Source organism: Streptomyces sp. NPDC059852 (genome assembly GCF_042731455.1).
Classification (GTDB): Bacteria; Actinomycetota; Actinomycetes; order Streptomycetales; family Streptomycetaceae; genus Streptomyces.
Map to the genome: position 1 here is coordinate 1 of NZ_JBHWJK010000018.1, position 55,941 is coordinate 55,941.

At 72.9% G+C, this 55,941-nt stretch carries 51 protein-coding genes and 1 pseudogene (1 of these 52 only partly in view); 35 read left to right on the forward strand and 17 right to left on the reverse strand.

Features of this window, described 5'->3' with window-relative positions:
* Nucleotides 1–43 precede the first annotated feature (43 nt).
* Nucleotides 44–2,227, reverse strand: coding sequence for an RNA polymerase recycling motor ATPase HelR (gene helR / locus ACFV46_RS22415; RefSeq protein WP_385499398.1), 2,184 nt, complete (start codon nucleotides 2,225–2,227; stop codon nucleotides 44–46).
* A 589-nt stretch (nucleotides 2,228–2,816) separates the two neighbouring features.
* Between helR and ACFV46_RS22420 the strand changes: the two genes are divergently transcribed.
* The 5 genes from ACFV46_RS22420 to ACFV46_RS22440 all read left to right on the forward strand — a co-directional run bounded on the left by ACFV46_RS22420 (nucleotide 2,817) and on the right by ACFV46_RS22440 (nucleotide 7,379).
* Nucleotides 2,817–4,415, forward strand: a complete 1,599-nt coding sequence (locus ACFV46_RS22420; protein ID WP_385499399.1) for a sensor histidine kinase — start codon at nucleotides 2,817–2,819, stop codon at nucleotides 4,413–4,415.
* Nucleotides 4,412–4,819: a roadblock/LC7 domain-containing protein gene (locus ACFV46_RS22425; protein WP_062672133.1), complete on the forward strand. Its 408-nt coding sequence runs from the start codon at nucleotides 4,412–4,414 to the stop codon at nucleotides 4,817–4,819. Before ACFV46_RS22420 ends, ACFV46_RS22425 begins: the two co-directional genes overlap by 4 nt.
* Nucleotides 4,816–5,217 (forward strand): DUF742 domain-containing protein, encoded by a 402-nt coding sequence (locus ACFV46_RS22430; RefSeq protein ID WP_361930645.1) that lies wholly within the window; start codon nucleotides 4,816–4,818, stop codon nucleotides 5,215–5,217. Before ACFV46_RS22425 ends, ACFV46_RS22430 begins: the two co-directional genes overlap by 4 nt.
* On the forward strand, nucleotides 5,198–5,818 hold the full coding sequence (locus ACFV46_RS22435; RefSeq protein ID WP_376728566.1) for an ATP/GTP-binding protein: 621 nt from the start codon (nucleotides 5,198–5,200) through the stop codon (nucleotides 5,816–5,818). The genes ACFV46_RS22430 and ACFV46_RS22435 overlap by 20 nt, the downstream gene beginning before the upstream one ends.
* 133 nt (nucleotides 5,819–5,951) lie before the next feature.
* Nucleotides 5,952–7,379 carry a cytochrome P450 gene (locus ACFV46_RS22440; RefSeq protein ID WP_361930650.1) on the forward strand — a complete coding sequence of 476 codons (1,428 nt, stop codon included), beginning with the start codon at nucleotides 5,952–5,954 and terminating at the stop codon, nucleotides 7,377–7,379.
* Nucleotides 7,380–7,396: 17 nt separating this feature from the next.
* On the opposite strand, the gene ACFV46_RS22445 is transcribed toward ACFV46_RS22440, so the two are convergent.
* The 4 genes from ACFV46_RS22445 to ACFV46_RS22460 form a co-directional block, all read right to left on the reverse strand.
* Nucleotides 7,397–8,341, reverse strand: a complete 945-nt coding sequence (locus ACFV46_RS22445) for an RluA family pseudouridine synthase (protein WP_385499400.1) — start codon at nucleotides 8,339–8,341, stop codon at nucleotides 7,397–7,399.
* 21 nt (nucleotides 8,342–8,362) lie between these two features.
* Nucleotides 8,363–9,301 (reverse strand): pentalenene synthase, encoded by a 939-nt coding sequence (locus ACFV46_RS22450; RefSeq protein ID WP_385499401.1) that lies wholly within the window; start codon nucleotides 9,299–9,301, stop codon nucleotides 8,363–8,365.
* A gap of 641 nt (nucleotides 9,302–9,942) precedes the next feature.
* Nucleotides 9,943–10,788 carry a siderophore-interacting protein gene (locus ACFV46_RS22455; RefSeq protein ID WP_385499402.1) on the reverse strand — a complete coding sequence of 282 codons (846 nt, stop codon included), beginning with the start codon at nucleotides 10,786–10,788 and terminating at the stop codon, nucleotides 9,943–9,945.
* Between the two features lie 163 nt (nucleotides 10,789–10,951).
* Nucleotides 10,952–11,857 carry a 5'-3' exonuclease gene (locus ACFV46_RS22460; RefSeq protein ID WP_361930928.1) on the reverse strand — a complete coding sequence of 302 codons (906 nt, stop codon included), beginning with the start codon at nucleotides 11,855–11,857 and terminating at the stop codon, nucleotides 10,952–10,954.
* 208 nt (nucleotides 11,858–12,065) lie between these two features.
* On the opposite strand from ACFV46_RS22460, the gene ACFV46_RS22465 reads away from it, so the two are divergent.
* The 4 genes from ACFV46_RS22465 (at nucleotide 12,066) to ACFV46_RS22480 (ending at nucleotide 16,771) form a co-directional block, all read left to right on the forward strand.
* Nucleotides 12,066–13,142 (forward strand): glycine betaine/L-proline ABC transporter ATP-binding protein, encoded by a 1,077-nt coding sequence (locus ACFV46_RS22465; RefSeq protein ID WP_385499403.1) that lies wholly within the window; start codon nucleotides 12,066–12,068, stop codon nucleotides 13,140–13,142.
* The gene (locus tag ACFV46_RS22470) at nucleotides 13,135–14,961 is read left to right on the forward strand and encodes an ABC transporter permease/substrate binding protein (RefSeq protein WP_385499404.1); all 1,827 of its coding nucleotides are present in this window, start codon (nucleotides 13,135–13,137) and stop codon (nucleotides 14,959–14,961) included. Before ACFV46_RS22465 ends, ACFV46_RS22470 begins: the two co-directional genes overlap by 8 nt.
* Before the next feature lie 521 nt (nucleotides 14,962–15,482).
* The gene (locus tag ACFV46_RS22475; RefSeq protein ID WP_361930667.1) at nucleotides 15,483–16,052 is read left to right on the forward strand and encodes an XRE family transcriptional regulator; all 570 of its coding nucleotides are present in this window, start codon (nucleotides 15,483–15,485) and stop codon (nucleotides 16,050–16,052) included.
* Entirely contained in the window at nucleotides 16,052–16,771 is a 720-nt protein-coding gene (locus ACFV46_RS22480; RefSeq protein ID WP_385499405.1) for a helical backbone metal receptor, read from the forward strand. The genes ACFV46_RS22475 and ACFV46_RS22480 overlap by 1 nt, the downstream gene beginning before the upstream one ends.
* Here ACFV46_RS22480 and ACFV46_RS22485 read toward each other — a convergent pair.
* Nucleotides 16,683–17,810 carry a TDT family transporter gene (locus ACFV46_RS22485; RefSeq protein ID WP_385499406.1) on the reverse strand — a complete coding sequence of 376 codons (1,128 nt, stop codon included), beginning with the start codon at nucleotides 17,808–17,810 and terminating at the stop codon, nucleotides 16,683–16,685. The genes ACFV46_RS22480 and ACFV46_RS22485 overlap by 89 nt on opposite strands.
* 70 nt (nucleotides 17,811–17,880) lie before the next feature.
* On the opposite strand from ACFV46_RS22485, the gene ACFV46_RS22490 reads away from it, so the two are divergent.
* Entirely contained in the window at nucleotides 17,881–18,804 is a 924-nt protein-coding gene (locus tag ACFV46_RS22490) for a LysR family transcriptional regulator (RefSeq protein ID WP_376728575.1), read from the forward strand.
* A gap of 40 nt (nucleotides 18,805–18,844) precedes the next feature.
* Here ACFV46_RS22490 and ACFV46_RS22495 read toward each other — a convergent pair whose 3' ends face one another.
* The 3 genes from ACFV46_RS22495 to ACFV46_RS22505 all read right to left on the reverse strand — a co-directional run bounded on the left by ACFV46_RS22495 (nucleotide 18,845) and on the right by ACFV46_RS22505 (nucleotide 21,945).
* Nucleotides 18,845–19,516 carry a gamma-glutamyl-gamma-aminobutyrate hydrolase family protein gene (locus ACFV46_RS22495; RefSeq protein WP_385499501.1) on the reverse strand — a complete coding sequence of 224 codons (672 nt, stop codon included), beginning with the start codon at nucleotides 19,514–19,516 and terminating at the stop codon, nucleotides 18,845–18,847.
* Nucleotides 19,517–19,549: 33 nt separating this feature from the next.
* Nucleotides 19,550–20,995 carry an ethanolamine permease gene (gene eat, locus ACFV46_RS22500; protein ID WP_376728576.1) on the reverse strand — a complete coding sequence of 482 codons (1,446 nt, stop codon included), beginning with the start codon at nucleotides 20,993–20,995 and terminating at the stop codon, nucleotides 19,550–19,552.
* 203 nt (nucleotides 20,996–21,198) lie between these two features.
* A complete protein-coding gene (locus ACFV46_RS22505; protein WP_376728577.1) occupies nucleotides 21,199–21,945 on the reverse strand; it encodes a FadR/GntR family transcriptional regulator in 747 nt (248 codons plus the stop codon).
* Between the two features lie 86 nt (nucleotides 21,946–22,031).
* On the opposite strand from ACFV46_RS22505, the gene ACFV46_RS22510 reads away from it, so the two are divergent.
* The 3 genes from ACFV46_RS22510 to ACFV46_RS22520 are packed head-to-tail and all read left to right on the forward strand — an operon-like array spanning nucleotide 22,032 to nucleotide 25,551.
* Entirely contained in the window at nucleotides 22,032–23,390 is a 1,359-nt protein-coding gene (locus tag ACFV46_RS22510) for a glutamine synthetase family protein (RefSeq protein ID WP_361930684.1), read from the forward strand.
* Nucleotides 23,391–23,398: 8 nt separating this feature from the next.
* Nucleotides 23,399–24,772, forward strand: a complete 1,374-nt coding sequence (locus ACFV46_RS22515; RefSeq protein ID WP_385499408.1) for an aldehyde dehydrogenase family protein — start codon at nucleotides 23,399–23,401, stop codon at nucleotides 24,770–24,772.
* Nucleotides 24,769–25,551 carry a 3-oxoacyl-ACP reductase gene (locus ACFV46_RS22520; RefSeq protein ID WP_385499409.1) on the forward strand — a complete coding sequence of 261 codons (783 nt, stop codon included), beginning with the start codon at nucleotides 24,769–24,771 and terminating at the stop codon, nucleotides 25,549–25,551. The genes ACFV46_RS22515 and ACFV46_RS22520 overlap by 4 nt, the downstream gene beginning before the upstream one ends.
* Before the next feature lie 17 nt (nucleotides 25,552–25,568).
* On the opposite strand, the gene ACFV46_RS22525 is transcribed toward ACFV46_RS22520, so the two are convergent.
* Nucleotides 25,569–26,771: an amino acid deaminase/aldolase gene (locus tag ACFV46_RS22525; protein ID WP_376728580.1), complete on the reverse strand. Its 1,203-nt coding sequence runs from the start codon at nucleotides 26,769–26,771 to the stop codon at nucleotides 25,569–25,571.
* Between the two features lie 1,183 nt (nucleotides 26,772–27,954).
* Here ACFV46_RS22525 and ACFV46_RS22530 point away from each other — a divergent pair.
* Both ACFV46_RS22530 and mycP read left to right on the forward strand, forming a co-directional pair.
* Entirely contained in the window at nucleotides 27,955–29,049 is a 1,095-nt protein-coding gene (locus ACFV46_RS22530; RefSeq protein WP_385499411.1) for a hypothetical protein, read from the forward strand.
* Entirely contained in the window at nucleotides 29,046–30,287 is a 1,242-nt protein-coding gene (gene mycP, locus ACFV46_RS22535) for a type VII secretion-associated serine protease mycosin (RefSeq protein WP_385499413.1), read from the forward strand. The genes ACFV46_RS22530 and mycP overlap by 4 nt, the downstream gene beginning before the upstream one ends.
* Nucleotides 30,288–30,290: 3 nt before the next feature.
* Here mycP and ACFV46_RS22540 read toward each other — a convergent pair whose 3' ends face one another.
* Nucleotides 30,291–31,226, reverse strand: coding sequence for a serine hydrolase (locus ACFV46_RS22540; protein ID WP_385499414.1), 936 nt, complete (start codon nucleotides 31,224–31,226; stop codon nucleotides 30,291–30,293).
* Between the two features lie 149 nt (nucleotides 31,227–31,375).
* Here ACFV46_RS22540 and ACFV46_RS22545 point away from each other — a divergent pair, with 149 nt between their 5' ends.
* Nucleotides 31,376–32,104 carry an SseB family protein gene (locus ACFV46_RS22545; protein ID WP_385499415.1) on the forward strand — a complete coding sequence of 243 codons (729 nt, stop codon included), beginning with the start codon at nucleotides 31,376–31,378 and terminating at the stop codon, nucleotides 32,102–32,104.
* A 17-nt stretch (nucleotides 32,105–32,121) separates the two neighbouring features.
* On the opposite strand, the gene ACFV46_RS22550 is transcribed toward ACFV46_RS22545, so the two are convergent.
* Entirely contained in the window at nucleotides 32,122–32,499 is a 378-nt protein-coding gene (locus ACFV46_RS22550) for a DUF1844 domain-containing protein (RefSeq protein ID WP_361930706.1), read from the reverse strand.
* A 335-nt stretch (nucleotides 32,500–32,834) separates the two neighbouring features.
* Between ACFV46_RS22550 and infC the strand changes: the two are divergent.
* From infC to ACFV46_RS22600, 10 genes and pseudogenes are all read left to right on the forward strand, one after another.
* A pseudogene (gene infC, locus ACFV46_RS22555) lies at nucleotides 32,835–33,516 on the forward strand (translation initiation factor IF-3).
* 109 nt (nucleotides 33,517–33,625) lie between these two features.
* The gene (rpmI, locus tag ACFV46_RS22560) at nucleotides 33,626–33,820 is read left to right on the forward strand and encodes a 50S ribosomal protein L35 (RefSeq protein ID WP_004933563.1); all 195 of its coding nucleotides are present in this window, start codon (nucleotides 33,626–33,628) and stop codon (nucleotides 33,818–33,820) included.
* Between the two features lie 102 nt (nucleotides 33,821–33,922).
* A complete protein-coding gene (rplT, locus tag ACFV46_RS22565) occupies nucleotides 33,923–34,306 on the forward strand; it encodes a 50S ribosomal protein L20 (protein WP_006141703.1) in 384 nt (127 codons plus the stop codon).
* A 132-nt stretch (nucleotides 34,307–34,438) separates the two neighbouring features.
* The gene (locus tag ACFV46_RS22570; RefSeq protein WP_361930709.1) at nucleotides 34,439–35,287 is read left to right on the forward strand and encodes an RNA methyltransferase; all 849 of its coding nucleotides are present in this window, start codon (nucleotides 34,439–34,441) and stop codon (nucleotides 35,285–35,287) included.
* A 53-nt stretch (nucleotides 35,288–35,340) separates the two neighbouring features.
* Nucleotides 35,341–36,465 (forward strand): ATP-binding protein, encoded by a 1,125-nt coding sequence (locus tag ACFV46_RS22575; protein ID WP_376728586.1) that lies wholly within the window; start codon nucleotides 35,341–35,343, stop codon nucleotides 36,463–36,465.
* A 145-nt stretch (nucleotides 36,466–36,610) separates the two neighbouring features.
* Nucleotides 36,611–37,732: a phenylalanine--tRNA ligase subunit alpha gene (gene pheS, locus ACFV46_RS22580; protein WP_361930713.1), complete on the forward strand. Its 1,122-nt coding sequence runs from the start codon at nucleotides 36,611–36,613 to the stop codon at nucleotides 37,730–37,732.
* Nucleotides 37,732–40,245, forward strand: coding sequence for a phenylalanine--tRNA ligase subunit beta (gene pheT, locus ACFV46_RS22585; protein ID WP_385499417.1), 2,514 nt, complete (start codon nucleotides 37,732–37,734; stop codon nucleotides 40,243–40,245). Before pheS ends, pheT begins: the two co-directional genes overlap by 1 nt.
* A 173-nt stretch (nucleotides 40,246–40,418) precedes the next feature.
* Nucleotides 40,419–41,444 carry a PP2C family protein-serine/threonine phosphatase gene (locus ACFV46_RS22590; protein ID WP_385499419.1) on the forward strand — a complete coding sequence of 342 codons (1,026 nt, stop codon included), beginning with the start codon at nucleotides 40,419–40,421 and terminating at the stop codon, nucleotides 41,442–41,444.
* A 275-nt stretch (nucleotides 41,445–41,719) separates the two neighbouring features.
* Complete coding sequence (locus ACFV46_RS22595) at nucleotides 41,720–43,060, forward strand: transcriptional regulator (protein ID WP_361930721.1); 1,341 nt, start codon at nucleotides 41,720–41,722, stop codon at nucleotides 43,058–43,060.
* Between the two features lie 76 nt (nucleotides 43,061–43,136).
* On the forward strand, nucleotides 43,137–43,712 hold the full coding sequence (locus ACFV46_RS22600; RefSeq protein WP_385499420.1) for an NUDIX hydrolase: 576 nt from the start codon (nucleotides 43,137–43,139) through the stop codon (nucleotides 43,710–43,712).
* Between the two features lie 8 nt (nucleotides 43,713–43,720).
* Here ACFV46_RS22600 and ACFV46_RS22605 read toward each other — a convergent pair whose 3' ends face one another.
* Entirely contained in the window at nucleotides 43,721–43,978 is a 258-nt protein-coding gene (locus ACFV46_RS22605) for a hypothetical protein (RefSeq protein ID WP_361930726.1), read from the reverse strand.
* 229 nt (nucleotides 43,979–44,207) lie between these two features.
* On the reverse strand, nucleotides 44,208–45,080 hold the full coding sequence (locus ACFV46_RS22610; protein ID WP_361930728.1) for a 3-hydroxybutyryl-CoA dehydrogenase: 873 nt from the start codon (nucleotides 45,078–45,080) through the stop codon (nucleotides 44,208–44,210).
* Nucleotides 45,081–45,280: 200 nt separating this feature from the next.
* Between ACFV46_RS22610 and ACFV46_RS22615 the strand changes: the two genes are divergently transcribed.
* Nucleotides 45,281–46,543, forward strand: a complete 1,263-nt coding sequence (locus ACFV46_RS22615; protein WP_385499423.1) for a glycoside hydrolase family 10 protein — start codon at nucleotides 45,281–45,283, stop codon at nucleotides 46,541–46,543.
* 37 nt (nucleotides 46,544–46,580) lie between these two features.
* Here ACFV46_RS22615 and ACFV46_RS22620 read toward each other — a convergent pair whose 3' ends face one another.
* Nucleotides 46,581–46,781, reverse strand: a complete 201-nt coding sequence (locus ACFV46_RS22620; RefSeq protein ID WP_361930732.1) for a DUF1918 domain-containing protein — start codon at nucleotides 46,779–46,781, stop codon at nucleotides 46,581–46,583.
* A 94-nt stretch (nucleotides 46,782–46,875) separates the two neighbouring features.
* Nucleotides 46,876–47,847 (reverse strand): DMT family transporter, encoded by a 972-nt coding sequence (locus ACFV46_RS22625; protein WP_361930735.1) that lies wholly within the window; start codon nucleotides 47,845–47,847, stop codon nucleotides 46,876–46,878.
* Here ACFV46_RS22625 and ACFV46_RS22630 point away from each other — a divergent pair.
* From ACFV46_RS22630 to ACFV46_RS22640, 3 genes are all read left to right on the forward strand, one after another.
* Entirely contained in the window at nucleotides 47,846–49,288 is a 1,443-nt protein-coding gene (locus tag ACFV46_RS22630) for a PLP-dependent aminotransferase family protein (RefSeq protein WP_385499425.1), read from the forward strand. The two genes, ACFV46_RS22625 and ACFV46_RS22630, sit on opposite strands and share 2 nt — an antisense overlap.
* Before the next feature lie 77 nt (nucleotides 49,289–49,365).
* A complete protein-coding gene (locus ACFV46_RS22635; protein WP_376728592.1) occupies nucleotides 49,366–49,800 on the forward strand; it encodes a GNAT family N-acetyltransferase in 435 nt (144 codons plus the stop codon).
* Nucleotides 49,801–49,930: 130 nt separating this feature from the next.
* The gene (locus tag ACFV46_RS22640) at nucleotides 49,931–50,524 is read left to right on the forward strand and encodes a histidine phosphatase family protein (protein WP_361930743.1); all 594 of its coding nucleotides are present in this window, start codon (nucleotides 49,931–49,933) and stop codon (nucleotides 50,522–50,524) included.
* Here the strand turns inward: ACFV46_RS22640 and ACFV46_RS22645 are convergent.
* Nucleotides 50,506–50,949 carry a DUF6314 family protein gene (locus ACFV46_RS22645; RefSeq protein WP_376728593.1) on the reverse strand — a complete coding sequence of 148 codons (444 nt, stop codon included), beginning with the start codon at nucleotides 50,947–50,949 and terminating at the stop codon, nucleotides 50,506–50,508. The two genes, ACFV46_RS22640 and ACFV46_RS22645, sit on opposite strands and share 19 nt — an antisense overlap.
* A 175-nt stretch (nucleotides 50,950–51,124) precedes the next feature.
* Here ACFV46_RS22645 and argC point away from each other — a divergent pair, with 175 nt between their 5' ends.
* The 5 genes in view from argC to ACFV46_RS22670 are tightly spaced (at most 7 nt apart) and all read left to right on the forward strand, a layout consistent with a single transcriptional unit that may run on beyond the window.
* Nucleotides 51,125–52,153 (forward strand): N-acetyl-gamma-glutamyl-phosphate reductase, encoded by a 1,029-nt coding sequence (gene argC, locus ACFV46_RS22650; protein WP_385499426.1) that lies wholly within the window; start codon nucleotides 51,125–51,127, stop codon nucleotides 52,151–52,153.
* Nucleotides 52,150–53,301, forward strand: a complete 1,152-nt coding sequence (argJ, locus tag ACFV46_RS22655) for a bifunctional glutamate N-acetyltransferase/amino-acid acetyltransferase ArgJ (RefSeq protein WP_385499428.1) — start codon at nucleotides 52,150–52,152, stop codon at nucleotides 53,299–53,301. The genes argC and argJ overlap by 4 nt, the downstream gene beginning before the upstream one ends.
* Nucleotides 53,298–54,209, forward strand: coding sequence for an acetylglutamate kinase (argB, locus tag ACFV46_RS22660; protein ID WP_376728602.1), 912 nt, complete (start codon nucleotides 53,298–53,300; stop codon nucleotides 54,207–54,209). Before argJ ends, argB begins: the two co-directional genes overlap by 4 nt.
* On the forward strand, nucleotides 54,206–55,402 hold the full coding sequence (locus ACFV46_RS22665) for an acetylornithine transaminase (RefSeq protein ID WP_361930754.1): 1,197 nt from the start codon (nucleotides 54,206–54,208) through the stop codon (nucleotides 55,400–55,402). Before argB ends, ACFV46_RS22665 begins: the two co-directional genes overlap by 4 nt.
* Before the next feature lie 7 nt (nucleotides 55,403–55,409).
* A protein-coding gene (locus ACFV46_RS22670; RefSeq protein WP_385499430.1) for an arginine repressor crosses the window boundary here: on the forward strand, nucleotides 55,410–55,941 show its 5' portion. It continues 23 nt past the right edge of the window; the window shows 532 of its 555 coding nt (coding positions 1–532); its start codon is at nucleotides 55,410–55,412; its stop codon lies off the right edge, out of view.

Consider the following 55,941-nt stretch of genomic DNA (forward strand, 5'->3'; position numbering starts at 1 on the left):
GGGTCCGGGGAGCGACCTCCGGACCGGCGCGGGCCCCAGGCCGTCACCGCAGGACGACGAGCTGCCGGGTGGCCCGGGTCATCGCCACGTAGTGGTCCACGGCGGCCTGGACGCCCTCGCCGAACCGCTCGGGCCGGACCAGCACGACCAGGTCGAACTCCAGCCCCTTCGTCAGCTCCGGCGGAAGGGACCGCACCCGGTCCGTCGACGGGAAGCCGGGGGCGCCGATGACACAGGCGACCCCGTCGGCGTTCCCGGCCAGCCAGGCGTCCACGACCGCGTCCAGGTCCGCGACCGGGCCGTGGACGACGGGGAGGCCTCCGCTGCGGATGGACGTCGGCACGTTGGCGTCCGGCAGGACGGCCCGGATCACCGGCTCCGCCTCCGCCATGATCTCCCGCGGCGTGCGGTAGTTGACGGTCAGGGAGGCCTCCTCGACCCGGTCCAGACCGACCCGCTCCAGGCGTTCCCGCCAGGACTCGGTGAAGCCGTGCCGAGCCTGGGCGCGGTCACCGACGATGGTGAAGCTCCGGGACGGGCAGCGCTGCAGCAGCATCTGCCACTCGGCGTCGGTGAGTTCCTGCGCCTCGTCGACCACGATGTGCGCGAACGGGCCGGCGAGCAGATCCGGGTCCGGCTCGTCCAGCTCCGCCTCGTCGACCAGGCTCACCTGGGCGTCCTGACCGCGCAGCATCCGCACCAGGCCCTCGCCGTCGTCGCCGTCCGCACCCGAGTCCGCGACGGCGTCGATCAGGTTGTCCACAACCCGTGTCATCCGCTCCCGCTGCGCCGCCAGCGTCCGTGCGTGCCGCCGTCGGCGCCGGGCCGCCTCCGGGTCGCCGAGCCGCTGCCGGGCCGCGTCCAGGAACGGAAGGTCGGACACCGTCCAGGCGTCGGGCCGCTCGCGCTGGAGCAGCCGTACCTCGTCCGGGGTGAGCCAGGGGGCGCACAGCCGCAGATACGCGGGGACCGTCCACAGGTCGCCTACCAGGTCGGCGGCCTCCAGCAGGGGCCACGCCCGGTCGAAGGCCGTACGCAGCTCCCTGTGCCGCTCCAGGGCGCGGCGCAGCATCTGTGCCGGGATCTCGGCGTCGTCGCCGGAGGCGTCCTCCTCGTGCCGGTCGGTCAGGAGGGTGAGCAGTTCCTCCCAGACCTGGTCGCGGGCCTCGTTGTGCGGGGTGCCGGGTTCCGCCGCGTCGAACGCGGCCGCCCAGTCGCCGGGGGTGAGCCGGATCTCTGACCAGGGGGTCGTCACCGTCATGCCCTCGGCGGGTGGTTCCTCGTAGAAGCGCACGGCCTTCTCGATCGCCCGCACCAGGTCCGCGGACGACTTCAGCCGGGCCACCTCCGGGTCCGTCTCGACACCGGCGGTGGCGCCCTCGGCGACGAGGTCGCGCAGCACGCAGGTCTGCACGCCGTCCTCGCCGAGGCTGGGGAGCACGTCGGAGACGTACGCCAGATAGGGCCGGTGCGGGCCGACGAACAGCACTCCGCCCCTGCGGTGCCCGAGGCGTGGGTCGGCGTGCAGGAGGTACGCCGAGCGGTGCAGCGCGACCACGGTCTTGCCGGTGCCCGGCCCGCCGTCGACGACGAGCGCGCCCCGGGACCCGGCGCGGATGATGGCGTCCTGATCGGCCTGGATGGTGCCGAGCACGTCCCGCATCCGGGCCGAGCGGTTCCCGGCGAGGCTCGCGACGAACGCCGACTGGTCGTCGAGCGCGGCGTGCCCCGACAGGCCGTCCGGGGTGAACACCTCGTCCCAGTAGTCGCTGATCCGGCCGCCGGTCCACCGGTAGCGGCGGCGGCTGGCCAGGCCCATCGGGCGGGCGTGGGTGGCGCCGAAGAACGGCTCGGCGGCGGGGGAGCGCCAGTCGACCAGCAGCCTGCGGCCCGTGCTGTCGGTCAGGCCGAGCCGTCCCACGTACACCGGGCGTGGGTCGTCCGCGAAGACCATCCGGCCCAGGCACAGGTCCAGGCCGAAGCGGCGCAGGGTGCGCAGCCGGGCGGTGAGGCGGTGGATCTCGGTGTCCCGGTCCATCGCCTGGCGGCCCAGGCCGCCCTCCGCCCTGCGTTCGGCGGCGAGCCGCTCGGTGAGGTCGGCCGTCGTCTCCTCGAGGCAGCGGGCGATGGCGGCGAAGTGCCGGTCGTCGTCGGAGATCAGGGCGGGGTCGGCCTTGGCCCGTCGACGGTCGTCGAGGGCGAACGCGGTGGTGGGGAGGGGGTGCAAGCGGGGTCTCCGATCAGAGGCCGAGGTGCCGGGAGGGTGTGTTTCCTGGTCGGACCGGAGATTGTGCGCCATCGAGGGGGCCTTGCCGCAAGGCCCCCTGTGCGCTATAAGTTGAGAGTGGCAAGGAGTGCGTGACTCCTTGCCTTTCGTGTTTCCCGCACCTTTCGCGCTCTGGGCGCGTGTTCGGTTCGTCTGGCGCGCCACATCCGCGCGACGTGACATATCCGTCCGGCGGGCCTCACCGGCCCCGTCCGCCTCTCGCCCGCTTCCGTCGTCGAGGAGCGGGGAACCGCCTCTCTCACCCGTCACGGTGAGTCGCGTTCGCACGTCCGTACGCCATGACGTTCCGTGTTCGAATGCATGCCCAGCGTGCAAAAGAGCCGAGAGTACTCCTGTCGCACGGGCGATTTCAGGTGCTTGCTGAATATGACACGGCGATGATCCGGTCGGACTAAGCTCGCCCGCAGCGCACCGAGTTGAGGTGTATTCGTGCGCTTGTTCCCTATAGCTCGGGAAAGTCAGACATACCCATGACGTACCCCCCTGCAAGCCCCCAGTACACCCACCCGATTCATTTCAGAGGGCCCACATGGTGAGCGTTCAATCCCCGCCCCGTCGGCGTGAACTCCCTTACGCGCGCGTGCTTCTGCTGCCGGCCATAGCGATGGCCGCGGCCACCGGAGCCGCCGTCGCCGTCGTGGCGGAACCGGCCCGGACGGCCGTCGGCGTGTGCGGTGTCGTGGCCCTGACGCTCGTACTGGCCTGCGCGGCCGAGGCGGTGCGCCGCGGACGCGCCCTGCGGGACGCGCAGGTCGAGCACGCCCGTCACACCGCGTATCTGGAACGGCGCGTCGCCGCCCACGAGGAGGAGATGGTCCGCCTCGCCACGGAGATCACGCCGGCCGCCATCCACCGGCTGCGGTGCGGCGCCTCGCCGTACGAGGTGATGCGGGACCTGGCGGAGATCGACCCGTCGTACGCGGAACTCCCCCCGGTTCAGGTCGAATTCGTGCGCCAGATGATCGACCTCGTCGACCACGAGGAAGCCCTCCGCGACTCCGCGCAGCGCTCCTTCGTCAGCATCGCCCGCCGCGTCCAGTCCATCGTCCACCAGCAGGCCGTGGAACTGCGGGAGATGGAGGAGGACCACGGGCGCAACCCCGAGGTCTTCGACGACCTCCTGCGCATCGACCACGGCACCATGCTGATCGGCCGCCTCGCCGACTCCATCTCCGTGCTCGGCGGCGGCCGCCCCGGACGCCAGTGGCCCGACCCCGTCCCGCTGTACAGCGTGCTGCGCGGCGCCATGTCGCGCATCCTCGAGTACCGGCGCATCAGCCTCGACTCCATCGCCAAGGTCAACATCGCCGGCATCTCCGTCGAGCCCGTCATCCACGCCGCCGCCGAACTCCTCGACAACGCCACGCGCTACTCGCCGCCGCAGACCAAGGTGCACGTCACCGCCACCGAGGTGCAGACCGGCGTCGCCATCGAGATCGAGGACGCCGGGGTCAGCCTCAGCGAGGAGGCCCGCGCCCGCGTCGAGGGCATGCTCGAACGGGCCAAGCAGGGCACCGACCTCCAGGAGCTCGGGGAATCCCCGCGCCTCGGCCTGGCCGTCGTGGGACGCCTGTGCACGGCGTACAACATGCAGGTCTCGCTGCGGTCCTCGGCCTACGGCGGTGTCCGCGCCGTCCTCGTCGTGCCGCGCGACATGATGACCACCGAGCCGGCTCCCGGTCTCGCCCACGGCATCGGCGCCGGCGCCGCCCCCAAGGCGGAGGGCCCCGACGTGCTCGAAGGCCCCCAGCGCGCGCCCAAGAAGCGCCGCCCCACCAGCCCCAAGATTCCCGCCGCCGTCTCCATGGAGGACGACGTCCCCGTCGTCACGGAGTGGACCGCGAACGGGCTGCCCCAGCGCCGCAGCCGCGTGAAGACCCCGCTCAGCAAGCGGATCGCCGAGCAGGCGGCTATCGAGCAGGCGGAGCGGGAGGGCCGCCCGACGATCTGGTCGACGTCGCGCACGCCCGAGCCCGAGCCCGCCGCGCCGGCGGAGGACGAGCCCGTGCCCGGCGCCTGGGTGGAGGCGTTCTGGAACGGACTCAAGGACAAGCCGGACCCGCTCACACTCCAACCGCGAACCCAACCGGCCCACCCCGAGGCCGATGACGAGGGGGACCTCAAGTGATCCAGCAGCGTGCCAACTTCGACTGGATGCTCAAGGAGCTCTACGACGGCGTACCAGGCATCCAGATGATCGTCGTGCTGTCCGCCGACGGTCTGCGCATCGCCCGCTACGGCGGCGAACCCGACACCGCCGACCGGGTCGCCGCGGCCTGCGCCGGACTGCAGAGCCTGGCCAGCGCGGTCGCCCAGGAGATCCCGAAGAGCGACGGCAAGATGAAGATGGTCCTGATCGAGATCAACGGCGGCTACTTCTATCTGATGGCCGCCGGTGCCAACGCCTATCTCGCGGTCCTCTCCGACACGTTCGCCGAGCCCGGACTGATGAGCAACCGCATGTCCGACCTCGTGGCCCGCATCGGCGCCCATCTCACCAGTCCGCCCCGGAGGAACGGGCAGACCGTATGACGCCTCCGAAACGCCGGCGGCGAGAATCCCGGGAGCACTTACCGCCACCGCCCGCCCCCGCCGGGAAGCAGAAGAACCCTGAACGGCTGTTCGTCGTGGCCGGCCCGGACGGCGGAGAGCGGGACGGGGACCTCGACCTCGTCACGCTGATCGTGGCGCGAGCCGACCCCCCGCCCTCGGCCACACCGGAACAGTCGGCACTGCTCCGGCTGTGTACCGCCCCCCTGTCCGTGGCCGAGCTCTCGGCCTATCTCAACCTGCCGTTCAGCATGATGACGGTCGTCCTCACCGACATGCTCACGGCCGGGCTGGTGACCGCCCGCGCTCCGATCGTGCGCCAGGCCGTCGCTGACCGATCGATCCTCGAAGCGGTGATGCATGGACTTCAAAAGCTCTGACGTCGTCCCTGGTCCACGGACCGAGGACCAGTTGCCGCACACGGCCGAGGCCGCGGTCAAGATCGTGATCGTGGGTGGCTTCGGCGTCGGCAAGACGACCATGGTCGGGTCGGTCAGCGAGATCAAACCGCTGACCACCGAGGAGACCATGACGCAGGCCGGTATCGGCGTCGACGACAACTACGGCTCCGACACCAAGACGGCCACCACCGTCGCCATGGACTTCGGCCGTATCAGCATCACGGAACAGCTCGTGCTGTACCTGTTCGGCACGCCGGGCCAGGAGCGTTTCTGGTTCCTGTGGAACGGGCTGTTCGAAGGCGCGCTGGGCGCGGTCGTCCTGGTCGACACCCGCCGCCTGGAGGTCAGCTTCGACGTCATAGGGCGGCTCGAGGAGCGCGGTGTGCCGTTCGTGGTGGCGGTCAACACCTTCCCGGACGCGCCCCGTCACGCCGTCTCCGAGCTGCGCACGGCCCTCGACCTGGCCGAGGAGATCCCCATCGTCGAGTGCGACGTCCGGCGCCGGGCCTCCAGCCGGGACGTCCTGATGACCCTCATGCACTTCCTGCACGCGCTGGCGACGGCGAAGACGCCTGTGTGAGCCACGCACCGGTCGCGCCGGGCCGCCGGTGCCGACCGGATCCTCCCCCTTACCTCCCGCAACCGGACAACCTCGTTTCGGAGCCCCCATCGTGACGTCTGAATCCCTTTTCCCACCCGGTATGGACGATCCCATGGCCACCCCGCCCCCGGGCTGCCCCGCACACGGCATCGGCCCCGGCGGGCTGCGCCGGCTGTACGGGCCCGACGCGGAGGACCTGGGAGCCGTGTACGAGAAGCTCCGCGCCGAACACGGGCCCGTGGCCCCGGTGCTGCTGCACGACGACGTGCCCGTCTGGGTGGTGCTCGGCCACGCGGAGAACCTGCACATGGTGCGCAGCCCCTCGCAGTTCTGCCGCGACACCCGGCTCTGGTCGGCCCTGCAGGACGGCACGGTCAAACCCGACCACCCGATGATGCCGCACTTCGCCTGGCAGCCCATCTGCGTCCATGCCGAGGGCGACGAGCACCTGCGACTGCGGGGCGCGGTCACCGGCGCCATCTCCACCATCGACCACCGCGGGATCCGCCGGTACATCAACCGTGCCACCCAGCACCTGGTGAACCAGTTCTGCGAGGCCGGGGGCGCCGACCTGGTCAGCCAGTTCGCCGAGCACCTGCCGATGATGGTGATGTGCGAGATCCTCGGCATGCCCGACGAGTACAACGACCGGATCGTGCAGGCCGCCCGTGACATGCCCAAGGGCAGCGAGACGGCCATCGCCAGCAACGCGTACCTGATGGACGTGCTGATGCGGCTGACCGCCCGCCGGCGCGCCGAGCCCGCGGACGACTTCACCAGCCATCTGATCAGCCACCCGGCGCGGCTGACCGACGACGAGGTCAGCCAGCATCTGCGGATCATCCTGGTCGCCGCCTACGAGGCGACCGCCAACCTGATCGCCAACGTGCTGCGGGTGGTGCTCACCGACCCGCGGTTCCGCGCCCAGCTCAAGGGCGGGCAGATGACGGTCCCCGAGGCGGTCGAGCAGTCCCTCTGGGACGAGCCGCCGTTCAGCACGGTCCTTCCGTACGTCGCCAAGCACGACACGGAGCTGGGCGGGGAGCACATCAGCAAGGGCGACGCCCTCATCATGGGGATCGCGCCGGGCAACGTCGATCCCCGGGTCCGGCCCGACCTCTCCGCCCATATGCAGGGCAACCGGTCCCATCTCGCCTTCGGCGGGGGCCCGCACGAGTGCCCGGGGCAGGACATCGGCCGTGCCATCGCCGACGTCGGTGTCGACGCGCTGCTGACCCGGCTGCCGGATGTGCAGCTCGCCTGCCCCGAGGACGAGTTGCGCTGGTGGTCGTCCATCTCGAACCGGCATCTGGTCGAGCTGCCGGTGAAGTTCGCGCCCAAGCCGCAGCAGGACGTGATGGCCCGGCCCGCGCACCCCCTGGCCTCGCCGCGCGTCAGCACCTGGCAGGTCGGCACCCCGGAACGGCAGCCGAGGATCCCCGCGCCCGCCGCCGCGGCACCGGCACCGGCGGCGCCGCCCGAGCCGGCCGCCCGGCCCGGTCTGCTGGGCCGCTTCCTGCGCTGGTGGCGTGGCGAGTGACCTCGCCGGGCACCGGGTCAGCCGGCCGCCCAGTCGTCGTAGGACGACCAGGACTCCAGGGCACGCGAGCTGACGAACCGGTGCCGGCGCCCGGTCATCGGGTCGGTGAACTCCAGCGTCCGCGCGAGCAGTTGGAGCGGGCGCCGGAAGTCGCCGGGCGGGACCGGTCCGGTCACCACCGGGTACAGCGGGTCGCCCAGGATCGGCACCCCCAGGGCGTTCATGTGCACGCGCAGCTGATGGGTCTGGCCGGTGCGGGGGGTGAGGCGGTAGCGGGCGCGTCCGTCCCGGTGCTCCACCAGCTCGATCCGGCTGATCGCGTTGGGCTCGCCCGTCACCTCCCGGGCCGCCAGTACCCCGCGCTCCTTCACGATGCGGCTGCGCACGGTGCGGGGCAGGTCCAGCCCGGGGTCGTACGGGGCCACCGCCTCGTACTCCTTCGCCACCTGCCGGTCGCGGAACAGCGACTGGTAGGCGCCGCGCTCCTCGGGCCGGACCGTGAACAGCACCAGTCCCGCCGTCAGCCGGTCCAGCCGGTGCGCCGGGCTGAGCGCCGGCAGCCCGAGGTCTCGCCGCAGCCGGGCGAGCGCCGTCTCGGCGACATGGCTGCCGCGGGGCGTGGTGGCGAGGAAGTGGGGCTTGTCGGCGATCACCATGTGCTCGTCCCGATGGACGACCTCGATCGGGAAGGGCACCGTCTCCTCGTCGGCGAGTTCGCGGTGGAACCAGACGTACATCCCGGGGGTGTACGGGGTGTCGCGTGTGACCGGGCGTCCGGCGGCGTCCACGATCCGGCCCGCGTCGAGCATGCCGTCGATGACGGCGGCCCCTGCGGCGAGGCGCTCCACGAGATGGTCCCGGACGGTCGCCCAGCCGTCCGCGGCGGGCAGCCGTACGCGCACCGGGTCCACCCCGTGGAGCTGTGGCAGGGGAGAGGGTGGGGGCGGCGTACGGCGTCTCATTGCCGCCCAGCCTACGAGAGGCTAGTGGGACACCGGCGCCAGGTTCGTCGGGTGGAGCTGACCCGACTCGTCCGGGCTCAGGGCGTTGGCCGTGTGGGGGGAGTAACGGCCGTTGCTCCGGCTCCAGTCGTAGCTTCCCCGTATCCACGTGAGCATGGCCGTCGCATAGCGGTGCAGCTTCTCGGACTGGGCTCCGGTGAGCCCGAGCCGGGAGGAGAACAGCGGGATCGTCCGGGCCTGTTCGTGGAGCCGGGCGACCGAGGACTGCACGAGGGCGACGGCCATCGGGATGGCCTCCTGCCGGGAGCAGTCGCGCTGCCGCATCAGGCAGTGCACGAGGTTCGGGTCGCCGCGCGCGTCGTCGTTCTCCAGGGACATGATCTCGTTGATGAGTTTGACGGCGTCGACGGCCGCCCGGCGCATCGCGTCCAGGTGGCTGCTGTGCCAGATGAGCGGCGGGATCTCGAAGTGCCCGAGCCGTTCGGCGAGGTCGAGGGAGGGGATCAGTCCCAGGGTGCGGTGTCCTATCCGCATCCGGGTGGCGAAGTCCTGGGGGACCCAGGTGCGCCGGTCGATCTCCTCGGTCAGATTGCCCACCAGGTAGTCGACCCAGTTGTGCGCGGCGCGCTGCCGCCACTCCGGGGACATGCCGGCCCTGGTGCGGCGCCAGATGTCCGCGAACGCAGCCACCAGGGGCGGCTCGTCGTCGGGGCGCGGTCGGGTGCCCTCGCTGAGGAGTGCGATGAGCTGCTGGCAGACATCGACGGCCTCGTCGGCCTCGCATCCTTCAGGTACGTCGAAGAGGTCGTCGAAGAGGAAGAACCAGCCCATCGTGTCGAAGGCCAGGTCGAGGTCCTCGCCGACGGCGTCCGGGTAGCTGTAGGCGGCCAGGTCCGCCACCGCCGAGAACAGATAGCGGCGCGCGGCCGTATGGCCCACGACGAGTCCACGGCGGCGCATCCACTCCAGATGTCGCTCCCTGGCGGCTGCCAGGCCGGGGTTCAGCCGGGACGGAATGGGTAAGTTTATGGCGACGTTCTGGGGCATGAGCCTCTCCCGGAATCAGGGGTCCGCGGACGAGGTCGGTCCCTCCGCGCGGGCGGCTCGCCACGACGCCCGGGCACCGTCGCGGTACGGAGCCCAAGGCAACCAGGCGGGGTCAGTGCCCTTCACGACGCCCTCCGAGTGGCGGAGTCGACCAAGTCCAGGAACTACGCGCTGTGCTTCCCTACGCTGCTGCCGCGGTGTGGCTGACTCGTGCACGGATGAGGCCTGCGGACGGCACCGGCCGGGTGGGGCATCGTCGATCGCGTGCAGGGTGGTGCCGTCAGTCAAGACCTCCGAGGCGACCGCCGGACGGTGCAGGTGATCGGTGGTCGCCACGCCACGACCGCGGCGTCGGCGACGCGGTCGTGGATCACCTCCACCTTCCTTCGCCACCGTGCGTTTCGTCAACTGTTCAAACTGGTGGAGCTGTTCCCGGGGCTCACGGGAACCCTGCTTCGCACCATGCGACTGTTTCCGGCCGCCGAACAGGGCGTGCGCTCCGGCGCGTGGGACGCGTCCGGCGTCCGATGTGCGCGCTGCCGCCCGCCGTCGGGCTACGCCGCCGGCGTCGCCCCCTCCTGTTCCGCCTCGATCCGGGCGTTCCAGTCCCGCTTCGACGCCTGCCAGCCGTCCTCGTTGTGGCCGAGGCGCCAGTAGCCGGAGATCGACAGGTCCTCGCGCGGGACGCCCCGCTCGACGCGGAGCAGGTGGCGCAGTTCCTTGACGAAGTGGGCCTCGCCGTGGACGAACGCGTGGAGGCGGCCCTCGGGGAAGGTGAGGGAGCGCACGGCGTCGAGCAGGGCCTCGCCGACCGGGCGGGAGCCGCGGTGCAGCCAGACGACCTCGACGTCCGAGTCGATCTTCTGCTCCTCCTCGGGGCCGGCGACCTCCAGGAAGGCGTACGCGGCGGCGCCGTCGGGCAGCGACTCCAGGGAGCGGGCGATGGCGGGCAGGGCGCTCTCGTCGCCGGCGAGCAGATGCCAGTCGGCCTCCGGGTCGGGGGCGTACGCCCCGCCGGGGCCCATGAACCGCACCGTGTCACCGCGCTGGGCGCGCATCGCCCAGGGGCCCGCGAGGCCCTCGTCGCCGTGGATGACGAAGTCCAGCGTCAGCTCACGGTGTTCGGGGTCCCAGGCCCGCACGGTGTATGTCCGGGTGACCGGCCACTGCTCGCGCGGAAGGTCCTCGCGGATGCGCTCCAGGTCGAAGGGCTCGGGGTACGTGACGCCCTCGGGGGAGAAGAGGATCTTGACGTAGTGGTCCGTGCAGGTGTCCGCCGCGAAGTCGGCGAGGCCCTCGCCTCCCAGGACGACGCGCTGCATGTGCGGGGTCAGCCGTTCGGTACGGACGACCTGCGCGGAGCGGATCTTCCGCGGCTTGCGGGCAGGGCGTTCTGCCATGACGGCCTCCCTCTGCTGAGCTTAGGTTTACCTAAGTTAGCACCTCGGTCGCGTCACGTGGGGTTCATGTGCCGCCGCGTTCAACTGCGGACGGCCGGGTGCGGGACGAATGCCCCGTCGCGGCCGTCCCATGCGTCAGGGGCGCCCGCGCCCGTCACCCGGCTCACTCGGCCAGCGTCGTGAGGAGCCGCTGCAGCGAGCCGCCGAGCCCCCAGCGCGCCGCCAGTGCCTCCAACGCCTCCGCGTCGCGCGGGGCGCGCGGCACGGCGACCTCGACGTCCGGCAGCGGGACGTCGGCCGCGACCCGCACCACCGTCGGCGCGACCTCCACATACGGCCGGGACTCGTCCAGCCGCCTGCGCTGCGACGGCGTCAGCTTCGCCTTCGGGTCGTCGACCGCCGCCATGATCCCGGCCAGGTCGCCGAACTCCGCCAGCAGCTTCGCCGCCGTCTTCTCACCGATCCCGGGCACGCCCGGAAGGCCGTCGCTCGGGTCGCCCCGCAGCAGCGCCAGATCCGCGTACCCCCGGCCGTCGACGCCGTACTTCTCGCGCAGCCACGCCTCGTCGGTGACCTGCAAGGTGCCGACGCCCTTCAGCGGGTACAGCACGCGCACGCCGCGCGCGTCGTCCACCAGCTGGTACAGGTCGCGGTCGCCGGTGACGATGTCGACCGGGCCCTTCGCGCGCGCGGTGAACGTGCCGATCACGTCGTCCGCCTCGTACCCCTCGACGCCGACGCGGGCGATGCCGAGCGCGTCCAGGACCGCCTCGATCACCGGCACCTGCGGCGACAGCGTGTCGGGGACCTCCTCCTCGTCGGGGCCCGCCTCGTGCTCCTCGGCGACGCGGTGCGCCTTGTAGGAGGGGATCAGGTCGACCCGCCACTGCGGCCGCCAGTCGGCGTCCATGCAGGCCACCAGCTCGTCCGGGCGATGGTCCTTGACGAGGCGGTCGATGAAGTCGAGGAGGCCCCGCACAGCGTTCACCGGGGTGCCGTCGGGGGCCTTCACGGAGTCCGGGACGCCGAAGTAGGCGCGGAAGTACAGCGAGGCGGTGTCGAGGAGCATCAGTCGTCCGGTCACGCACGCATCATGCCGCACGGCACCGACAGCGGCCCGCGCGTGGGCGTGCGGGCACGCTCCGTGGCGGCCCTGTGGGCTGGGCCACTTGTGCGTTTGTGGTCGCGGAGGCAGGGCAGGGGCGGCCCCGGGGTGCTCCCTGCGCGACTGCTGCGCGGGCCGCTCCGTTCATCTGCCGTCGAGACAAGAGGTACCCGTGTCATCCAGGCTTGAGGCCGACCATCTGTTCAAGGTGTTCGGCAGACGACCGGACGAGGCCGTCGAACGGCTCCGCCAGGGAGCCGACCGCGAGGAGCTGCGCGCCGACGGCACCACCGCCGCCGTGATCGACGCCTCCTTCACGGTCGAACCCGGCCAGATCTTCGTCGTCATGGGCCTGTCCGGCTCCGGCAAGTCCACCTTGCTGCGCATGCTGAACGGCCTGCTGGAGCCGACCGCGGGCCATGTCCGCTTCGACGGGCAGGACCTGACGGCGCTCGGCGACCGCGAGCTGCGCGACGTCCGCGCCCACAAGATCAGCATGGTGTTCCAGCACTTCGCTCTCTTCCCGCACCGCAGCGTCCTGGAGAACGCCGCCTACGGCCTGGCCGTGCAGGGGGTACCCCGCGCCGAGCGGGAGAAACGCGCCGCCGAGGCGCTGGAGCTTTGCGGCCTGGGCGGCTGGGAGAAGTCCTGGCCCGACGAGCTGTCCGGCGGCATGCAGCAGCGCGTGGGCCTCGCCCGCGCGCTGGCCACCGACGCCGACCTGCTCCTCATGGACGAGTCGTTCAGCGCGCTCGACCCGCTGATCCGCCGTGACATGCAGGACCAGCTGCTCCAGCTGCAGAAGACATTGAAGAAGACCATCGTCTTCATCACCCACGACCTCAACGAGGCCATGCGGCTCGGCGACCGCATCGCCGTCATGCGCGACGGCCGCATCGTCCAGACCGGCACCGCCGAGGACATCCTGCTGCGCCCCGCGAACGACTACGTCGCCTCCTTCATCCAGGACGTCGACCGCTCCCGCGTGCTCACCGCGAGCGCGCTCATGGACACCGGCGTCACCGCGGACGCCCCGCTGTGCGCGTGCGAGACCGCGACCCCCGACACGACGTTCGCCGAGCTGTGCGCGATCAGCACCCGGCTGACGCACCGCGTCTCGGTCGTGGACGAGGCCGGCCGGGTCGTCGGCGTCGTACCGCGCCGCCGGCTCCTCGGCTTCCTCGGCGACGAGAGCGCCGATCCCTCGCCCTGCGACAACCCCGAGGGGAAGGTGACCGCCCGTGCCTAGGCTGCGTCTCGGCGACTGGGTCGACTCCGGTGTCGACTGGCTCGTCGCCCACATGGGCTGGCTCTTCGACGCCGTCAAGGCCGTCGTGGAAGGCATGTACGACGGTGTGAACACCGTCCTGACCGCTCCCGAGCCCCTGCTGCTCGCGGGCATCCTCGCCGTGCTGGCGTGGTGGCTGCGCGGCCTCGTCGCGGGCGTCCTCGCCTTCGCCGGGTTCGCGCTGATCGACTCGCTCGACCTGTGGGACCGGGCGATGTCCACGCTGGCCCTGGTGCTGGTCGCGACCGTCATCGCCCTGGTGATCTCGGTCCCGCTGGGCATCTGGGCGGCCCGCTCCCGGACGGTCGGCGCGGTGCTGCGGCCCGTCCTGGACCTGCTCCAGACGATGCCGTCGATGGTGCTGCTCATCCCAGCCATCCTGTTCTTCGGGCTGGGCACCGCCGCCGGTGTCATCGCCACCCTGATCTTCGCGCTGGCCCCCGGCGTCCGCATGACCGAGCTGGGCATCCGGCAGGTCGACGGCGAACTGGTGGAGGCCGCCGAGGCCTTCGGCACCTCACCCCGCGACACCCTGCTGCGCGTGCAGCTGCCGCTGGCCCTGCCCACGATCATGGCGGGCATCAACCAGGTCATCATGCTGAGCCTGTCGATGGTCGTCATCGCCGGCATGGTCGGCACCGGCGGCCTGGGCGGCGCGGTCAACGAGGCCATCGGCCAGCTCGACATCGGCTTCGGCTTCGAGGCGGGCGTCGGCATCGTCGTCCTCGCCATCTACCTGGACCGCATCACCGGCGCGCTCGGCACGCGGATCTCGCCGCTCGGCCGCCGCAGCGCCGCCAAGGCCCGCGCGACCGGCACCCGCACGGCGTGGAACCACCGGCCGCGCCCGGTCGTCGCCGTCGCCGGCGTCGCCGTGCTGGCCCTCGTCGCGGGCGGCATGGGCGTCTTCCGCCCCTCCTCCGGCACCACCGAGGCCTCCGCCACGAACATCGGCGAGGGACAGAAGATCAAGCTCGGCTACATCCCCTGGGACGAGGGCATCGCCTCCACGTTCCTGTGGAAGGAACTGCTGGAACGGCGTGGCTTCGACGTCACGACCACCCAGTACGCCGCCGGTCCCCTGTACACCGGTCTCGCCACGGGGCAGATCGACTTCCAGACCGACTCCTGGCTGCCCGTCACGCACGAGGAGTACTGGAAGAAGTACGGCGACAGGCTCGACGACCTGGGCTCCTGGTACGGCCCGACCTCGCTGGAGCTCTCCGTCCCCTCGTACATGAAGGACGTGAAGTCGCTGGCGGACCTGAAGAACAAGTCCGCCGACTTCAAGGGCAAGATCGTCGGCATCGAGCCGAGCGCCGGGATGATGGGCCTGCTCAAGGACAAGGTCCTCAAGGCGTACGGCCTTGAGGGCTCGTACGACGTCGTGGACGGCTCCACGCCCGCGATGCTCGCCGAGCTGAAGCGTGCGTACGCCAAGAAGGAGCCCATCGTCGTCACGCTCTGGTCGCCGCACTGGGCGTACAGCGACTACGACCTGAGGAAGCTCGAGGACCCCAAGGGCGCCTGGGGCACCGGCGACGAGGTGCACACCCTCTCCCGCAAGGGCTTCGCCGACGACAACCCCGAGGTCGGCGCGTGGCTGAAGGACTTCTCCATGACGGAGAAGCAGCTCACCGGCCTGGAGTCGGAGATCACCAAGGCCGGCAAGGGCAAGGAGCAGGACGCCGTGCGCGCCTGGCTGGACCGCAACCCCGGGCTGGTCGACAAGTGGGCCCCGGTCGCCGGATCGGAGCACAAGAGCCAGGCGGCCGGGTGACCTGACGGACCCGACCGCCGCCCCCCGAGGGGTGGGTCACGCCGTACGTTCTTCCCCTCCGTACGGCGCGCCCACCCCTCGGGGTTCTCCGTCTTCGGAGCGGCGGCCCCGCTACGAGAAGGATCCGGCCAACCACGCACGGCGACCTCCGGTGCCCGGCCCGGTGCGTGGATCGCCCGTGCGGCGGGCCGGCCTCGGCGTCGGGCGCGCGGCCCCGCCCGGCACCAGGAGCAGGGCCGCCGGTTGCCGGCGTCGCGGGAACACCGGGGAGGGCGGGGGCATTGAACAAGGCAGCGGGGCATGGCCGACCGAACCGTACGCCCGGGCCCGCAGGGCGTTCGGCGGCCGGTCGTGCTGGCGCGATCCGGCGGGTCGCGCACCCCCTGATGTGTCGTCGATGTGACGGCCGCATGAAACGGTTTGCCGAACCTGCGTAGGGTGCAGAGAACCCAGCAGAAGGTGGGCGCCGGACGACCGGCGCGCGGCGGACGGACCGGCGGGCGAAGGAGGGAGCCGAAGCGATGGGCGACCACAAAGAGCAGCCCCTCCGGGTGGGCGCGGCGGTGCGCCGGCGCCGTCGTGCCCTGAACCTGACACTCGCCGTCGTGGCCGGGCGCAGCGGCCTGTCCGTGCCCTTCCTGAGTCAGGTGGAGAACGACCGGGCGCGGCCCAGCCAGAGCTCCCTGGAGAAGGTCGCCGACGCGCTGCGCACGACCGCCGTGGAACTGCTCGCCGCCGCCGACCCGGCGTGCAGCGTCGACGTGGTCCGCGCCGACACCCCCGATCTGGCGCCGGAGCCGCGGACCCGGTCCCTGGTGCGCGGCCACCACCAGATGCACGCCTCCGAGTACACCGGCGACCATGACGCGGGCCGCGAACTCCAGCATCGCAACGACCAGTTGCTGTACGTCGCCGACGGCGCGGTCGAGATCGAGGCCGAGGGCCGCGCCTACCGCCTGGGCCGCGGCGACACGCTGTACCTGACCGGCGGGGTGCGCCACCGGTGGCGGGCGACGGTGCCGGAGACCCGGATCGTCGTCGTCGCCGTGGCCGAGCACATCGAGGCGGTCCGGGACCGGCCGCGCCGCTGATGCGCGTCGTCTCCTTGGTGCCGTCGCTGACGGAGGCCGTCGCCGTGTCGGCGCCCGGCGTCCTCGTCGGCGCCACCGACTGGTGCACCCACCCCCGCGAGCTGGACGTCGCCCGGATCGGCGGCACCAAGAACCCCGCGCTCGACCGGATCACCGCCCTCGCCCCCGACCTGGTGGTCGCCAACGAGGAGGAGAACCGCGCCGCCGACCTGGAGGCGCTGCGCGCCGCGGGCGTCGACGTCCTGCTGACCGAGGTGCGGGACGTGCCCGCGTCCTTCCGCGAGCTGACGCGGGTGCTGGACGCGTGCGGGGTGCGGACACGCCCGCGCTGGCTGGACGAGGCGGAGGCCGCCTGGGCGTCCCCGCCCCGGCCGCCGCGCCGGGTGACGGCCGTGGTGCCGGTGTGGCGGCGGCCCTGGATGGTGCTGGGCCGCGACACCTTCGCCGGGGACGTCCTCGCCCGCCTCGGCGTCGGCCATCTGTACGCCGGCGACCCGGACCGCTACCCGCGCGTCCCGCTGGACGGCCTGCGCGCGGCGGCCCCCGACATCGTCGTCCTCCCCGACGAGCCGTACCGCTTCACGGCCGGCGACGGACCCGAGGCGTTCGCCCCGCTGCCCTGCGCCCTCGTCAGCGGACGGCACCTGACGTGGTACGGACCGTCACTGGCCGAGGCGCCACGGGTGCTGTCCGGGGCGCTGCGAGCAGCGCTCCGCTGAGCAGCCCGCGCGCGGTGCGCACGGCGGCGACGGTCCACGCGGCGACCAGCAGGCCGTACAGGCCCACGGCGAGCCCGTCGTAGACGAACAGCCCGGTGTGCCGGGCGAGCGCCGCGGCGCCCGTCACACAGGTGCCGACCGGGAAGGTGAACGCCCACCAGGTCATCGCGAAGCCCATGCCGTGCCGCCGGGCGCGCACGACGTGCGCGGCGGCCAGCCCCAGCCACAGCAGCGCGAAACCCATCACGGGCACGCCGTAGAGCACGGCGAGCACGCCGAAGCCCTCGCCGTACGGGGCGGGCAGCGCGCCCGGGGCGGCGTCCGCGAAGGCGCCGACGGCGGTCGTCGACTGCCCGAGCGGGCCCAGCACCAGGAACAGCGACGGCGTCAGCGCGAGCGGCAGCGGACCGCCCGTGATGAGCCGGGCGAACACGAGCGGCAGCATCAGCGAGGTGGCGAGCAGACTCAGCCCGAACATCGCCACGCAGCCCAGCAGCAGCGTCCGGCGGGCCTGACCCGGCGGCAGATGCGTCACGAGGAGCGGGCCGGTGGCCGCCGCCACCATGGGCGCGACCAGCGGCAGCAGCCACACGGGCGTCGCCTGCGCCGCGTCGGCCCGGTGCCGGACGGCCATCAGGTAGGGGACGGCGACGGCCGCCGCCAGCCCGGTCGCCGTCCCGGCGGTGAACAGGACCGTGTCCACGGCGAGCGCGGCCGCGTCGCCGATCCAGTCGCGGCCGGCGGTCAGGGCACCGCCGCCGACGGCGAGCAGGGCCATCGACAGGCAGCCGTAGAACGGGGCCACCGCCGGGTCGAGGAGATGGGCGCGGGCCTGGTCGCGGTGGTGGGCCCAGTGCAGGGCGCGGGCGGCGAGCAGGGCGAGGAGCAGCAGCAGCGACAGCGCCCAGACGGCCGCGCAGACGGTGCGCAGGCCCGGGACGCGGGGCACGGGCAGCGCCGCGCCCGCGGTGGCGACGGCGGCGGTGCCCATGACGGCGGCGTACCAGTGAGGTCCGAGGTGACGGACGGCGGTGACCATGACCCCAGCGTCGGGGCGTTCCGCGCCGCCCACCAGGGAGTCTCCTCCTATGGCGACATAAACTGACCTTATGAGCGAGCAGGCGGGGGAGACGTACCGCGCCGGGTCCGTGGCGCACCGCGTCCCCGACCTGGGCGCGATGGAACTGCTGCTGGCGGTGGCGCGGCTGGGCAGTCTGGGCGGGGCGGCACGCGAGCTGGGCATCACGCAGCCGGCGGCGAGCAGCCGGATCCGCTCCATGGAACGGCAGTTGGGGGTCGCGCTCGTGGACCGGTCACCGCGCGGCTCGCGGCTGACCGACGCCGGGGCGCTGGTGACGGACTGGGCGCGGCGGGTCGTGGAGGCGGCGCAGGCGTTCGACGCCGGTGCGCAGGCGCTGCGGGTACGGCGGGACTCGCGGCTGCGGGTCGCCGCGAGCATGACCATCGCGGAGTACCTGCTGCCGGGCTGGCTGCTCGCCCTGCGCGCCCAGCGGCCGGACACGGCGGTGTCGCTGCACGCCGGGAACTCGGCGGCCGTCGCGGAACGCCTGCTGGCCGACGAGGCGGATTTGGGGTTCGTCGAGGGGCTGACCGTGCCGACCGGGCTGGACTCGGTGGTCATCGCCCACGACAACCTGATCGTGGTGACCGCGCCCGGGCACGCCTGGTCGCGCCGGCGCCGGCCGCTGGACGCGGCGGAGCTGGCGGCGACGCCTTTGATCCTGCGGGAGAAGGGCTCGGGCACCCGGCAGGTCCTGGACGCGGCGCTGGGCGGCCTGGCCCGGCCGCTGATCGAACTGTCCTCCACGACGGCGGTCAAGGCCGCCGCCGTCAGCGGCGCCGGCCCCGCGGTCCTCAGCGAACTCGCCGTGGGGGAGGAACTGTCCATGCGCCGCCTGGTCGGCATCCCCCTCGCAGGCGTCTCCCTGGCCCGCGACCTCCGGGCGGTCTGGCCGACAGGCCACCGCCCGGTGGGCCCGGCGCGGGAGCTGCTGTCGCTCACGCGGGGGTGAGGGGGGCTCCGCCGGGCGGCCGTCGCCCGTGCCCCCCGCGTCAGCCGCCCGCCGCCTCCACCAGAGCCCGCATCACCCGTACGTCGTCCCCCATCTCCGGATGCCACTGCACGCCCAGGACCCAGGAGTGCGACGGCAGTTCCAGTGCCTCCACCGTGCCGTCGGCCGCGTGGGCCGCGGGGATCAGGCCCGTGCCCAGGCGGTCGACGGCCTGGTGGTGGTAGGTCGGGACGGTCGTCTCCTCCGGGACGGCGGCGGCGTACAGGGTCCCCGGCACCGGCTTGACGGGGTGGCCGCCGAAGACGCCGACGACCTCCGCGTGCCCGTCGAGGTGCTGGACGAGCGTCCCGCCGAGGGCGACGTTCAGCAGCTGCATGCCCCGGCAGATCCCGAGCAGCGGGACACCCGCCGCCAGGGCCGCGTCGATCAGGGCCAGCTCCCACACGTCCCGGTCCGGCGCCGGCGGGCCCGTGCGGGGGTCGCGCTCGGCGCCGTAGCGGACCGGGTCGACGTCCGGGCCGCCCGCGACGACCAGCCCGTCCAGCCTGGCGACGGCGGCCGCCGCGTGCTCCGGGTCGTCCGGCGGCAGCATCACGGCCAGGCCGCCCGCCCGCTGCACCAGCCGCGGGTAGCCCACCGGCAGCAGGGCCGCCTCCAGCTCCCACACGCCCCAGCGCGCCCCCGCCTCCAGATAGGTGCTGACCCCGATCAACGGCCTGCTCACGACCGCTCCTTCCCGCTGTGCTCAGTCCCGCGTCAACTCTGCCTCGGCCGCCGCCAGCGCCGCGAACTCCTCCTCCGGTGCCTTCGCCACCAGATGCCTGCGGCTGTACAGCCCGAAGTAGGCCACCGCCACGGCGTACACCGCGAGCGCGATGAACGCGGCCGTCACGTCCACCAGGAACGTCGCCACCAGCGCCGCGCACGCCAGGACCAGCGCGACGGACGAAGTCAGCACCCCGCCCGGCGTCCGGTACGGCCGCGGCAGCTCCGGCTCGCGGCGGCGCAGCACGATGTGCGACAGGGACATCAGCGCGTAGGAGATCGTCGCGCCGAAGACGGCGATGTTCAGCATCCGGGCGCCGTTGCCGGACGCCGCGGCGAGCAGGAAGCCGATGCCGCCGGGCACGATCAGGCCCAGGTAGGGCGCCTTGCGGCGGCTGGTCAGGGACAGGAACCGGGGCAGGTAGCCGGCGCGGGACAGCGCGAACAGCTGCCGGGAGCCCGCGTAGATCAGGGAGAAGAAGGACGCCACCAGCCCGGCCAGGCCCGCGTAGTTGACGACGCGGCTCAGCACGGTCGCCTCGCCGTCCGGCTGGAGGGCCTCGACGAGCGGGTTGCCCGCGTCCTGGATCGCGGACGAGCCGCGCGCCCCGGCCGCCGCAAAGAAGGTCACCACGGCCAGGACCACGAGCACGCCCATCGACCAGCGGATCGCGCGCGGCAGCGTCCGCGCCGGCTCCCTGGTCTCCTCCGCGGCCAGCGGCACGCCCTCCACGCCGAGGAAGAACCACATGCCGAACGGGAACGCCGCCCAGATCCCGAGCAGACCGAACGGCAGCCAGGAACTCGACCCGGCGGCCGACGTGTCCACCGGGATGTCGTCCAGCGCGCCGAAGGAGAAGTCGGGCAGCGCCGACAGGGCGAACACGATGAGGGCCGCGACCGCGATGCCGGTGACGACGAAGCTGAACCGCAGCGCCTCGCCGACGCCCCACAGATGGATGCCGAGGAAGATCGCGAAGCACACCAGGTACAGCGGCCAGCCCGACTCCAGGCCGAACAGGCCGAGCGACTCGACGTAGTCGCCGATGAAGATGACGATGGCGGCGGGCGCGAGGACGTACTCGATGAGGATGGCCGTACCCGTGAGGAAGCCGCCCCACGGGCCGAGCGCCCGCCGGGCGAAGCCGTAGCCGCCGCCGGCCGTCGGCAGGATCGAGGACAGCTCGGCGAGCGCGAACACCATGCACGCGTACATGGCGCCCATGAGCACCATGGCGATCGCCAGGCCGCCGAAGCCGCCCTCCGCCAGGCCGAAGTTCCAGCCGGAGTAGTCACCGGAGACGACGTAGGCGACGCCGAGACCGGTCAGCAGCACCCAGCCGGCGCTGCCGCGGCGCAGCGCTCTGCGGCTGAGATAGTCGTCCGCCTCCGCGGCGGACGGGGTGTCGGTGGATTCCTGGGACATGTGCGGACTCCCCACGGGGCGACGGGCACGGGCTGTTCCGGGCACGGTGGGGTCGACGACCGGGCTCCGGCGCAATGGAATGGATCCATACCTTTGCGGTCGCCGTCCGGGGAAGGCAAGCCCCGTGCGTTAATCGCCCGTAAAACCTTCCCCGGCCGCCCCGGGTCACGCCCCGACCCCCGGCCCCCCCCGTCCCGCGCCTCTCAGCCGAGGAAGCCGCGCAGCAGCGCCGCCGTGCCCGCGCAGTGCTCGCGCATGATCTCCCGGGCCTCCTCGGCGTCGCCCTCGATCACGGCCTCCACCAGCGCGGTGTGCTGACGCTGCGAGTGCTCCAGGTTGCGCACCAGCAGCGGGATGCAGTCCAGCAGTTCGTTGACGCTCGCGCGGACCGCCGCGTACTGCGCGGTCAGCGTGGGGGAGCCGGACAGCTCGGCCAGCGTCAGATGCAGCAGCGTGTCCAGCCGCCGGTACTCGCCCAGCGGCGCGTCGTGCGTGCGGGCCAGCGCCTCGCGCAGCCGCTGCGCCTGCTTCCCGTCCAGCCCGTGCGCGGCGCACAGCCCGGCCGCGCCCACCTCCAGGACCTCACGGAAGCGCAGCGCGTCCTCCACGTCGACGTCCTTCAGCCGGCGCCGCAGCTCCTCCTCGCCGGGCGTCTCGGTGCGGGGCAGCACGAAGGTGCCGCCGTAGCGTCCGCGCCGCGACTCGACCAGCCCCTGGTCCTGGAGGACCTTCAGCACCTCGCGCAGCGTCACCCGGCTGATCCCCAGCCGCTCGGCCAGCTCCCGCTCCGCCGGCAGCCGCTCCCCGCCCGGCACCAGGCCGAGGCGGACGACCTGGAGGATCTGCTCCAGGGCCTCCTCGAAGCCGTTGCCGGCCCGCACCGGCCGCAGGACCGACGTCAGCCGGTCGGCGGCCCCGGGCGCCCCGTGCCCCGTGTCCGTCCGCGACATGTCACCGGACCCCCTTCCCAATCAATGGTCCTGCGCAATACCTTATGGCTCCCGGCTGACCGAAGTAGCCGAATGGAGGCTCTCCCGTGGCAGACCGCACACCCCCGCTGAGCGTCGAGGAGCTGCGCGCCCTCGTCGCCGGCGGTGAGATCGACACTGTCGTCCTGGCCTTCCCCGACATGCAAGGCCGGCTCCAGGGCAAGCGGTTCGCCGCCCGCTTCTTCCTCGACGAGGTCCTGCACCACGGCACCGAGGGCTGCAACTACCTGCTCGCCGTGGACACCGAGATGAACACCGTCGACGGCTACGCCATGTCCTCCTGGGACCGCGGCTACGGCGACTTCGCCATGCACCCCGACCTCACCACCCTGCGCCGCGTCCCCTGGAACGCCGGCACCGCGATGCTCATCGCCGACCTCGCGTGGGAGGACGGCGCACCCGTCGCCGCCGCGCCCCGCCAGATCCTCCGCCGCCAGCTGGAGCGCCTCGCCGAGCACGGCTACACGGCGAACGCCGGCACCGAGCTGGAGTTCATCGTCTTCAAGGACACCTACGAGCAGGCGTGGGACGCCGGCTACCGGGGCCTCACCCCGGCGAACCAGTACAACATCGACTACTCGGTGCTGGGCACCGGCCGTATCGAGCCCCTGCTGCGCCGCATCCGCAACGAGATGGCCGCCGCCGGACTCACCGTGGAGTCCGCGAAGGGCGAGTGCAACCCCGGCCAGCACGAGATCGTCTTCCGGTACGACGAGGCCCTGGTCACCTGCGACCAGCACGCCGTCTACAAGACCGGCGCCAAGGAGATCGCCGCCCAGGAGGGCGTCTCGATCACCTTCATGGCCAAGTACAACGAGCGCGAGGGCAACTCCTGCCACATCCACCTCTCGCTCGCCGACACCGACGGCGAGAGCGTCATGGCCGGGCCCGACGGCATGTCCGAGGTCATGCGTTATTTCCTGGCCGGCCAGCTCGCCGCCCTGCGCGACTTCTCCCTGCTGTACGCACCCAACATCAACTCCTACAAGCGGTTCGCCGCGGGCTCGTTCGCGCCGACCGCCGTCGCCTGGGGCCGCGACAACCGCACCTGCGCCCTGCGCGTCGTCGGCCACGGCCGCTCGCTGCGCTTCGAGAACCGGCTCCCCGGCGGCGACGTCAACCCGCACCTCGCCGTCGCCGGACTCGTCGCCGCCGGCCTGTACGGCATCGAGCAGAAGCTGGAACTGCCCGAGCCCTGCCCCGGCAACGCCTACACCGCCGACTACGAGCACGTCCCCACCACGCTGCGCGAGGCCGCCGAACTCTGGGAGAACAGCCCCATCGCCAAGGCCGCCTTCGGCGACGAGGTCGTCGCCCACTACCGCAACATGGCGCGCGTCGAACTCGACGCCTTCGACGCCGCGGTGACCGACTGGGAGCTGCGCCGCTCCTTCGAACGCATGTGAGGCCCTTCTTGTCGTCCGAGCACCTTCTGGAAGTACTGAACCCCGCGACCGAGGAGGTCGTCGCCGCCGTCCCCGGGGCGAGCCCCGCCGACGTCGACGCGGCCGTGACCCGCGCCGCCGGGGCACAGCGGATCTGGGCCGCCCTGCCCCCCGCGGACCGCGCCCGGCTGCTGCGCCGCTTCGCGGTCGCCGTCGACGAGCACCTGGAAGAACTCGCCCGCCTGGAGGTCCGCGAGGCCGGCCACCTCGTCGGCAACGCCCGCTGGGAGGCCGGCAACGTCCGTGACCTGCTCGACTACGCGGCCGGGGGAGTGGAGCGGCTCACCGGCCGGCAGATCCCGGTACCCGGTGGCCTGAACGTCACGATCCTCGAACCGCTCGGCGTCGTCGGCGTGATCGCGCCCTGGAACTTCCCCATGCCGATCGCCGCCTGGGGCACCGCACCGGCCCTCGCGGCCGGCAACGCCGTCCTCCTCAAGCCCGCCGAGACCACCCCGCTCACCGCGCTGCGCCTCGCCGAACTCGCCCTGGGGGCCGGGCTCCCCGAGCACCTCTTCCAGGTCCTGCCCGGCCGCGGCGACATCACGGGAGACGCCCTGGTCCGGCACCCCGGAGTCGCCAAGATCGTCTTCACCGGCTCCACCCGGACCGGGACGCGCGTCGCGGCCCTCGGCGCCGAGCAGGTCAAGCCCGTCACCCTCGAACTCGGCGGCAAGAGCCCCAACATCGTCTTCGCCGACGCCGACCTGGAGACGGCCGTCGACCCCTTCTCCTTCCTGGACAACGCCGGCCAGGACTGCTGCGCCCGAACCCGCGTCCTGGTCCAGGAGTCCGTCTACGACGAGGTCCGCGAGCATCTCGCCGAGGCGCTGGCCGCCGTGGTGGTGGGTGACCCGGCCGACGAGAAGACCCGGATGGGGCCGCTGATCTCCCGGCAGCACCTCGACCGCGTGCGCGGCTTCGTGCCGGACGACGCCCCGGCCCTGCGCGGCAGCGCGCCCGAGGGCCCGGGCTTCTGGTTCCCGCCCACGGTCCTCACCGGGGAGAGCCCCGACTCGGCCGCCGCCTGCGAGGAGATCTTCGGCCCCGTCGCCGTCCTGCTGCCCTTCACGGACGAGCAGGACGCGATCCGCCTCGCCAACGGCACCCCCTACGGCCTCTCCGGCTCCATCTGGACCCGGGACCTCGGCCGCGCCCTGCGCGTCGCGCAGGCCGTCCGCGCCGGCAACCTGTCCGTCAACTCCCACTCCAGCGTCCGCTACTGGACCCCGTTCGGCGGGTTCAAGCAGTCCGGCGTCGGCCGTGAACTCGGACCGGACGCCCTGACCGCCTTCACCGAGACCAAGAACGTCTTCATCAGCACGGAGGGCCCCGCACAGTGACCGAAGCAATCGTGTGCCGTCGCCTCGTCGGCCGGACGGCCGTCATCACCGGAGCCGGCAGCGGCATCGGCCTCGCCACCGCCCGCCGGCTCGCCTCCGAAGGGGCGCGCGTCGTCTGCGGCGACGTCGACGAGCAGCGCGGCAAGGCCGCCGCCGAGGAGGTCGGCGGGACGTTCGTGAAGGTCGACGTCACCGACGCCGAGCAGGTCGAGGCGCTGTTCAAGGCCGCGTACGACACCTACGGCAGCGTCGACATCGCCTTCAACAACGCCGGTATCTCACCGCCCGACGACGACTCCATCCTGGAGACCGGCCTGGAGGCGTGGAAGCGGGTCCAGGAGGTCAACCTCACCTCCGTCTACCTGTGCTGCAAGGCCGCCATCCCCTACATGCGGCGGCAGGGCAGGGGCTCCATCATCAACACGGCGTCCTTCGTGGCCCGCATGGGCGCCGCCACCTCCCAGATCTCCTACACGGCTTCCAAGGGCGGTGTCCTCGCCATGTCCCGGGAGCTGGGTGTGCAGTTCGCGCGAGAAGGCATCCGGGTCAACGCCCTGTGCCCCGGGCCGGTCAACACCCCGCTGCTGCAGAAGCTGTTCGCCAAGGACCCCGAGCGGGCCGCCCGGCGCCTCGTCCACATCCCGGTCGGCCGGTTCGCCGAGGCCGAGGAGATCGCCGCCGCCGTCGCGTTCCTGGCCAGCGACGACTCGTCCTTCGTGAACGCCACCGACTTCCTGGTCGACGGCGGGATCTCCGGGGCGTACGTCACCCCGCTGTAGCCGCGCGCCCCACCCGGTCACAGGAACGTGTGGCCCTCGCCCCGGTACGTCGGCACGGTCTCCGTCACCGTGTCGCCCTGGACGAGGTGCAGCGCGTCGAACCGCTCGCACAGCTCCCCGGCCTTGGCGTGCCGGAACCACACCTTGTCGCCGATCAGCAGGTCGTCGGCCGGGGAGCCGAGCAGCGGGGTCTGCACCTCGCCGGGACCCTCCTGCGGGTCGTAGCGCAGGCCCTCGGGCAGATACGGCACCGGCAGCCGGTCCGGGCCCGCGACGCCGGACGCGGGGTAGCCGCCGCCCAGCACGGTCACCACGCCGACGCCGGGCCGGCGCACCACCGGCTGCGCGAACAGCGCGGCCGGACGCCCGCTGAAGGACGTGTAGTTGTCGAACAGCCGCGGCACGTACAGCCCGGACCCGGCGCCGATCTCGGTGACGCACTCCTCGGCGGCGGTGTACTGCACGCTGCCCGTCCCGCCGCCGTTGACGAACCGCAGCTCCGGCACCACGGCCCGGACGGCCCGCACCACCGCGGCCCGCCGCTCCGCCAGCTCACGGCGGGCCGTGGCCTGCATCAGCCGCACGGCACGCGAGCGCAGCGGACGCCCCGGCACGGAGTCCCCGACCCCGGCGACATGCCCCTCGTACGCCATGATCCCGACCACCTCGAAGCCCGGCCGGCGGGCCACCGCGCGGGCCATGTCGGCGACCTGGGCGGGGGAGTGCAGCGGCGACCTGCGGGCACCGACCCGCACCCGGCCGCCGAACAGCCGCAGCGAGGTGTCCAACTCCAGGCACACCCGCACCACTTCACGGCCGCCCGAGCGGGACTCGTCGATCAGCCGCAGCTGCGCCGGGTCGTCGATCATCACGGTGACCGCCGCCGCGAGCTTGGGATCACTGGTCAGCTCGGCGAAGCGGGCCCGGTCGGCGGACGGATAGGCCAGCAGGACGTCGTCGAAACCGGACCGAGCCAGCCACAGGGACTCGGCGAGGGTGAACGACATGATCCCCGCGAAGCCGTCCCTCGCGAGGACGCGTTCGAGCAGCGCCCGGCAGCGCACGGACTTGCTCGCGACCCGGATCGGCTTGCCGCCGGCCCGGCGGAGCATGTCGTCCGCGTTGGCGTCGAAGGCGTCCAGATCCACGATCGCGAGAGGGGCGTCGAGATGGGCGGTGGCCCGGTCGTAACGGGCCCGGTCGGCGGCGCGCGCAGTCATGAACGAAGCCTGCCAGACCGGATTACCGCAGGGTAGGGGGACGTTCCGGGCAGATGCACACGGGGTCGTGGACTGGTTCCCTCTCGCCCGGCATCAACCCGTAGAGTGACGCGCACGCAAGGGGAACGCCACCGGTAGCGCACCGCGCCGGGATGACGCTCCCCGGGTGCGGGTATGCGTGCCTGGTCGGGACGGTCCACCGGGCGGACCGGCACCGGGGACGGCCCGTGGACGAGGACGGGCCCGGACACGAGGAAACGGGGGGTGCATGAGCACGGAAGCGCGCCGCGCCCCCATCCCACCACGCCCCACCACCCCGCCACCCCCGGCGACCCCGCCCCGGCCCACGGAGCCCCCGGCCCCGTCGGACGACACCTCGCCGCCCGCCGACAGCACCCCACCCCCGCCCCCGGCCTCGGCCCGCTTCCCGGACACCCCTCCACCGCCCCCTCGGAGCGCGCTCCAGCAGCCCTCGACGACGACGGGCACGCCGTCGCCCGCCGGCCCCGAGCGCCGGGACGCGACACCGACCGCCGGCTACCCGAGTGCGCCCGCGCAGTCTCCGTCCGCCTCCGGCACCGGTACGCCGTCGCCTGCCGGTTCGGAGCGCCGGGACGGCAGTGGGGCGACCGCCTACCCGAGCACGGCCGCCCGCCGGGATGCTTCGTCGGCCAGTGGCTACCCGAGTGCGCCCGCGCAGTCTCCGTCCGCTTCCGGCACGCCGTCGCCTGCCGTTTCGGAGCGCCGGGACGGCAGTGGGGCGACCGCCTACCCGAGCACGGCCGCCCGCCGGGAGGCCTCGCGGACCGCCGGGTACCGGGGCGCGCCTGCGCAGGGCCCGTCCGGTGCGTCCCGCCGTAGTGACGGTGTTCCGTTGCCCGCCGAGGCCACGGGCCGGGACGCGTCGACCGCCGGCGCGCCCGCGCAGCCCGCGGGACCCGGGGCCCACATCCCCTCGCCCGCCGAGACCGACCGCCGGGGCGGCAGTGCGGCGAGCGGCTACCGGGGCCCGGCAGCCCGCAGGGACGCTTCCCCGACCGCCGGATACCGAAGCGCGCCCGCGCAGACCCCGCCCGGCACCCCCCGCCGTGGCGCCGATACGACGCCTGCCGGGCCCGTCCGCCGGGACGCCTCGCCGGCCGGCGGCTATCGGAGCGCGCCCGCCCGACCGGACGCTCCGTCCGTGCCCGCCCCTCCCACCACGCCACCCCCCGCCCCCGGTGACGCCCCCCGCCCCCCGGCGCCCCGGCAGCCCGAGTCGGCCGTCCGGCCTCGTCGCGCACCCGCCGAGACGTCCGCCGAGACCACCTTCCGGCTCCGGCCCGTGCCCGCCGAGCCGGCCGCCGGAGGCACCCGCCCCGTCCCCCCGCCGCCGCGCACCCCCTCGGCCTCGACCGGGGCGTTCGCGCCCGACCCCTCGCTCTCCTGGAACGCGCCGACGCCGCCGCCCCCGGGCCGGCCCGTCGTGTCGTTCGGGGAGCCCGAGGGGTACGACGAGCGCGTCCGGCCCCGCCCCCTCGGGCTGCGGATCCGGCCCCGGATCGCCCTGGCCGCCGCCTGCGTCGTCCTCGGCCTCGGTCTCATCGGCGGCGCCCTGACCGGGAGCTGGCTGGTCGGTGAGCCCGGTGACGACGGAGCCCAGGGCACCTTCGCCGCGGCCGGGACCCTGTGGCACAGCATCCCCGTCGACCAGTTGTTCCCGCCCACCGTCGAGGGCAAGGGCGCCGGTCCCGGCGGCGCGGACCGGACCTGGACGCGGATCGCCGTGGCCCCCGACACCGGCTGCGCGAACGCCTTCGACCCGCTGCTGCGCAAGGCCCTCGCCCCGGCCGGCTGCCGCCGCCTGCTGCGCGCCACCTACATCGACGCCACCCAGAGCCATGTCACCACCGTCGGCCTGCTGTTCACCAAGGCCGACCCGGCGACCATGCGCGCGCTCGACGCCCGCTTCACCCGGGACGGCCTCGACCGCCGCGCCGACCTGGTCCCGCGCCCCTACGCCCCCAAGGGCACCCTGGCCGCCGGCTTCGGCGACGCGCAGCGGGCCGCCTGGACCGTCTCCGTGCTCACCGACGCGCCCGTCGTCGTCTACGCCGTCTCCGGCTGGGCCGACGACCGCGTGGTCGCCCGGCCCGAGCCCGCCGAGCAGGCCATGGGCTCCGGCGCCACCTCCGCCGTGGCGCAGGCCGGACTCGGCCACGAGGCGCGCGGCCTCGCCGACCGCGTCGAGCGCACCCTGCGCAGAAACGTCGGCCCGTCCGCGGAGCCGTCGTCATGACCGCCCCCGTGAACGAACCGGCGCCCACCGCCGTGACCAGAACCGTGAAGACCTTCCCGACCCGGCGCCCGACCCGCCGCACCGCCCCCCTCGCGGCACTGCTCGGCGCCTGCCTGGCCGTCCTGCCCGCCACCCCCGCGCACGCCGATTCCATACGGGCCCAGCAGTGGGCCCTGGAGGCCATGCACACCCAGGAGGCCTGGCGCACCACCAAGGGCGCGGGCGTCACCGTCGCCGTCCTCGACACCGGCGTCGAGAACGACCACCCCGACCTCAAGGGCAACGTCCTCACCGGCAAGGACATGGTCGGCTTCGGCGCCGAGCGCGGCGACCGCGCCTGGGCCCGGCACGGCACCGCGATGGCCGGCATCATCGCCGGTCACGGACACGGCGAGGGCAACGGCGACGGCGTCCTGGGCATCGCCCCGGAAGCCAAGATCCTCCCGGTGCGGGTCATCCTCGAGGACGGCGACCCGGCCCGCGCCAAGGCCCGCAACACCCGTGGCAACGCCCTCGCCGAGGGCATCCGCTGGGCCGCCGACCACGGCGCCGACGTCATCAACCTCTCGCTCGGCGACGACTCCAAGTCCGCCCACCCCGAGGCTGGCGAGGACGAGGCCGTCCAGTACGCGCTGCGCAAGGGCGCCGTCGTCGTCGCCTCGGCGGGCAACGGCGGTGAGAAGGGCGACCACATCTCCTACCCGGCCGCCTACCCGGGCGTCATCGCCGCGACCGCCGTCGACCGCTACGGCACCCGCGCCTCCTTCTCCACCCGCCGCTGGTACGCCACCGTCAGCGCGCCCGGCGACAAGGTCGTCATCGCCGACCCCGACCGCAAGTACTACGAGGGCTGGGGCACGAGCGCGGCGGCCGCCTTCGTCTCCGGTGCGGTCGCCCTGATCAAGGCCGCCCACCCGTCCCTCACCCCGGCCCAGGTCAAGAGGCTCCTGGAGGACACGGCCCGCAACGCCCCCGCCTCGGGCCGCGACGACTCCCGGGGCTACGGCTTCGTCGACCCGGCCGCGGCCCTCGCGAAGGCGGCCCGGATGAAGCCGCAGCAGCTGAAGCCGGTCGCGCACAGCGAGGAGTACTTCGGCGCGGGCCCCGACGCGGCCACCTCCGACGACGGCCCGGCCGGCTGGACGGCCTGGCTCGCGGGCGGCACCGGAGTCGTCCTCCTCGGCGCGGCCGTCGCGATCTGGCGCGGACGGCGCGGCCGGTTCGGCCTCCGGGCGTAGCGCTCACGCGGAACCGCCGCTCCCGGAGAACACCGACACCGCGGCCACCGCCGCCGCCTCCACCACGGAGATCCCGCGCGCCTGCGTCGTATGGCGGTCCGACAGCACGGCCACCAGCAGCTCACGGCCCCCGGCCGTCACCCGCCCGACGCTGTTGACGTCCCACAGCCCGGTGGCCGTCCGCGGCAGCCAGCCGTTCTTCAGCGCCCACCCGGAGCCGTCGGCCGCCGCCGACACACCCCAGCGCTGCCCTTCCGCGATCCGGCCCATCAGCGCCCGCACATACGCCCGCGATCCCGCGCCCAGCTCCGAGTCCTCCCCGAACACCTGCCGCAGCAGCCGCAGCTGGTCGGCGGCCGTGGTGCGGGTCAGCCCCCACAGCATGCCGTCGCCGCCCTCGGTCCCCGTCAGGCCGAACCGCCGGTTCGCGGCGTCGAGCCCCGCGGCCCCGCCGATCGCCCGCCACAGCCGGGACGCGGAGGCGTTGTCGCTGTGCTCGATCATCGCGGCCGCGTCCGCCCGTTCCGCGGCCGTCAGCCCCCGCCCCGCGTCCTGGGCGCGCAGCAGCAGCGCGCACAGGATGTCGACCTTGACGACGCTCGCCGTGTCGAAGGCGCCCTTTCCGTACGTGGCGCTCTCCCCGGACGCCAGGTCCAGCACCCCGACCGACAGCCGGGCCCCGTCCGGGACGTCGACCGCCCGCAGGGCACGCGCCAGCACCGCGTCGCGGTCCACCGTCGGCCGTGCCACCCGCTCCACCGCAGCCTCCTCACCCGCCGGCGGCGAGGCGGACCCGGACACCGGCGCGGACGACGACGATACGGTCCCGGCCGCCCGGTGCGTCCGGGACGTCCCGTAGACCGTGCCGCCGAGGACGACGACGGCGGCGAGGGCCCCGCACAGCAGCGGGCGGGAACGGCGGGGCGGGGAGGAGTCCATGGCCGCGATCGTGGGTGTCCCACCTGAGCGGGCCGTTAGCCGGAGGTCAGAGCCGTGTAAGAAAAGCGGGCACCGCCGGCCCGTGCGTCACACGAGGGTTTCCGGGCCCGCACAAGCGCAGCAGGATCCCCCCGATAGGGTCGGTGACCGTGGCGAACAAGAACATTCCCGACTCCCCCTTCCCCGACGACGACGGCTCCGCCGACCCCGCGCTGAGCGCCGCGCTCGCCGTCTGGGCCGAGGACCGCTCCGCCGAGGGCCCGGTCCTGGCGGCGCTCAGGGAGGCCCGGCTGCTCGTCCCGGTCGTGGCCGTGCTCGGCGAGGTGGAGGAGGACGAGAACGGGCTGCGCCGCGAGAAGACCAGCGACATGGCCGTCCCCACCCTGAAGGCCGGGAACCGCACCGCGCTGCCCGCGTTCACCTCCACCGAGTCCCTCGCCCGCTGGGACCCGGCCGCCCGCCCGGTCGCGGTGCCGCTGCGCTCGGCCCTGGAGGCCGCCGCGCACGAGAAGGCGGACACGATCGTCGTGGACCTGGCCGGTCCGGTGCCCTACGAGCTGACCGGGCGCTCCCTGCTGGCGCTGGCCGAGGGGCGGACGAGCACGGACCCGCTGGCCGACCCGGCCGTGCGGGACGCCGTCCGGGCCGTCGTGGCCGCCGAGCCCGGCGTCCTGCGCGCCCACCTCGGTCCGGGCCGGGCCGACGGCACCCTGGCCCTCGTCGTCGACGCGGCCGAGCCGGCGGAGGCGGCGCGGTCGGTCGCCGCGCGGCTGGCCGCCGACGAGACACTGAGGGCCCGCCTGGTGCGCGGCCTCGACCTGGCACTGCTGCCGGCCGGGACCACGCCTCCGGGCGAGCCCCTGTACGTACGCGGATGAGCTGAGGACGGAACGGCTCAGCCGTAGACGGCGCCGGTGTACTTCTCGCCCGGGCCCTGGCCCGGCTCGTCGGGGACGACGGACGCCTCGCGGAAGGCGAGCTGCAGCGACTTCAGGCCGTCGCGCAGCGGGGCGGCGTGGAAGGAGCTGATCTCGGTCGTGCTCGCGTCCAGCAGGCCGGCGAGGGCGTGGATCAGCTTGCGGGCCTCGTCGAGGTCCTTGTACTTGTCGCCCTCCTCGGTCAGACCGAGCTTCACGGCGGCCGCGCTCATCAGGTTGACCGCGACCGTCACGATCACCTCGACCGCCGGCACCTCGGCGATGTCGCGGGTCATGGCGTCGAAGTCGGTGGAGCCGGAGGTCTCGGGGCTGTCCGAGGGGGAGGTGTCACTCATGCCTCACACGATAGGCCCCGGTGCGGGCCGGTTCGCGCCGCCCCCGGGTTGCTGCTAACCTTGTGTAACGACCGGCTGGAGACTCATGTCACCAGCCCACAAGTGGAGGCTCCGATCTCCCACCTGACCGTCCCCCGGGACGGCGGGTCACCCCGGTCAGGCGGCCACCATCGTTCCGTACGGACGATGGAGCCGCCCGAATCGCGCCCTGCGGCATCGCGGCGGTGCTCCGGAAGTGTTTGGAGCCCCGCCTGTGATCGTCCGGGGCATTTTTTGTGCTTCGGCGCGGTTAGGTCTGTCTAACAGAGACATACGCGACGGTCCGCCAGACCGCCGTGTGGTGCTAACCGAGGAGGATCCATCAGCGCCGAGCCCCGCATCAACGACCGGATTCGCGTTCCCGAGGTGCGACTTGTCGGTCCCAGTGGCGAGCAGGTGGGCATCGTCCCGCTGGCCAAGGCACTGGAGCTTGCGCAGGAGTACGACCTGGACCTGGTCGAGGTCGCGGCGAACGCCCGTCCGCCCGTGTGCAAGCTCATGGACTACGGGAAGTTCAAGTACGAGTCGGCCATGAAGGCCCGTGAGGCGCGCAAGAACCAGGCGCACACGGTCATCAAGGAGATGAAGCTCCGGCCGAAGATCGACCCGCACGACTATGACACCAAGAAGGGTCACGTCGTCCGGTTCCTCAAGCAGGGCGACAAGGTCAAGATCACGATCATGTTCCGTGGTCGCGAGCAGTCCCGGCCCGAGCTGGGCTACCGACTGCTGCAGCGTCTCGCGGAGGACGTCCAGGACCTCGGTTTCGTCGAGTCGAACCCGAAGCAGGACGGCCGCAACATGATCATGGTTCTCGGTCCGCACAAGAAGAAGACCGAGGCGATGGCCGAGGCCCGCCAGGCGCAGGAAGCCCGCAAGGCGGACGCGAAGGCCAACCCCGGCAAGTCGCAGAACGCCGCGGACACCGAGAACGCCGTGGAGTCCGAGGCTCCTGCCGAGGCCTCCGCCGAGGCGTGATCCCGGGGGACACCGTCCCCAGGACATAACCGACAAACGAGCGACGCTCCACCGTGCCCGGTTTCATGACCGGGCACCGGAGCGCCACCCACGAGGAGAGAACGGCGCTATGCCGAAGAACAAGTCGCACAGCGGTGCCAGCAAGCGCTTCAAGGTCACCGGCTCCGGCAAGGTGCTCCGTGAGCGCGCCGGCAAGCGCCACCTGCTCGAGCACAAGTCGTCCCGTGTGACGCGTCGCCTCACCGGCAACGCCGAGATGGCCCCGGGCGACGCCGCGAAGATCAAGAAGCTTCTCGGCAAGTGACGTACGCGGCGCTCCGCCTGAGCGCCGTACGTCTGGACCGGGACCCCATCGATTCCGGGCCGTGTGAGTCCAACCGCGGCCCCGCTACAAGGAGTTAAACAAGTGGCACGCGTCAAGCGGGCAGTCAACGCCCACAAGAAGCGCCGGGCGATCCTCGAGCAGGCCTCCGGCTACCGCGGTCAGCGTTCGCGCCTGTACCGCAAGGCCAAGGAGCAGGTCACCCACTCGCTGGTCTACAACTACAACGACCGCAAGAAGCGCAAGGGTGACTTCCGCCAGCTGTGGATCCAGCGCATCAACGCCGCTGCCCGCGCGAACGGCATCACGTACAACCGCTTCATCCAGGGTCTGAAGGCCGCGAACGTCGAGGTCGACCGCAAGATCCTGGCCGAGCTGGCCGTCAACGACGCCAACGCGTTCGCCGCGCTCGTCGAGGTCGCCCAGAAGGCGCTCCCGAGCGACGTCAACGCCCCCAAGGCGGCGTGACGCCGCGCCGGCTCTGAGCTGACGCCGAAGGACCCGCAGGCTGCGAGCCTGCGGGTCCTTCGATTGCCCGCCCGGTTTGTTCGCGATCCCGTCGCAACCCGCGTCGAGACCCCGCAGAAGGTGATGGAACCCATGGCGCCCCCCGCCCCCGAGCCGATCTCCCCCCGTTCGCAGCGCGTGCTCGCCGCACGGCGCCTGGCGAAGCGGAACTTCCGGGGCAAGGAGCGGCTGTTCCTGGCCGAGGGGCCGCAGGCCGTGCGGGAGGCCGCCGCGTACGGCGACACGCTCGTCGAGCTGTTCGCCACCGTCGAGGCGGCCGAGCGGTACGCCGACATCATCGGCGAGGCACGGACCGCCGGCGCCCGGGTGCACCTGGCCGACGAGCAGGTCATCGCCGACATCTCCACCACGGTGACGCCCCAGGGGCTCGTCGGCGTCTGCCGGTTCGTCGACACCCCCTTCGAGGACATCCTCGCCGCCCGGCCCAAGCTGGTCGCCGTCCTCGCGCACGTCCGCGACCCCGGGAACGCCGGGACCGTGCTGCGCTGCGCCGACGCCGCGGGCGCCGAGGCCGTCGTCCTCACCGACGCCTCCGTCGACCTCTACAACCCCAAGGCCGTACGGGCCTCCGTCGGCTCCCTGTTCCATCTGCCGGTCGCCGTCGGCGTGCCGGTGGAGCGGGCCGTGGCCGGGCTCAAGGACGCCGGGGTGCGGGTCCTCGCCGCCGACGGCGCGGGCGACCGCGACCTCGACGCCGAGCTGGACGAGGACACCATGGGCGGGCCCACCGCCTGGGTGTTCGGCAACGAGGCATGGGGGCTCCCTGAGGAGACCCGCGCGCTGGCGGACGCCGTCGTGCGCGTCCCCATCCACGGAAAGGCCGAGAGCCTGAACCTCGCCACCGCCGCGGCCGTATGTCTCTACGCGTCGGCCCGTGCACAGCGCGCCTCCGGAGGGTGCCGCTCCGTCACCGAGAGCTAGTAGGGTGACCAGCTCGGGGGCCCCTCAGCCGTCGTGAGAGGTGGGGTACGGGGATGAGTGTCGGCACGAGCAGCGCACCGGGGGCACAACAGGTGCGGCCGCCTGCCGAGGACACCGCGGGGCTCGGCATCGACCCCGACGACCTGCCCGACGGCCTCGTCGTCGCCGACGAGCACGGGCAGGTGATCTGCTTCAACGCCGCCGCCGAACGCATCACCGCCGTCCCGGCCGCCACCGCGCTCGGGCAGCGCCTGGAGACGGCGCTGCCGCTGGAGGACCTGGAGGGCCGGCGCTGGTGGCAGCTGACCGACCCCTACGGCGGCCTCGCCATCCGCCGCAGGCAGCCCGAGCGCAATCTGCTGCTCCCCGGCGGCCGCGAGGTGCTGGTCGCCGTCCGCTACGTCCGCGCCGAGCCGGCCGGCCCCGTCCGCCGCGTCGTCGTCTCGCTGCGCGACACCGAGGCCCGCCGCCGCACCGAGCGCAGCCACGCCGAGCTGATCGCCACCGTCGCGCACGAGCTGCGCTCGCCGCTGACCTCCGTCAAGGGCTTCACCGCGACCCTGCTCGCCAAGTGGGAACGCTTCACCGACGACCAGAAGCGGCTCATGCTGGAGACCGTCGACGCCGACGCCGACCGGGTCACCCGGCTCATCGCCGAACTGCTCGACATCTCCCGGATCGACAGCGGCCGCCTCGAGGTGCGCCGCCAGCCCGTCGACATCGGCGCGGCCGTCGGACGGCACATCCAGGCGTACGTCGCCGCCGGGCAGCCCGCCGACCGGTTCCTGCTCCGCGTCGAGCAGCCGCTGCCCGCCCTGTGGGCCGACCCCGACAAGATCGACCAGGTGCTCAGCAACCTCATCGAAAATGCCGTGCGCCACGGCGACGGAACGGTCACCATCGACATCACGGCCTCGCCGTCCCCCCGCGAGGGAGAGGACACCGGCACGTCGGTCACCGTGAGCGACGAAGGCCCCGGCATCCCGGAGGAGTCCATGAACCGCGTCTTCACCCGCTTCTGGCGGGGCAGCAAGCGCGGCGGCACCGGCCTCGGGCTCTACATCGTCAAGGGCATCGTCGAAGCCCACGGCGGCACCATCACGGTCGGGCGCGCCCCCGGGGGCGGCGCCCGGTTCCGATTTACGTTGCCCGTGGCGGCACCGGCCTACCTCACCTGAGAGCCGGACCGGCCCCCACGGGCGCTTTCGCTCACCTCAACCCCGTTAGACTCGGCCTTTGGCACCTTTGTGTCCCCATGACCGAGACGAGATGTCCGCGAGTCGGTACGGGGCCATCCGCCAGCCAACGGAAGCACGGGAAGAGATGTCGGCACCGAACAAGTCGTACGACCCTGTCGAGGTCGAGGCACTGAAACCAGAAGAGATCGAGCGCATGCGGGACGAGGCGCTCGCCGCCTTCGCCGCCGCGGACTCCCTCGACGCGCTCCAGGAGGCCAAGACCGCCCACACCGGCGGCGCCTCCCCGCTGGCCCTCGCCAACCGCGAGATCGGCGCCCTGCCCCCGCACGCCAAGGCCGACGCAGGCAAGCGCGTGGGCCAGGCCCGCGGCGCCGTGAACAAGGCGCTCGCCGCCCGCCAGGCCGAGCTGGAGGCCGAGCGCGACCAGCGCGTGCTGGTCGAGGAGGCCGTGGACGTCACGCTGCCCCACGACCGCGTGCCGGCCGGCGCCCGCCATCCGCTCACCACCCTGTCGGAGCGCATCGAGGACATCTTCGTGGCCATGGGCTACGAGGTCGCCGAGGGCCCGCAGGTCGAGGCCGAGTGGTTCAACTTCGACGCCCTGAACATCGGCCCGGACCACCCGGCCCGCGGCGAGGCCGACACGTTCTTCGTGGAGGGCCCCGACGGCGGCGCCGACTCCGGCGTGGTGCTGCGCACCCACACCTCGCCCGTGCAGATCCGCTCCCTGCTCGACCGCGAGCTGCCGGTGTACGTGATCTGCCCCGGCCGCGTGTACCGCACCGACGAGCTGGACGCCACGCACACCCCGGTCTTCCACCAGGTCGAGCTGCTCGCCGTGGACGAGGGCCTGACGATGTCGGACCTCAAGGGCACCCTGGACCACATGGTCCAGTCGCTGTTCGGCGAGGGCATGAAGACCCGGCTGCGGCCGAACTTCTTCCCCTTCACCGAGCCGAGCGCCGAGATGGACATGCTCTGCTACGTCTGCAAGGGCGCGTCGGTGGGCAACCCCGACCGGCCCTGCCGCACCTGCTCGTCCGAGGGCTGGATCGAGCTCGGCGGCTGCGGCATGGTCAACCCGCGGGTGCTCACCGCCTGCGGCGTCGACCCGGAGAAGTACAGCGGCTTCGCCTTCGGGTTCGGCATCGAGCGGATGCTGATGTTCCGCCACAACGTCGAGGACATGCGAGACATGGTCGAGGGTGACGTCCGGTTCACCCGGCCGTTCGGGATGGAGATCTGATGCGGGTCCCGCTTTCTTGGCTGCGGGAGTACGTCGACCTGCCGGCCACCGAGACCGGCCGCGACGTGCAGGCCAAGCTCATTTCGGCCGGCCTGGAGGTCGAGACCGTCGAACAGCTCGGCGCCGACCTCAAGGGCCCGCTGGTCGTCGGTCAGGTGCTGACCATCGAGGAGCTGGAGGGCTTCAAGAAGCCGATCCGCTTCTGCACCGTCGACGTCGGCCAGGCCAACGGCACCGGTGAGCCCCAGGAGATCGTCTGCGGCGCCCGGAACTTCTCGGTCGGCGACAAGGTCGTCGTGGTCCTCCCCGGCGCCACCCTGCCGGGCGGCTTCTCGATCTCCGCGCGCAAGACGTACGGCAAGACCTCCCACGGCATGATCTGCTCCAGCGACGAGCTGGGCATGGGCGACGACGGCACCAAGGGCATCATCGTGCTGCCCCCGGAGACCGAGGTCGGCAAGGACGCCGTCGAGCTGCTCGAACTGGTCGACGAGGTCCTGGACATCGCCGTCACCGCCAACCGCGGCGACTGCCTGTCCATCCGCGGCGTCGCCCGCGAGACCGCCATCGCCTACGGCCTGCCGCTGCGCGACCCGGCGCTGCTCGACGTGCCCGGCCCGAACGCCTTCGGCTACCCCGTGAAGGTCTCGGACCCGCTCGGCTGCGACCGTTTCACCGCCCGCACCGTGACCGGTGTGAGCCCCGAGGCGCGCTCGCCGATCTGGCTCCAGCGCCGGCTGCAGAAGGTCGGCATGCGCCCGATCTCGCTCGCCGTCGACATCACCAACTACGTGATGATGGAGCTCGGCCAGCCGCTGCACGCCTACGACCGGGGCCGCGTCCAGGGCACCATCGGCGTGCGCCGGGCCGAGGAGGGCGAGAAGCTCGTCACCCTCGACGGCGTCGAGCGCACCCTCCACTCCGAGGACCTGGTCATCACCGACGAGCACGGCCCCATCGGCCTCGCCGGCGTGATGGGCGGCGCCAACACCGAGATCGCCGACCACGACGACCTCGAGAACGCCTCCACCGAGATCGTCATCGAGGCCGCCCACTTCGACCAGGTGTCGATCGCCCGCACGGCCCGCCGGCACAAGCTGTCCTCCGAGGCGTCCCGGCGCTTCGAGCGCGGCGTCGACCCGGCCGCCGCCGCGGCGGCCGCGCAGCGCACCGTCGACCTGCTGGTGCTGCTCGCGGGCGGCACCGCCGAGGCCGGTGTCACCGAGGTCGTCACGCCGTCCGCGCCGCACACCATCACGGCCCCCGCCGACCACCCCGACAAGGTCGCGGGCGTCGAGTACGGCCGCGAGACCGTCGTGCGCCGGCTGCAGCAGATCGGCTGCGACGTGTACGGGCAGGACGAGCTGATCGTCACCGTGCCGTCCTGGCGGCCCGACCTGCTGGAGCCGAACGACCTCGCCGAGGAGGTCATCCGGCTGGAGGGCTACGAGAACCTGCCCTCCACCCTGCCGAAGCCGCCGTCCGGCCGCGGTCTCACCGCCCGCCAGCGGCTGCACCGCCGGGTCGGCCGCGCGCTGGCCGGCGCCGGCTACGTCGAGGCGCCGAACTACCCGTTCGTCGGCGAGCAGATCTTCGACCAGCTCGGCCTGGAGGCCGACGACCCGGCCCGCCGTGTCGTCAGGCTGGTCAACCCGCTCAACGACGAGGAGCCCGCGCTGCGCACGTCGCTGCTTCCGGGCCTCCTCGCCGCGCTGCGGCGCAACGACGGACGCGGTACGCACGACCTCGCGCTGTTCGAGACCGGCCTGGTCTTCCAGCCGCGCGAAGGCCGGGCCGCCGCCGGGCACCTGCCCGTGGACCGGCGCCCGACCGACGAGGAACTGGCCGCGCTGGACGCCGTGCTGCCCGAGCAGCCCCGGCACGTGGCCGCCGTCCTCGCCGGTGCCCGCGAGCAGGCCGGCTGGTGGGGCCCCGGGCGTCCCGCCGGATGGGCCGACGCCGTCGAGGCCGCGCGCCTCGTCGCCCGTGAGGCGGGGGCCGCGTTGACGGTCCGCTCCGGGCAGTACGGGCCGTGGCACCCGGGCCGCTGCGCCGACCTGGTGATCACCGTGGACGGCGCGGAGCGGGTCATCGGTCACGCCGGTGAGCTGCACCCGCGGGTCCTGAAGGCCCTGCACCTGCCCGCGCGCACCTGCGCGATGGAGCTGGACCTGGACGCCCTGGAGCAGGTCGGCGACGACACGCCCCAGGCACCGAGCATCTCCACCTTCCCCGTCGCCACGCAGGACGTCGCCCTCGTCGTCGACAAGCCGGTCCCGGCCGCCGAGGTCGAGGCCGCGCTGCGCGAAGGCGCGGGCGAACTGCTGGAGGCCATCCGGCTGTTCGACGTGTACGAGAACGAGGAGCAGCTCGGCGACGGCAAGAAGTCGCTGGCGTACGCCCTGCGCTTCCGCGCGGGCGACCGGACGCTGACCGTGGACGAGGCGTCGGCCGCGCGGGACGCCGCGGTGGCCCTCGCGGGCGAGCGGACCGGAGCGGTGCTGCGCGGCTAGCCCCCGGGCGACTTCCTTGCGCCCCAGGTGGACGCCAGGGGGTCACCTCACCCGATAGGGTGATCTCCCCGGGCGATCTCGTCGTTCCAGGGCATCTGCCGACAGAATCGGACCGGCCTTTCGAGGCCGGTCCGATTCTGCGTCGTCAGGGCCTTTCCTGGGGGGCCATCGGCATGTTCCGCATCAAGGCTCGGCTTCCCCGCACAGCGCCCGCCGTCGGGCTCCCCGCGGTCTGGGGCGCCACGGTGCTCGCCTACGAACTGACCTGTCCGCCCGCGCAACGCGAAGGGCTGTGCGCCCGAGTCGTCTCCGGGGCCGTCCTCCTCGCCGTGGGCGCCGGCCTCCTCCTGCACACGCGGCGCGCCCTGCTGCGCGAGCTGCGCCGGGCCCGGACCGTCGCCGGCGCCGCGCAGAGCGTGCTGCTGCGCCCGCCGCCCGCCCGCGTCGCCGGGGTGCGGGTCGCCGCCGCCCAGCTCTCCGCCGACCGGGGCGCCCGGGTCGGCGGCGACCTGTACGAGGTCGCCGCCACCGACCACGGCGTACGCGTGCTCATCGGCGACGTCCGCGGTCACGGGATCGGCGCCCTGGGCACCGTGGCGGCCGTCCTCGGCAGCTTCCGCGAGGCCGCTCACGACGAGCCCGACCTCGGCGGGGTGCTACGCAGGCTCGACCGCGCCATGGCCCGCCACCTGGGCGAGCGGGCCCACGACGAACCCGTGGAGGACTTCGTCACCACGCTGCTCCTGGAGATCCGCCCGGACGGCGAGCTCGTCGCCCTCAACTGCGGGCACCCCTGGCCCTTTCTGCTGTGCGAGGGCCGTGTCGAGCCGCTGGCACGGGCCGACCCGCTCCCTCCCGTGGGCCCGTTCCCGCTCCCGGGCGACCTGGCCCCCGTGCGGTGCGGCGTGTTCCTGCCGGGTGACGTGCTCGTGCTGTACACGGACGGTGTCGAGGACGCCCGGGACGCCACCGGCCGGTTCTTTCCGCTCCGCACGATCCTGGCCGGACTGGCGGGCCGTCCGCCGGCCGCTCCCGATACCACCCTGCGCCTCCTCTTCTCCGCGCTCCTGCGGCACACCCGAGGCCGCCCGGGGGACGACGTGGCCCTCGTCGTCCTGACCAACGACCGGGCGCGCGTCACCTGCGGCCCCCTCGCGGCACGGACCTCCGACACGGGCGGTTCCGCGCCCGCCACCTAGGCGGTGTCTGACCATTCCCTGGCCTACCGCCGGCGCGCCGTCCGCCCCGCCACGGAGTGTCGGGCAGGCAGCCGGGCGGACGGCGCGGAAGCGGGCCGCCGCACTGTACGAGGGGGAGCCGGCGGCCCGGCCGGCCTCTTGCGAGGCATTTCAGTCAACCGGTACGAAACTCTCCGCGACAGCGCGCGCACCCTACGGATTCGCGCACTCCGTTCACACCCCGTGTGAACCGGTTCGCACTAGTCTGTCGGCACCGAGCCACCCGGGGGGCATCCATGCAGCCCAACACTCTGCTCGACGCGATCCTCGACGAGGCGGGGATCTCGCACGCGGGGCTGGCCGCACATGTGAACCAGGCGGGACGGGCGCGCGGGCTCGCCCTGAGATACGAACACACGGCCGTCGCACGGTGGTTGAAGGGGCAGCGGCCCCGCGGCCAGGTCCCGGACCTGATCTGCGAGGTGCTCGCCGGGCGGCTGCACCGCACGGTCACCCTCGACGACATCGGGCTCGGCGTGCCGGGCGAGCAGTCGGCCGCGCACACCACCTCGCTGTCCGGCTTCGTCGAGCGGGCCACCGCCCTGTGGCGCTCCGACGAGCAGCAGCGCCCGCACATCCTGGGCGCCCCCGCGGTCACCGGCACGCCCGCCGTCATGCCCGTGTGGGAGTGGGAGAACCCGCCCGAGGACGTCGACGTCTCGCGGGGCGGCCGGCACCGGGTCACCGCCGCCGACATCGAGATGCTGCGGTCCGCGCGCGCCCACTACGAGCAGATGTACCGCAAGGCGGGCGGCATGGCGACGCGCACCAGGATCGTCGGCTTCCTCAACGCCGAGGCCGCCCCGCTGCTGCGCGGCAGCTACACCGACGCGACGGGCCGTCAGCTGCACCGCGCCACCGGCGGATTGGTCGCCATCGCCGGGATCTGCGCCTACGACTCGGACGCGCACGGGCTGGCGCAGCGCTACTTCCACCAGGCGCTGCGGCTGGCCAAGGCCAGCGGGGACCGGGGACTGGGCGCCTATGTGATCGCGCTGCTCGTCAACCAGGCGCTGTTCATGCGGGAGTTCCGGCAGGCGGTCGCCTTCGCCGAGGCCGCGCTGCGGGCGGCCGGCAAGCACATCACCCCGGCGCTCGCCTCCGATCTGTACGCGATGCAGGCGAAGGCGTACGCGCACCTCGGGGACGGTACGAGCGCGTTGTCCTGCATCCGGCGTGCCGAGCAGGCCGCCGAACGCATCCGGCGCGGCTACGAACCCGACGAGACGGGCTATGTCCAGCCCGGCCTCGTCAACGTCCAGGTGGCGGAGGCGCTGCTGAGCCTCGGGGAGGTCGCGGCCGCGCGCGAGCACGCCGCGGCGGCCGTGGACAACCCCGCGCACGACCGCGGCCGGGTGCACCGGCTGGCCATGCTCAGCACGATCGAACTGCGCCAGGGCAACGCGGACAAGGCCGTGGCCATCGCCGTGCAGATGGCCGAGCAGGCGCGCGGAATGGAGTCGCAGCGGCTGCGCGACAGACTCCGGGCGGTGCGCGAACACCTGGTGCGCAGCGGCTGCGCGGGGACCTCCGAGGCCGCGGCACTCATCGACGGGGCACTGCGCGTACCGCTCTAGACCTCGCCCGGTCTCCGGCACAACTTCGGGTCGCTGCTGCGATATTGCCACTTACTCGACGGAAGGTGGCAGAACCGTGCAGTGGACGAAACAGAACGAACAAACTGTGTATGAAAACCGCTGGTTCACCGTCAATCTGGCCGACGTGGAACTGCCCGACGGCCGGCATCTGGACCACTTCCTCATACGGATGCGGCCGGTCGCGGTGGCCACCGTGGTCAACGAGGCCAACGAGGTCCTCCTGCTGTGGCGCCATCGCTTCATCACCGACAGCTGGGGGTGGGAACTCGCGGCGGGCGTCGTCGAGGACGGTGAGGACATCGCCGGCGCGGCCGCCCGGGAACTGGAGGAGGAGACCGGCTGGCGGCCGGGACCCCTGTACCACCTGATGAGCGTGGAGCCCTCCAACGGGCTCACCGACGCCCGGCACCACATCTACTGGGCCGAGGAGGGAGAGTACGTCGGGCATCCGGTGGACGACTTCGAGTCGGACCGCCGGGAGTGGGTCCCCCTCAAGCTCGTTCCCGACATGGTCGCCCGAGGGGAGGTCCCGGCCGCCAACATGGCGGCCGCGTTACTGCTGCTGCACCATCTCCGGCTGGGGCAGGACGTCCTGGGCCGGCGCGCGGACCCGCCCTGGCGTGCCCCCTGAGACGCCCTCTAGTGCCCGACGGCCTGCCAGATCGCCACGATCAGGGCGCCCACGGCGACGAGGGCGGCGACCGCGGGCAGTGGCCAGCGGGCGTGTTCCAGTGTCGTGATCCGGGAGCCGAGCTCGTCCAGCTCCTTGGCGCTCTCCTCGGTGCGGTGTGTCAGCAGAGTCAGCCCGCCCTCCACACGGGCGTAGGCGACGTCGAGCCGGCGTCGTAACTCTGCGAGTTCCCCCTGAACGGCGGGATGCTCGGGATCGGCGGTCACGTGTCCGCTCCTTTCCGCAGTGGTCTTCCATCCCTGGCATGCGCAGCAAAGTGAACTCGCCTGGTGGACGCGTGGGGAGCGTGTGCGAACGGCATATGCGGGCCCGGCTCGCACACCGGGTGCGAACCGCGCGGGCCCGGCACCTTTCCCGGTGCCGGGCCCGCGCGTATGACCGGAATCTGACCGTCAGTAATCAGCCAAGGGCGTGCACGCCGTCGATCGTGGGCCGTCAGCCGTAGGCGTAGAAGCCCGAACCGGTCTTCCGGCCGAGCCGGCCCGCGTCGACCATCCGCTGCAGCAGCGGGGGAGCGGCGTACAGCGGCTCCTTGTACTCGTCGTACATGCTCTGCGCCACGGACGCGACGGTGTCCAGGCCGATCAGGTCGGACAGCTTCAGCGGGCCCATGGGGTGGGCGCAGCCCATCTCCATGCCGTTGTCGATGTCCTCACGGCTGGCGATGCCGGTCTCGAACATCCGGATCGCGGAGAGCAGATACGGGATGAGGAGGGCGTTCACCACGAAGCCCGAGCGGTCCTGGGCGCGGATGGCGTGCTTGCCGAGCAGCTTCTCGGCGAAGTTCTGGGCGCGGGCGAGCGTGCCCTCGGAGGTGGTGAGCGCGGGGATCAGCTCGACCAGCTTCTGCACCGGCGCCGGGTTGAAGAAGTGGACGCCGATGACCTGGTCCGGACGCGAGGTGGCGACGGCCAGCTTCACCAGCGGGATCGAGGACGTGTTGGAGGCGAGGATCGCGTCCGGCCGGGTCACGACCTGGTCGAGCACCTGGAAGATCTCCGTCTTCACCTGCTCGTTCTCGACGACGGCCTCGATCACCAGGTCCCGGTCGGCGAACTCGCCGAGATCGGTGGTGAAGGACAGTCGGGCCACGGTCGCGTCCCGCTCCTCCTCGCTGATCTTGCCGCGCTCGGCGGCCTTGGCCAGGGAGTTGAGCAGCCGGGTGCGGCCGATCTCCAGGGCCTCGCCGGTGGTCTCGGCGACCTTCACGTCCAGCCCGGAGCGGGCGCAGACCTCGGCGATGCCCGCCCCCATCTGGCCGCAGCCCACGACACCGACGCGTGCAATATCTCCGGAGATGCCGGTCACATCGTCCCCTTCGCTGATCCACGACTGCGGCAGGTCCGCCGTTGTTCGGCGCCTGCTCCAAAAGGGCACGTTACCTTCGGCGCAGCTTGATCGATCGTTCGGGTGCCTCATGAAAGGCTGACGCCGGACCGGTCCGGTTCGTCCGGATCGGTCCTGGAACGGGGGTCCTTGACCGCGTCACCACGGGAGGTTCGAAGACGATGCTGCACCGGAAGTCACCGCTGTCACGACGGGCGTTCACGGTCACCGCCCTGTCGGCACTCGTGGCGTCGGGCGGAGCCCTGACGGCGGGGACAGCCGTCGCCGACGGGCCCGGCCGTGACCGACGCCACGCCGCCCGGGAGATGCGCGGGATGTGGCTGGCGACCGTGGCGAACCGCGACTGGCCCTCCCGGCAGGGCCTGAGCGCACGGCAGCAGCGCACCGAACTCCTCGCCCATCTGGACACGGCGGTGAAGCGCCGCCTCAACACGGTGATCCTCCAGGTGCGCCCCACGGCGGACGCCCTGTGGCCGTCGCCGCACGAGCCCTGGTCGCAGGTCCTCACCGGCACCCAGGGCCGCGACCCGGGCTGGGACCCGCTGGGCACGGCCGTCACCGAGGCCCACAAGCGCGGACTGCAGCTGCACGCCTGGTTCAACCCGTACCGCGTCGCCAACCACGGCGACCCCGGCCGGCTCATCGCCTCCCACCCCGCCCGGCAGAACCCCGACTGGGTCGTGCCGTACGGCGGCCGGCTCTACTACAACCCCGGGCTGCCGGAGGTCCGGGCGTTCGTGCAGCGGGCCATGCTCGACGCCGTCGAGCGGTACGCGGTCGACGCGGTCCACTTCGACGACTACTTCTACCCGTACCCGGTCGCCGGGCAGTCCTTCGACGACGACGACGCCTACGACAGGTACGGCAGCGCCTTCCCGGTCCGGGCGGCGTGGCGGCGGGACAACATCGACCAGCTGGTCAAGGAGATGGCGGCGGCCGTCAAACGGATCAGGCCCACCACGCAGTTCGGGGTGAGCCCGTTCGGGGTGTGGCGCAACGCCGCCACCGACTCCCGCGGCTCCGACACCCGCGCCGGCGTGCAGACGTACGACGATCTGCACGCGGACACCCGCACCTGGGTGCGCGAGGGCTGGATCGACTACATCTGCCCGCAGCTGTACTGGAACATCGGGCTGCCCGCCGCCGACTACGCCAAGCTCGTGCCGTGGTGGGCCGCGGTGGCGAAGGGCAGCAGGACGCGGCTGTACCTGGGGGAGGCGCTGTACAAGGCGGGTGACCCGGCGCAGCCCGCCGCCTGGCAGGACCCGGCGGAGCTGTCACGGCATCTGACGCTCGCCAAGAAGCACGCACAGGTGCGCGGCCATGTCTTCTTCGCCGCCAAGGAGGTGGCGGCGGACCCTATCGGGGCCGTCTCCCGCGTGGTCGCGGACCACTACGGGCAGCCCGTGGCGCCCCCGGTGTGACCGGCCCGGCCGGCGGGCGCCGGGCCGGTGGACACGGTCAGTGGGACATCTCCTGGTGACGGTGGCGGATCTCGGTGTCGGGGCCGGGGGAGCACAGCCCCTCGTGCCCGTCCTCGAAGCGGACGCGGTACGGGGGATTGCCCTCCGAGCCCAGGATCTCGACGATCTCGCCGACCTTGTCGTGCTGTCCGACCACCCTGCCGTGCTGGACAAGCTGGTCGCCCACGGTTGCGCGCATGGGTTGGGCCTCCTCAGCGGATGCGGGAGCAGCGGTCCGTGGCCTTGAGTCTACGGCGCCAGGCGGGAGCGGGAGGCGGGCCGGAACGGACCCGTCAGCCACGTGCCCGCTGGGTCACGGCGATACAGACGAGCACCGCCGCGGCCGTGAGGGGCGCGGCCACCGTCAGGTGCTCGCCCAGCAGGAGCACCGACCACACCAGTGTGAGCAGGGGCTGGGCCAGCTGCAACTGGCTGGCCTTCGGGATGCCGATGGCGGCCATGCCCCGGTACCAGACGACCAGCCCGAGGAACTGCGAGCCGGCCGCCACCCACAGCAGCCCGGTCACGCCGTGCCAGGTCCACTGCACGGGCTCGTGGGCCAGTGCCACCACCGCGGCCGGCAGGCCCACCGGCAGGCACAGCACCAGCGCCCAGGCGATCACCTGCCAGCCCGGCATGGTCCGGGCCAGCCGGCCGCCCTCGGTGTAGCCGGCCGCGCACACCAGCAGCGCCGCGAACAGGTACAGGTCGGCCGTGGTGAGGGCGCCGCCGCTCTGCTGGACGGTGAAGGCGACCACGGCTGCGGCGCCCGCGAGCGCCGCGAGCCAGAAGGTGCGCGACGGCCGGGTGCCGACCCGCAGCGCGGAGAACAGGGCGGTCGTCAGCGGCAGCAGACCGACGACCACGGCGGCGTGCGCGGTGGTGGACGACTGCAGCGCGAGCGTGGTGAGCAGCGGGAAGCCGAGGACCACGCCCGCCGCGACCACCGTCAGCGCCGCCCGGTCCCGGCGCCCGGGGAGCGGCACGCGCAGCGCCAGCAGACAGCCGCCGGCGATCAGCGCGGCCAGCACGCTGCGCACGGCGACCAGCGACCAGGGGCCGAACCCCTCCAGGCCCCAGGCGGTGGCGGGGAACGTCAGGGAGAAGGCGGCGACCCCGAGGCCGGCCTGGAGAGTGCCGCGGACGACCGGGGTGGCGGGTGCGGCCTGGGTGGCGGATGCGACCGGGGCGGTGGGTGCGGCCGCATCCGCGGAGCTGCTGACTGCTATCGGGCTCGACGCGGTAGCGCTATTCTCAGTCCTCATGCAAGAGCGTAGCAGTGTGGGCGAGCTGGCGAATCAGGTGCGGCAAGAGCTGCACCGCTACTCTCCCGGTGAAAAGCTGCCATCGAGCAGGGCCCTGGTCGAGCGCTTCCGGGTGAGCCCGGTGACCGTCTCCCGGGCCCTCGCCCAGCTGGCCGCCGAGGGACTCGTCGTCACCCGGCCCGGCGCCGGCGCCTTCCGCGCCGAACGGCCCGCATCGGCCGCCGCCACCGGGGACACCTCCTGGCAGGAGGTGACGCTCAGCGCGGACAGCGCCACCGACCTCGTGCCGCGCTCGGTGGACGCCTCCGGGGTACTGGTGTCGCTGGCCGCCCCCTCGCACGGCGTGATCGAGTTCAACGGCGGCTATCTGCATCCGTCGCTCCAGCCCGAGCGTGCGATGGCCGCCGCGCTGTCCCGCGCCGGACGCCGGCCCGGCGCCTGGGGACGCCCGCCGATGGAGGGCCTGCCCGAGCTGCGCGAGTGGTTCGCGCGGGGCATCGGCGGGCCGGGCGGCACGGTCACGGCCGCCGAGGTGCTGATCACCGCGGGCGGCCAGTCCGCCCTGACGACGGCGCTGAAGGCCCTCGCGCCCCCCGGCGCCCCGGTCCTCGTCGAGTCGCCCACCTACCCGGGCATGCTGGCGATCGCCCGCGCCGCCGGACTGCGCCCCGTCCCGGTGCCGGTCGACGCGGACGGTGTGCGGCCCGCCCTGCTCGCGGACGCCTTCCGGGCCACCGGCGCCCGGGTGTTCGTGTGCCAGCCCCTGTTCCAGAACCCGACCGGCGCCCTGCTCGCGCCCGAGCGGCGCGGCGAGGTGCTGCGCATCGCACGTGAGGCCGGCGCCTTCGTCGTCGAGGACGACTTCGTACGGCGGCTGGTGCACGAGGACGCCGGGCCGCTGCCGCGTCCGCTGGCCGCCGACGACCCCGACGGCGTCGTCGTGCACGTGTGCTCGCTGACCAAGGCGACCTCGCCGAGCTTCCGGGTGAGCGCGCTCGCCGCCCGGGGCCCGGTGCTGGAGCGGCTGCGCGCGATCCAGGTCGTCGACAGCTTCTTCGTGCCGCGGCCGCTGCAGGAGGCGGCGGTGGAACTGGTCGGCTCGCCCGCCTGGCCCCGCCATCTGCGGGCCGTCGCCGCCGAGCTGAGGGCACGCCGGGACACCATGACCGCCGCCCTGCGCCTGTCCCTGCCCGAACTCGCCCTCCCGCACATCCCCTCCGGCGGCTACCACCTGTGGCTGCGCCTTCCCGACGGCACCGACGAGGCGGCCCTGACCACGGCCGCCCTGCGCGCCGGAGTCGCGATCACCCCGGGCCGCCCCTACTTCAGCGCCGAACCCCCGGCCCCGCACATCCGGTTGAGCTTCGCCGCCGTGGCGGGCGCGGGGGAGATCACGGAGGGCGTACGGCGTCTGCGGGCCGCCTGCGACGAGGTGCTGTGACCGCCGGGGGCGTCGGTCGTGTCCCACCTGCTGAAAAACGCTCGACGGAGCCTGCCGGGCCCTGCGAATCTCGGCGCATGACCGACACCCCGCCCCTCGCCGAGGGCTACGAGATCTCCACCGACGCCGGCCGCCTCGACCGCGAGCGAGTGCACCGCTGGCTGTCCACCGACGCCTACTGGGCGCTCGGCCGGGCCCGGGAGAAGCAGGAGGCGGCGATCGACGGGTCGCTGAACTTCGGGGTGTACGACACGGCGTCGGGGGAGCAGGCCGCGTACGCCCGGGTCGTCACCGACCGGGCCACCTTCGCCTGGCTCTGCGACGTCTACGTCGACCCGTCGGTGCGCGGCAAGGGCATCGGGACCGCTCTCGTGGGGGCCGTGCGCGAGCACCTGCGCCCGTACGGCGTCCGGCGCATCCTGCTCGCCACGCACGACGCCCACGGGGTGTACGCGAAGCTCGGGTTCGCGGCGCTGGAGACCCCGGGCCACTGGATGGCGCTGTACCTGTAGCGGGCCGCGCGGCCCTGTTCGGGAGGGTTCGCCCGGCTGGTCCCGACCACGCGGTGAGGGCGCCTCCACGGTCGGTGACATGGGAACGCTCCCTCTTGACCTGGTCACCGTCCCGTCACACCATCACCGCATGTCGCTTCGGGTCACGTTCGTCGCCGCCGCGCGCAGCTCGTCGCTGCTCGCCGAGCGCTTCCAGGACGACCGGCCGCTGGACCAGGCCGGCTGGGACGAGGTGCAACACGTCGCCCGTGACCTGCTGCCGCTGGCGGCCGCCGACCTGCGCTACTGCTCGCCCACCCCGCGCAGCCGCGCCACCGGCGACGCCCTCGGCTACGCCCCGCTGGTCCAGCTGGCGCTGCGGGACTGCGACATGGGCCGCTGGCGCGGGCTCACGCTGGGCGAGGCGATGGCCCGGGAGCCCGACGCGGTGGACGCCTGGCTCGCCGACCCGCGCGGCACCCCGCACGGCGGCGAGTCGCTGATCGCGTTCATCTCCCGGGTCGGCGGCTGGCTCGACACCCGGCCCGTGGAGGACGGCGACCGGATCGTGGCGGTGGCCGAGCCGTCCGTGATCCGGGCCGCGCTGGTCTACGCCCTGAAGGCGCCGCCGTCGACGTACTGGAACATCGATGTCAGACCGCTGTCGGCGACCACGGTCATCGGGCACGCCGGCCGCTGGAACCTGCGCCTGGAGGGGGCCTCGGCTCAGACCACGCGCGCGTAGTCCGTGGTGAGGACCAGGTCCTTGGCGGGGCCGCGCACCCGCCACACGGTCCGCCAGTGGTCCGCGTCCCGGACCGTGAAGTCGCCCCGGTAGAGGTCCGCCGAGCAGGGGTGGTCCGCGATGTGACGGCCATCGCGCAGGTCGAGGTCGTGGAACGGACGGCCGTCCGCGAACCGCACGTCCGCCGTGCCCGGCACGGCGCCGGGCAGAAAGCGCAGGGTGCGCTCCGCCGGCCGGGGCACCCCGCGCCAGACGAACGCGCCGGACTCGTGGTGCAGCAGTCCGCCGTCCTCCAGCGGGCCGAACACCGTCGTCCCCGTGAAGGTGCCCTCGTCGCCGCTCGCGAGGTCGCGCACGGAACGCGCGACCCGCCAGTCCCCGGCCAGATAGGTCAGCACGTCCGGCACCGACCAGAACTCGCCCATCCCTCTCCCCGCATTTCAGGGTCCACGGGACCCGTTGACGCTCTCCTCTCCCCATCTTGCCGTTCGAACTTCTGATCGGCGTCTGAGGTCACGAACGTCCCGACCGCGTCGAAGGAATGCGATTGCATAAAACTGCGGCAATACGTATAGTCATGCCATCAAGGAGGAGGCATCCATGGCGGTACGTGCGGCAGTGGCCGGAGCGAGCGGATACGCGGGCGGGGAACTGCTGCGTCTGCTCCTGGCGCACCCCGAGGTCGAGATCGGCGTCCTGACCGGCAACAGCAACGCGGGACAGCGCCTAGGAGCGCTCCAGCCGCACCTGCTGCCGCTCGCCGACCGGGTGCTGGCCCCGACGACGCCCGAGGCGCTGGCCGGGCACGACGTCGTCTTCCTCGCCCTGCCGCACGGACAGTCCGCCGCCGTCGCCGAGCAGCTCGGCCCCGACGTGCTCGTGGTCGACATGGGGGCCGACTTCCGGCTGAAGGACGCCGGTGACTGGGAGCGGTTCTACGGCTCCCCGCACGCCGGGACCTGGCCGTACGGACTGCCCGAGCTGCCGGGCGGCCGCGCCGCGCTGGAGGGTTCCCGGCGTATCGCGGTTCCCGGCTGCTACCCGACCGCCGTCTCCCTGGCCCTCTTCCCGGCCTATGAGGCGGGTCTCGCCGAACCGGAGGCCGTGATCGTCGCCGCCTCCGGCACGTCCGGCGCCGGCAAGGCGCCCAAGCCGCATCTGCTGGGCAGCGAGGTCATGGGCTCCATGACGCCGTACGGCGTGGGGGGCGGCCACCGGCACACCCCCGAGATGATCCAGAACCTCACCGCGGCGGCGGGGGAGCGGGTCTCCGTCTCCTTCACGCCGACCCTCGCGCCGATGCCCCGCGGCATCCTCGCCACGTGCAGCGCCCGCGCCAAGGACGGCGTCGGCGCCGGGGCGGTGCGCGCCGCGTACGAGAAGGCGTTCGCCGACGAGCCGTTCGTCCACCTCCTCCCCGAGGGCCAGTGGCCCGCCACGGCGTCCGTCCACGGCTCGAACGCCGTCCAGGTGCAGGTCGCGTACGACGACGCCGCGGGCCGCGTCATCGCGATCAGCGCCATCGACAACCTCACCAAGGGCACCGCGGGCGGTGCCGTCCAGAGCATGAACATCGCCCTGGGGCTCGACGAGAGCACCGGGCTTTCCACGATCGGAGTCGCGCCGTGAGTGTGACGGCAGCCAAGGGATTCACGGCGGCGGGCATCGCCGCCGGGATCAAGGAGAACGGCAACCCGGACCTGGCCCTCGTGGTCAACACCGGGCCGCGCCGAGCCGCCGCGGGCGTGTTCACCTCCAACCGCGTCAAGGCCGCACCCGTGCTGTGGTCCGAGCAGGTCCTCAAGGGCGGCCAGGTGTCGGCCGTCGTCCTCAACTCCGGCGGCGCCAACGCCTGTACGGGACCGAAGGGCTTCCAGGACACCCACGCCACCGCCGAGAAGGTCGCCGAGATGCTGGGACGCGGACCCATCGAGATCGCCGTCTGCTCGACCGGTCTGATCGGCGTCCTGCTGCCCATGGACAAGCTGCTCCCCGGCATCGAGACGGCCGCCGGGCAGCTCTCCGAGCACGGCGGCGAGAAGGCCGCCATCGCCATCAAGACCACCGACACCGTCCACAAGACGTCCGTCGTCACGAAGGACGGCTGGACCGTCGGTGGCATGGCCAAGGGCGCCGGCATGCTCGCCCCCGGCCTCGCCACCATGCTGGTCGTCCTCACCACGGACGCCGACCTCGACGACGCGACGCTGGACAAGGCGCTGCGGGCCGCCACCCGGGTCACCTTCGACCGGGTCGACTCCGACGGCTGCATGTCCACCAACGACACCGTCCTGCTGCTCTCCTCCGGCGCGTCCGGCGTCACCCCGGCCTACGAGGAGTTCGCCGAGGCGGTCCGGCAGGTCTGCGACGACCTCGGGCAGCAGCTGATCCGGGATGCCGAGGGCGCCAGCAAGGACATCAGGGTCGAGGTGATCAACGCCGCGTCCGAGGACGACGCCGTCGAGGTGGGCCGCACCATCGCCCGCAACAACCTCCTCAAGTGCGCCGTCCACGGCGAGGACCCCAACTGGGGCCGGGTGCTGTCCGCGATCGGCACCACGCGGGCCGCCTTCGAGCCGGACCGGCTCAACGTCGCCATCAACGGCGTCTGGGTCTGCAAGAACGGCGGCGTCGGCGAGGACCGGGAGAAGGTGGACATGCGCTACCGCGAGGTACACATCGTCGCCGACCTCGCGGCCGGCTCCGAGACCGCCACGATCTGGACCAACGACCTCACCGCGGACTACGTCCACGAGAACAGCGCCTACTCGTCATGAGCAACACGACGCGGAAGCACACCGCGCTCCCCAAGGCCCAGATCCTCATCGAGGCGCTGCCCTGGCTCGTCCGCCACAACGGCAGGACCGTCGTCATCAAGTTCGGCGGCAACGCCATGGTCGATGAGGACCTGAAAGCCGCGTTCGCCCAGGACGTCGTGTTCCTGCACCACGCCGGGCTCAAGCCGGTCGTCGTGCACGGCGGCGGCCCGCAGATCAGCGCCGCCCTCGACAAGCACGGCATCGTCAGCGAGTTCAAGGCCGGCCTGCGCGTCACCACCGAGGACGCCATGGACGTCGTACGGATGGTGCTCGCCGGGCAGGTCCAGCGCGAGCTGGTCAACCTGCTCAACCAGCACGGTCCGCTCGCCGTCGGTCTGACCGGCGAGGACGCGCACACCATCACCGCCACCAAGCACCAGCCCGAGATCGACGGCGAACCGGTCGACATCGGGCGGGTGGGCGAGATCACCGAGATCGACACGGGCGCGATCGAGGCCCTGCTCGCCGACGGCCGCATCCCGGTCGTCTCCTCCATCGCCCGCAGTCAGGACGACGGGCATGTCTACAACGTCAATGCTGATACGGCGGCTGCGGCACTCGCGGCTGCGCTGGGAGCGGAGACTCTCATGGTCCTCACGGACGTCGAGGGCCTCTACGAGGACTGGCCGCACAGCGACGAGGTGATCAGCCGCCTCACCGCCTCCCAGCTGGAGAAGCTGCTGCCCGAACTCGGCTCGGGCATGGTGCCGAAGATGGAGGGCTGCCTGCACGCCGTACGCAACGGCGTCACCACCGCCCGCGTCATCGACGGCCGGGTCCAGCACTCGATCCTGCTGGAGATCTTCACCGATGAGGGAATCGGCACGATGGTCGTGCCGGACGCGCCGGAGGGGGACGCGCAGTGACCGCCAACCAGGAGTACGCCCAGCGGTGGCAGGGCTCGCTCATGAACAACTACGGCACCCCCCGGCTCCCCCTGGTGCGCGGCGAGGGCCTGAAGGTCTGGGACGCCGAGGGCACGCGGTACCTCGACTTCGTCGGCGGCATCGCCACCAACGCGCTCGGCCACGCCCACCCGGCGATCGTCGAGGCCGTGAGCCGGCAGATCGCCTCCCTCGGCCACATCTCCAACTTCTTCATGGCCGAGCCGACCGTCGCCCTCGCCGAACGGCTGCTCCAGCTCTTCGGCCGGGACGGCAGGGTCTTCTTCTGCAACTCCGGCGCCGAGGCCAACGAGGCCGCGTTCAAGCTGGGCCGGCTCACCGGCCGCACCCACGTCGTCGCCACCGACGGCGGCTTCCACGGCCGCACCATGGGCGCCCTCGCGCTGACCGGCCAGCCCGGCAAGCGCGAACCCTTCCTGCCGCTGCCCGGCGACGTCACCCACGTCCCCTACGGCGACGCGCAGGCCCTGGCCGCGGCCGTCACCGAGGAGACGGCCCTCGTCGTCATCGAGCCCATCCAGGGCGAGAACGGCGTCGTCGTCCCGCCGGCCGGCTATCTGAAGGCGGCGCGGGCCATCACCGCCGCCACGGGCGCGCTGCTCGTCCTCGACGAGGTGCAGACCGGCATCGGCCGCACCGGGCACTGGTTCGCCTACCAGGCCCACGAGGGCGTCCTGCCGGACGTCGTCACCCTCGCCAAGCAGCTCGGCGGCGGACTGCCGCTCGGCGCCACGGTCGCCTTCGGGCGGGCCGCGGACCTGCTCAGGCCCGGTCACCACGGCACGACCTTCGGCGGCAACCCGGTCGCCTGCGCGGCCGGCCTCGCCGTCCTGGACACCATCGCGGACGACGGGCTGCTGGAGAACGTCAAGCGGCAGAGCGAGAAACTGCGCGACGGCGTCGAGGCCCTCGGCCACCCGATGATCGACCATGTCCGGGGCGCGGGACTGCTCCTGGGTATCGTGCTCACCGGGCCGCACGCCGCCGGTGTGCAGCAGGCGGCCCAGGACGCCGGTTTCCTGGTGAACGCGCCCGCCCCCGATGTCGTACGGCTGATGCCGCCGCTGAACCTGGGGGACGACGAAGTGGAGGCGCTTCTTCAGGGCCTGCCCGGCATCCTGGACGTGGCCGCAGGGGACGGATCCGGAGAATGAGACGACGATGAGCCAGGCGCAGGACCACGGGCACAACGGCGCGAACGGGGCCGCGGGCCCCGCCGTGCCGCAGACCCGCACCGCACGTCACCGCCGGATCGTGGACATTCTCAACCGGCAGCCCGTGCGGTCGCAGAGCCAGCTGGCGAAGCTGCTCGCCGACGACGGGCTGAACGTCACCCAGGCGACGCTCTCCCGCGACCTCGACGAGCTGAACGCGGTCAAGATCCGCAACAACGACGGCGACCTCATCTACGCGGTGCCCAGCGAGGGCGGCTTCCGTACGCCCCGCGCCCCGCTCGGGGAGTCCGCCAAGGAGGAGCGGATGCGGCGGCTCTCGCAGGAGCTGCTGATCTCCGCGGAGGCCTCGGCGAACCTCGTGGTCCTGCGCACGCCTCCGGGGGCGGCCCAGTTCCTGGCCTCGGCCATCGACCAGGCCGAACTGCACGACATCCTCGGCACGATCGCCGGCGACGACACCCTGCTGTTGATCAGCCGGAACCCCACGGGGGGCCAGGCGCTCGCCGACCACCTGCTCA

What these genes read in the sequence shown, in the direction of transcription:
- ACFV46_RS22420 (WP_385499399.1), top strand. Translation starts at nt 2,817, where the DNA reads ATGGTGAGCGTTCAATCCCCGCCCCGTCGGCGTGAACTCCCTTACGCG.
- ACFV46_RS22430 (WP_361930645.1), top strand. Translation starts at nt 4,816, where the DNA reads ATGACGCCTCCGAAACGCCGGCGGCGAGAATCCCGGGAGCACTTACCG.
- ACFV46_RS22435 (WP_376728566.1), top strand. Translation starts at nt 5,198, where the DNA reads ATGGACTTCAAAAGCTCTGACGTCGTCCCTGGTCCACGGACCGAGGAC.
- ACFV46_RS22440 (WP_361930650.1), top strand. Translation starts at nt 5,952, where the DNA reads ATGGCCACCCCGCCCCCGGGCTGCCCCGCACACGGCATCGGCCCCGGC.
- ACFV46_RS22445 (WP_385499400.1), bottom strand. Translation starts at nt 8,341, where the DNA reads ATGAGACGCCGTACGCCGCCCCCACCCTCTCCCCTGCCACAGCTCCAC.
- ACFV46_RS22450 (WP_385499401.1), bottom strand. Translation starts at nt 9,301, where the DNA reads ATGCGCCGCCGTGGACTCGTCGTGGGCCATACGGCCGCGCGCCGCTAT.
- ACFV46_RS22455 (WP_385499402.1), bottom strand. Translation starts at nt 10,788, where the DNA reads ATGGCAGAACGCCCTGCCCGCAAGCCGCGGAAGATCCGCTCCGCGCAG.
- ACFV46_RS22460 (WP_361930928.1), bottom strand. Translation starts at nt 11,857, where the DNA reads ATGCTCCTCGACACCGCCTCGCTGTACTTCCGCGCCTACTTCGGCGTC.
- ACFV46_RS22475 (WP_361930667.1), top strand. Translation starts at nt 15,483, where the DNA reads ATGGGCGACCACAAAGAGCAGCCCCTCCGGGTGGGCGCGGCGGTGCGC.
- ACFV46_RS22480 (WP_385499405.1), top strand. Translation starts at nt 16,052, where the DNA reads ATGCGCGTCGTCTCCTTGGTGCCGTCGCTGACGGAGGCCGTCGCCGTG.
- ACFV46_RS22485 (WP_385499406.1), bottom strand. Translation starts at nt 17,810, where the DNA reads ATGGTCACCGCCGTCCGTCACCTCGGACCTCACTGGTACGCCGCCGTC.
- ACFV46_RS22490 (WP_376728575.1), top strand. Translation starts at nt 17,881, where the DNA reads ATGAGCGAGCAGGCGGGGGAGACGTACCGCGCCGGGTCCGTGGCGCAC.
- eat (WP_376728576.1), bottom strand. Translation starts at nt 20,995, where the DNA reads ATGTCCCAGGAATCCACCGACACCCCGTCCGCCGCGGAGGCGGACGAC.
- ACFV46_RS22505 (WP_376728577.1), bottom strand. Translation starts at nt 21,945, where the DNA reads ATGTCGCGGACGGACACGGGGCACGGGGCGCCCGGGGCCGCCGACCGG.
- ACFV46_RS22525 (WP_376728580.1), bottom strand. Translation starts at nt 26,771, where the DNA reads ATGACTGCGCGCGCCGCCGACCGGGCCCGTTACGACCGGGCCACCGCC.
- mycP (WP_385499413.1), top strand. Translation starts at nt 29,046, where the DNA reads ATGACCGCCCCCGTGAACGAACCGGCGCCCACCGCCGTGACCAGAACC.
- ACFV46_RS22540 (WP_385499414.1), bottom strand. Translation starts at nt 31,226, where the DNA reads ATGGACTCCTCCCCGCCCCGCCGTTCCCGCCCGCTGCTGTGCGGGGCC.
- ACFV46_RS22550 (WP_361930706.1), bottom strand. Translation starts at nt 32,499, where the DNA reads ATGAGTGACACCTCCCCCTCGGACAGCCCCGAGACCTCCGGCTCCACC.
- rpmI (WP_004933563.1), top strand. Translation starts at nt 33,626, where the DNA reads ATGCCGAAGAACAAGTCGCACAGCGGTGCCAGCAAGCGCTTCAAGGTC.
- ACFV46_RS22570 (WP_361930709.1), top strand. Translation starts at nt 34,439, where the DNA reads ATGGCGCCCCCCGCCCCCGAGCCGATCTCCCCCCGTTCGCAGCGCGTG.
- ACFV46_RS22575 (WP_376728586.1), top strand. Translation starts at nt 35,341, where the DNA reads ATGAGTGTCGGCACGAGCAGCGCACCGGGGGCACAACAGGTGCGGCCG.
- pheS (WP_361930713.1), top strand. Translation starts at nt 36,611, where the DNA reads ATGTCGGCACCGAACAAGTCGTACGACCCTGTCGAGGTCGAGGCACTG.
- pheT (WP_385499417.1), top strand. Translation starts at nt 37,732, where the DNA reads ATGCGGGTCCCGCTTTCTTGGCTGCGGGAGTACGTCGACCTGCCGGCC.
- ACFV46_RS22590 (WP_385499419.1), top strand. Translation starts at nt 40,419, where the DNA reads ATGTTCCGCATCAAGGCTCGGCTTCCCCGCACAGCGCCCGCCGTCGGG.
- ACFV46_RS22595 (WP_361930721.1), top strand. Translation starts at nt 41,720, where the DNA reads ATGCAGCCCAACACTCTGCTCGACGCGATCCTCGACGAGGCGGGGATC.
- ACFV46_RS22615 (WP_385499423.1), top strand. Translation starts at nt 45,281, where the DNA reads ATGCTGCACCGGAAGTCACCGCTGTCACGACGGGCGTTCACGGTCACC.
- ACFV46_RS22620 (WP_361930732.1), bottom strand. Translation starts at nt 46,781, where the DNA reads ATGCGCGCAACCGTGGGCGACCAGCTTGTCCAGCACGGCAGGGTGGTC.
- ACFV46_RS22630 (WP_385499425.1), top strand. Translation starts at nt 47,846, where the DNA reads ATGCAAGAGCGTAGCAGTGTGGGCGAGCTGGCGAATCAGGTGCGGCAA.
- ACFV46_RS22625 (WP_361930735.1), bottom strand. Translation starts at nt 47,847, where the DNA reads ATGAGGACTGAGAATAGCGCTACCGCGTCGAGCCCGATAGCAGTCAGC.
- ACFV46_RS22635 (WP_376728592.1), top strand. Translation starts at nt 49,366, where the DNA reads ATGACCGACACCCCGCCCCTCGCCGAGGGCTACGAGATCTCCACCGAC.
- ACFV46_RS22640 (WP_361930743.1), top strand. Translation starts at nt 49,931, where the DNA reads ATGTCGCTTCGGGTCACGTTCGTCGCCGCCGCGCGCAGCTCGTCGCTG.
- ACFV46_RS22645 (WP_376728593.1), bottom strand. Translation starts at nt 50,949, where the DNA reads ATGGGCGAGTTCTGGTCGGTGCCGGACGTGCTGACCTATCTGGCCGGG.
- argC (WP_385499426.1), top strand. Translation starts at nt 51,125, where the DNA reads ATGGCGGTACGTGCGGCAGTGGCCGGAGCGAGCGGATACGCGGGCGGG.
- argB (WP_376728602.1), top strand. Translation starts at nt 53,298, where the DNA reads ATGAGCAACACGACGCGGAAGCACACCGCGCTCCCCAAGGCCCAGATC.